Below are 54,321 nucleotides of genomic sequence, written 5' to 3'. Positions count from 1 at the left end.
GGCATGTTTCTATATACTATTAATCCGTAAAAAAATAACATTGTTATTAATTGTAACATTAATTATTTTGTGATTGTTACAAAATGTGTCAATTTTAACGAATGAAATTAAGAGGAACCATAAAAGAAGAAACTAATCCTTCAAAAAATACTATGATAGTTGAATTTGAAGGCGATAAGAAAAAACAGTGTTTTGAAGTGAAATGCTCTTTTAATCCGCATCTTAATAGGCTTAGGAAATGGGATGTTGTAGATATGTGGATTAAATGGGAGAGTGAAGTATTCGAGGACACAAAAACGGGAGATAAGTCATACTTTACACATTTAATTTGCGACAAGGCAATTGAATTTGTGACTAATTATGGAAAAAGATAAAAGAAAAAGGCGTATCATTTTAAATTAAAAAATTCTTAAAAAGTCAATATCGATTTGTTTATGTCTCTTAATTGTGGGTTATTTGCGCATTAAAACTAATTCAATGAGTCAAGTAGAACGTTACAAGAACAAAGCTGAAGAAAAAACAAATGAATACATTGCGCTATTTAAAGAACATGAAACATCAAATAAAAGAATCATGTGGAATCAACTTTACGAAACAATGGGTAATAATTTATTGAGGGATTTAGAAGCAATAAGAACCAATTATTTAAATAGACCAGATAGTGCACATAGAACAATGACAGATGAAGATTTCTATGGTTCACTAGTCTATAAATTTAGAGATGAGTGTGAAAAATACATGCAAGAAATAGGTGTATTGTAATTACTTTAATAAAAGAACCCCTGTTAATTCAGGGGCTTTATTTTGGCAGAGTAATCCGTTTTGAATTCAGGCTCTGGAAAATGTGGATCTTTTTCTCTTTGGCCATCCGGTAAATAAGTTCGTTACGTTCTTCTAAAGACATGTTTAAAAAGCTATCGAACGCATCCATGGTGACGCCGTTTGTTCCGCCGTCTTTTTTATGTTGATCTCTTACAATTTCCAGTATTTTCGCTTCTATTTCTTCCATGGAGTAAATATACTAAAACAGATAGAAAAGTAAGCATACCACGCAGGCAATCCAAAACCAGGAACCTATTCCGATTATTCTCATTTGCAAATCTTTGCTTTTAAATAACATGCAGTCGTTAATAAATTCTTTCATAGTTCTAATTTAGCTTTTTTGTTTCGTTTGGTTTTGTGGGTTTCCGTAATTAGAATAAAGACAATTGATGGTATTTTGTTGGTTCTTGTCCAGGATAATTAATCTTTTCTAAATGCTTTGATGCTAGTCCGATTAAATTATTATTGAAAAACTTTTTAACCACCTCGATTTCTTTCGATTCTGAACTATTTGATTTAATACTTGGAGCACTTGAAGCTCCTGTAATTATTCCAAATCCACTTATGCACATAGAACTTGAATAATAGACCTTGTTTTCATGCTCTCCCTTCCTGATTTCGTACATGCATTTACCATCATCGTAAGAATAAATCACAACATAATCCGTAATAACACCAAAATGATTTACCATCTTTACAGTATTTCGAAGATTATACATTTTGATGGGTTGAAGGTCCTGGATTGAGCTTCTTCAAATAATTTAAGAGACTCATAGTACTTATTCTCACCTTCCTCATACATCCAGCCACCATCTTCTTCCGGGTGACCTGAAGCATACCATCCATAATCTGACATTCTAGGCTCTTTCACCGGATTCTCTCCCCAATGGTAATTTTTAGATTCTATGGCGGAAATGAAGGATTCTAAAGCAGATTTGCCCCAGTAATTATCTTTAATAGAATTATGATAACCAATATCAGGATTTTCATCTGTTCCAAAATTCATACTATGTGTAAATCCCTTCGCAATATCCTCAGTAAGATCGGAGCCTTTGCAGATAGGCTTCCAACTTTCGCCATTAAACTCAATAGTATATGATACATTTGACTCAGGAAATTCTCCCTTCACAATCAGGAGTCTTTTATTTGTTTTTATCTCTAACTGTTTCATGATTCTTTATTTTTCGATTGCCCATAAAACCATTCCTAAAATCATAATTGATAACATACCAATTATTCCTATCACTAAAAATGCTGTGATTATGTCTTCGTGTTTTATTTTCATTTTTGTTCTTTTGTTTTAAGTGCCACCCTAAGATGGCACGGGGTTAAAATCCATCAAATTCTCCAAGCTGATCTATTTCTTCTTGAGTCATATTTTTAACTCCGAATCCATATTCAATTGGATCATCCTCTTGCAGATTTTCTTCCAATTCAACTCTTAGTGTTTCTAGAATTTCATCTACATTTGTGGCAACTAGTGTTGATCCTCCTAGGCTCATTGTGTAGCATTTGATTTTTTCGTTTTCCATTGTATTATTGTTTTTGAGTTAAAGTTGCTTTGTTGATATTTGTGATTCCGGAAGGATAACACAATCTTTAAAGTTTTCAAGATCGTTCCCGAATATGTGATAGATACTATCGTAATCTTTCCTTTTTTCATCCCAAACTGCTGGACAGAAGTCATCTTCTGTATAAAGTCCATTATCATACTCAAATGAACCCATTACCAGTATTATTACTTCTCAAGGAGTCCAGCCATAGGATTCTTTACAGAAAAGTTCTCCTAATTGTATTCTTGCTCCAACAATTAATTTTTCTTCTAATTCTTCTTTATTCATTGTTTTGTTTTTTAGTGGTTAAAATTAGAGTTATTCTTTTCCGGAGCTGATGAATAAAGACTTAATCGCCACCATCGCCACCTTCACAACTGATTGAAAAATGCTCAATTACGCAGCCGTTAAAACCGTCAAATTCATCCTGATCATTTAATCTACAATCTAGTTTTCCACTTCCGAATAATTGTAATCTACCCATTGGCATTTTTTCCAATCTTCTTAAAGCTCTAAGAAATGCAGATTCTTCTGTAGTTAATTGAACTTCACGTCCATCATTCGTTGTTATTTCTATATTATTTGCCATGGTTCTGATTCTCTTTTTTGATGTTTTCTATAATTTTTAAAAGACCTTCGTTTTCTCGTTTTAAATCTTGAATCGCCTCTATTTTCATTTTCAATTCATTGTTAAGACGTTCAAATAACCACTCATCACTTTTGCCTTTCCAAGTATTTCTGTGTTGTTGTAAGGCACTTAGTTCTTCTAGTTCTTTCATAAGCCTATTTGTTTTAAAGCTGAAGGAGTCATTTCTACATCCCAATCATTGGCAAGATCTTCGATAGTCATATTATTTAACGGGAGTTCTATTTCATATCCCGGAGTACCGACATACTTTTTATTTCTTTCTTTTCTTATTGAAAACCCTTCAAACAGTACCTTTTCTTTTGCCTGCCAATATTTAATGCATTCAGTTTTATTTTTGTATTCTGGATTTGCAAACGTGAAACAAGGTTGTTTATCAATAATATTACCCTCTTCATCTGTAGGAACAAACATTCCCAATGTGAGAGGCTGTTTTAAAAACTCAGCGTATTTTACTATACTTTTATATTGAGGAATAATTTCTTCTGCTAGTTTTAAATTTTTATTTTGCTGAAGAACGAATTCTGTCATTGATTTTAGCTTCATTTGATGAGATTTTCGGGATCAATGATTGAGGCCTTGTTTACTGCTTTTACTGGCCCGTTTGCAGTATAAACTGTTTTTGTACTTACATTCTCCGCAATTCTCTCCTGCTGTTCCTCCTGGACTAGATCGCAGGCAGAGAAAACATGATTAATTAATTTGTAATCATTGGAATTGTTATACAAATCCTCCCATCCTAAATATTCCTGACTCTTTGCATACTGATCAAATATGCGTTGCTTCTCTTGGTGACTCATGGCTAGTTTTCTTTTAGTTTAATCCAACCGTAATTCACAAGATCTTCAACTGATAATCCCATCCATTCAGTAGCAAACCCGTTGCTTCTTAACCAGTCCAAACAATAACCGTCTGAAATTTCAATAGCTCCGGAAGCCCCTTGATCACCATAAATAAAATCGAATAAAATTTGACCATCATCCAGCTTTACATTATGGGCTGTTGGTTCGTAAAACTGTGCAATTTTTACTAGTTCTTCATCAGTTATTGATGAAAGAGGTTTGAGTTCTAAGTAAGCATTTTCAATAAATTCAAAACTTAAATTATGACCAACAGGACAATTTTCATGTTCATCTTTTACTAAAACTTTCTGCCCCCAATACTGAGCAAAGAACTTTGCTTTATTTTCTAATGTATTTTCCATTGTTGTAATTTTTAAAATTTGACATAAGACGGGTGCCTTGACGCTTTTGCATCAACTATTTTTGCACTGAAAATTGTCTTTGATTTCCCGGAAAGAATACGGTCCGGGCTCCGTTTATTTTGCTTTGCTCAGTAAAGATTTTGCTTTATCGATTGCTTCCTGATAATTTCCGGAAAGTGTTGCAGGATTTAATTCTAAAATTAATTCATTAATCATCTCCTTCATCTCCTCCTCATAGTCAGGCTTTTCTTCTAGCCAGAATTCAATTATTGAGAAATATCCTTCCGTAGCTATTATCCAGTTGTTCTTTTCGGAATAGTAACCATTGCAAGTGTTGCCTAAACTATCAATTAAACTGACATATAAATTTTTGATTGGCAGTCGATCAGCTGTCGACACTTTTATAAATTTAGTTTTCATTTTGATTACTACCTATTTTTATAATATACTTTAGTGTTGATAATGCTATTGTTTTTTCAAAAACAAGGCCTTGCTTAAACGTGATTGCCAATTTATTGGATGCAAAACCGTAACATGCGAAAGGTTGAACATTTGATAAAATATTCATAATTGCTTCATCATTTTTAAGATTATTAATGAATTCGCGGGTATCTAAAATTCTATAGTTTTTCCATTCAAGTATAAAGCTTTGGAAAAGTCTTTTGTCAGAATAAATTACCTGCTTATGTAGAGCTTTATCAAATAATCCAATAATATCTGTAAAGTCATTCTCTATTGTATAAATATCTTTTTCCATAATATTTTTGATTTAAATTTTTCGAAATTTTTAAAACCGGGCGACATGATGTATCAAAACGCCACCCGGAAAAACTAACCATTAGGCCATTATAGGCGGCCAATATTTTTCAATCTATAAGCAAAGTCATTTTGGTTTTCATTTTGTCCAGAAAAAGACTTATATAGATCAATAAATTCCTTTCTACTTAAATAATTTAAAGCGCTAACTCTCTTTACTCGTTGTAATTCTGAAATTAAATTGTTTACATATGGAATTATTACTAAATGATCTAATGTACTATTTGATAATGGTTTCATAATATTCTATCACTTGTTTTTGTGTTTCAATTTTTTTTAAAAGATTCTTATATGTATCACTGTAAATCTTTTTTGATTTATAGCTCCAAGTTTTTTCAGAATCAAGCATTATTAATAAGTCAGCTCTTAGATCTATTAACACACACTCATTAATAGACTTGATTGGAGAAATATTTTTGTTCGATATTCTAATTTTCTGATAAATATATTCTAAGTCTTCAATAATTTTTCTCGCATCAGAACTTAATACATATTGATGATCAAACAAATTACCTATCTTTAAATCATCCATGACGTTGTAATTTTAATTGTTTGTAAAAACTGAGCGAGCGAACCCGCCCAGTAAAAAACTAATAACCATGAGGCCGTTAAAGGTGGCCTGCCTAGTTAGACACTTATAATTTTCTATTGTAAAATCAAAAGATAATTTTGATTTCTATGAGACAAATCTAAAACTATTTTTGATGTAATCCAAATTTATTTTTGATTTTTATTATTTAGATCAAAATATTCTTTTGATATACTATCTTTGTAGCATATAAGTTTATTATGAAAAAAATATTGAGACTAAAAGAAATTATCAATGAGCGTGGTTTAGTAGGAGAGGATGTTGCTAAAGCTCTTGAAATTACTACTACAACCCTTTCAAACTTTAACCAGGGAAATACCTTTCCAAAGGGTGAAATGCTATTGAAGATTGCCGAGTATTTGGATGTTGATATCCGCGAACTATTTTATCCTACTAAATCTGATGATTCACTGCAGGAGCTCTTCGTAAAAGATGCTGATGGGAGCTTTAAATCTATTGGCTACCTGAAGAAATAATCCACCTGTTCAGGCAATTAGTTTGGTGATATTCTGATATTTTATGGACTAAAGTTAGTGATTCATTAAATGTTATCAGGTAAATATTTGACCCCGAAGGACCCGTTAATCTTAGATAAATAAAGTTTGCATATTTTCCATCGCTGCCCATGCAAAGTGCATTTGAATTATATCCATTTGGTAAGGGTAGGCCGGACTTAACTATATTGCATAGTTTTACTGCCTCTTGGTCCGCGGAAATCAAAACTGTTCCGCCTTCTTTTACAATCCCTGATGTGAAATCTACAGTAATTAAGTATTTCGGATATCTTTCTTCGTATCGGGTATCATCCGAGCAGGAGTACAGGAAAATCAGCAAAAGAAGACTAGCGATTATTGTTTTCATGATTGTTTGATTTAGGTTTGTATCTTATCTTTTTGTAGGGGTATGAAGCTTTTTCAGCCCTGTTTTTCTGATAAATCTTTATCAGACTCTGTAGCTCTGCGTTCATTTTTTTTAATTTCTTTTTTTATCCAATTGTATACTAAGTCATTTTTTACTAGAGTAGTGGCCATTGCCTGCAGCCGATCAAAAGCAAATTTTACTTCTTGATGCAGAAACTCTTTTGGATCTCTGAAGTATTCAGACAGATGTTTTATTTCAAACTGATTGAACATAACGGATTTTGTTTTCATGCGTTCAGCCTGCAGGATGGTAAACATTTTCTTCTTGATGACGATTTTTTGAGCAATCGGGTCCGACACAAATTTTCTTAATCCTCCTTTCTTCAAAACAAATTCGTAGAAAAGAAATGCATGGTCGCAAGGTTTATTTTCTTTTACTGCAAGTGTCAATGCTTCCCAGTTTTTCCGTTTTTCCACTTTTGTTTCCTCCGGAGTCCTTTCAGCTTCCGGATTGATCAACCTTTTCAACTTTTGCATTCCCAAAGTATGCTGTTGGCTCTCACACTTAAAATCCTGGTAAGCCATAAGTATCTTTCCAGCCTGAGCTGTCTTTAGGTTCGGGTAGAGCTCGATAGTATTACCTAAGAAGTCTTTTAACTCGCCTCGGGAAGCCATTCTGTATGCTTCGAGAATTTCTTCACCAGTTAAGTGATAAGGGAAAGTTCTTAAGTATGCTCCAAATTCAGAAATCGCAACCTCTGTGGGGTTTAATCCGTTTTCGTAAACAATTCCTTCAAGCTTTGGGAAACTCATCTGAAATGCAGCAATAAGCTTTCTGCTGATCTTCTCGCGTTCTGCCATTCCGAAAACCTTATCTTTGACAGATGGGTATAGAACCTCTTTCTTAACAATTTCAGGTAGCTTCGAAATAACGGATTTCTCCATTAAGCAGCTGGGTTGTCCCGTCAACCTTACCTCCACCTGTTCTGTTGTTGCAAGATCGGTTGTTTGCGTTAAAATTATTTGATTGTCCATTACTTGAATCTTTATTATTGTAATTGCCTTCTAGGATTTTAAGAAAGTTTGTCGGCTTTAAAATCCAGTCAAAGTCTGCCGCCCACGTATTTCTATTTTCACCTGCAAGAAAATTTGACTTTCCAGCAATTTCAATTACCTCTTTTACTTTTTCTAATCCGTAATCACTTACTCTGGCCTTTATTGCTGATTTTCTTGCTTTACTTATCACTTGAACCTTTGGGAGTCTTGAACAGTTTTCATGAAAGTATTCAACTAGATCATTTTCTGTTTTCTCTTTGCCCTTAAATTCTTCTGGAAATAAACTATCTTGGCTTGGGGGTAAAGGGGGAATACTTTTACTTTCTTCTTTTACTTTTACTTTTACTTTTACTTTTTCTTTCTCTTTAGGTTCCTGTTTGGTTATGCTTTGGTTATCGTTTGGTTTTGGTTTGGTTTCTTCTTGGTTATGGTTTGGTTTTTCTTTTGGCGGTCTTCCACCACTTTTACCGTTAATAAACTTCTGATTATTAGCGTCTATTTGAGGTTTTATCAAAGTAAATATAGCTCGTGCTACTGGCTTTAGATTTTCAGTTGTTACTCCGTTTAAGCCATACTCCATTATGGCTGTAAGCACTTCTCCCTGAATATCTCTCGGCAAATCTTTGATACCTTCATAGAAGCTGCGGTAAAAAACAAATCCGTCTCTTTCCATTCTTCTATATCTTATAAATTCAATTCAATTTTCACCAGGCACGGTAAGCCTGTAAGTATTATCCGGACTTTAGCAACATTCATTCAATTTTTGCCGGATTAAGTTTCATTTAGCTAGTGAAAGCTTCTGTTTGAACTTGGTAGCCAAATCTTCTACTTAGCTCAATAATCAATGGATCTTTTACATCTTGCTCTAATGGGATGAAAACGATCCTATTTGGTGTTGATATTTTAAGACCCTTCTTTCTAATCTTATGGTGAAGGAAATATCTTCTTCTGTTCTCATTTTTTGAGAAGCCATTAACTCCTGCCAAAGTTTATTTCATTAATGAAGATTATAATCCTCAATTGAGTGTTTTTGAAGATTTGCGGAATCATTATTTTCAGAGAATGTCTTATTTATAAATTCCAATTCTTCTTGGAAAACAAATGGAGAACGAAGTTTCATAAATCGATACCATTTATCTTCAACTTTTGCGAACCTTCGTAAATCCAGATATAGAAATGCTTCTTGTCTGTTATGGAATTGCTCCATTAATTTATAAGAAGTAAATTGCTTTTCTTTCAGTTCACCAGAGGCATCATTATACTCTAATTTGAAGGCTGTAGCGTTATCAATGTTTATTCGTTTCTTGAACTTTTTCATATCAGAGTCGATTTAGTGAGTATCCCATCTGTTTGGACCAACTTGGATTTTCTTCAATTTGACGATGTCCATCCCGGGAGACCGCAAGCCAAAATCTAGTATCTAGTAGGAGAGGAATACTATTTATTCTTGCCCATTGATCTGCAAAGCCTACGCGACCCATTTTGTGATGAACATCTGTCGTTTCTTGGCCAGTGATGGGACATTTTCTATTTTCAGGTTTGCCCAAGAATTCCAAACGTTTAACCGTATACTTAGCATTCTCTATAGCTCTCTTCTTTGATACCTTTGGAATAGGCTTTCTAATTTTATACTCTTTAGAAGACTTGCTATAGTTGACTTCTGCTCTATGTCGTTTGTAATGCATTTTCTTGCATCTATCTTTTATAATCGGCTGATCCGGAGTGCCTGGAGGACAATCAATACATTGACCTATTTTGTCTTTAATTGTACTGTTCATTGTTGAGTCGGGAATTGATAATTTTATTATGCTTCTTAAGGTCTTCTCTAAGGTCTTTCAGGATCAACTTGTTATCCTTTATTACTTCACAAGTCAAATTGAAACATCGCTTTTTGCCGTTTTCTTTATGCTTGTTGGCTATCTCTTGGAGGTAGTCAATATGACTTCTGACTTCTCTTATTCTTTGGTTTAGATTCATGTTATTTAAATTTTTCTGTTAGTAGATTTTCATTAATCCAGTCAAAGGCATTTGATTTCCATGTATTGGACTTTCTTAAAAGTAATCGCTGCTTATTTGGATAAATATCTATCCATCCATATTCTTTGTGAAAGAGCCCAAAACACCCATTTTCTCGCTGGAAGACACTATATTCAAAACCTAAAAACTGAAGCACAACCTTTTCAAAAAATATCTTATTTTGTTGCTTATTCATTTTAGATTATCTCGATATGTTTACTAGGGTTCGGAAGCGACAGGTAATAATCCATGTCGTATGTAAAATTCTTTCGTGTGATTTCCATTTCGGATTTCGTGAGCTGTCTGTGAGTTACTTCTAAATACCAGAGCCAGAATCGGTGATGATCTTCTTTGTCGTAGACCTTCGGGGCTTTGTTTGTTTGCGGGTGGTGGATGATTGACATGATTTTTCATTTATGATTTTTAAAATGTCTTCTTTGTATTCTTTTGCATACTTTGCTTTCTCTAATAGCTTTTGGATGTAACTTTCATCACGTGGAATTTCTACAGCATGATAATGATGGAACTCATTATAAAAGCGATCATCAAAGCTTACGAAAAGGCATTTATCAGTTTCTGTTAAAAACATATTCAGCTGCATTTGCCCGTAGTATTTTTTTAATGAATCTTTCGATGATGGAGCCTCAGTCTTACTTACTTTGAAAAAATCTTCAGTGGATTTTATCATTAAATACTTGAGGTGAGTTTTAGACTTAGGGCATTTTGCTTCGCATATCATATTGTTAAGAATGATCACATCCGGAGTGCTGCCTAAATCATATTCATCATTGTAAAAGAATATCCTTTCTCCAACAGAGGTATAAATGAAATCATCATCATCCATTGTTTTACCAAGCTCTTTAGCAATCCTTGCGGCAACTCTTGGCTCCACATCATTGCCGTGTTGCATTGCCGAATTGTAATACTGTGGTTCTACAGGTGCTAACATATCAGCAACACAGTCGGAAACATATGTTTTTGCGCCAACCGATAGAAATTCTGATTTATCTTTTGGCTCAGAAAGAAGCTTGTAGATTTCACTTGCTGTAAAATAATTCGCTCTGAAGTTCAGCCAATCTTCATCATTTTGGAAGCCTTTATAGTTTACCATGAGCTTGCATTTTTTCAGTGTTAGATTTGCCAGTTTCGGCCAGATTTGTATCAAGTATAAATGGTGCCAGATCGGCTCTATTAAGGTTGGCGCCGAATATGTTACCGAACATATCACAAGCATCTTTCACCGCCAGTGTTTTTGCTAATGGAAAAGCCATTGATATAGCGCCGTTATTAATATTTTGCAAATCTGCTGGACTTGTGCCGGCTTTAGTCTGTAATTGGCTTGCGCCAATCCCGTCATGAAAATACCATTCACCATTAATTGGGCTTTTAAAATGCACTCTTACTGTTACCCAGACGCCATTGAATGAAGATCCTTGGCCGGTTATTTCGATTTTATATTCTTTGAAAATCTTTCGAAGTAAATGTTCTACTTTATCGATAGGTAAATATTCATAGGGTACTTTTTGTTTTTGCCCATTTACAATGATCTCTTTTTTGATAATAGGGTGTTTGGTTATCCATTTTGTAGGTGGATTCTGACTAAGCAGATAATTTAATTGATCATTCTTCCAAGCAACATCTAAGTCAGTTGTTAAATCTGCTATTGTTGGTAATTTTTGAATTTCAGCCATGGTTTATGCTTTAAAGTGGTCGATTTGTCTTCTGATCATCGGCAAGCTGTCACCTATAACGATTTCTTTTTTCTTGTTTTGCGGGTAATATTTGAACTGAGAGCCGTAAGACTCGATAACCCAACCTCTGTAAGTTTCTTTGTAATTTTTCATGATGTACTATGTTATTTTAAATTTTGCTCTAGCCATTTTTTCAAAACCAGCAGACGACTTTCGCCCTGTGCGCCCGCTGGACTCTTGTAATTGTATTTTTTCTAATGCTATCATTTCAGATACTTTTTCAAGTTCTTTCAATAGCCTTGCTTTTTTTTCTATTAATTTTTCAAGCATTCGAATATTTTTTTAGTTCAAATTTTGCCAGTGTACAAACAACTGATGTTCTGAAATCATGAGCTGAAAACCACTGAATGTATTTTTGATGTGAGATGAACCGGTTCTTAAATCTGTTTTTGAGTCTCATTGCGGTTTAGTTAAATATTCAACCGATTGTCTGTAATACAGTCTGAAAAAACCGAAGAAAACAAAACCAAAAAGACCATAAATTGAATTCGTGTAATCTAATGCAGTTCTACCTGCATTTACTTCGCAATCATTCATCATAACAAGTATTGATGAGGCTATCAAAAGATTTAAGATGGTTTTCATATTAGAATTCTTTTTGTAGTTTAATTCTCATATCTGCAAACTCATACTCACTTTCATTATCTGAGGTAGAGTAGTTATACATTAAGTAGCATTCAACCGCTCTTTCTAGTTCTGGGCTTATTTCAGCTATTTTTTCGCCTTCTTCAGCCAGGCAGAACTTTGAATCTGTGAAATCAATACAAATTGTTGGTGTTATCTGCAAATAGCCAGTGTAAACCCCGTAAGTTGGATTGAAATCAACTTCACCAGTAATGAAATTCTCGTTTTCAAGTCTTTGAAAAGCAATGTTTTCTAATTGAGGTATTGAGATTGTAGCTTGCATGATTGTGAGTTTTTTTGATTTAAATACAGTCGATGACTTTTTTGATCTCTTTTTTGCAGTTTCTGGCTTTTTGAATTTTTGCCTCTGCATTTTCACTTGCTTTTAATAGCAATAATTTCACTGCTGGTAAATTGTACTCTGAAACCGAATTTCTGCGATACATTACGTCTCTTAATGTTGAAGAGCTTACCCCATTTACCTTGCTTATGATATCAGCCCGATCATCTTTGGTAGTGAATTCTTTCAAATACTCTGAAAGTATGGGCGAAATCGCTTCTCTTGTTTTTATCATTACTTATATATTTTGTATTTTCGTAAACTAATTACTAACACCTGCGTTGTAATTGTAGCACAATATTACATAACAAATGTTAAGTATACAAAACATTTGTAAAGTATTTTTACTTAACAAATGTAAAGTATTGATAACCAGTGAGAAAAATTTAATGTGAGAAAATATGGACCTAAAAGATTATATTGAGAATTCGCTATATAGTATAATATATGCAGTGAATGAGGTGCAGGAAAAAGTATCTGAATCAGGAGTAATTGTTTTTCCATCAACTATAAAAGATGGAAATTTGGATGATTTTGGTAAGCAGAAATTAATGAATGTAAAGTTTGATGTAGCTGTAACGGTAGGAGATAGTAAAGAAAATAAGAAAGGTGTCGCAATTAAAGTAGTAGAGTTTATTTCCGGAGAAATAAAGGCATCTACAACTACTAATAACCAATCAATAAGCAGAATTGCCTTTGAAGTTCCAATTGCGATGCCTGTACTAGATAAACTTACAGAAGAAGCTAGAAAAAGGAAAAATGATAATTTGAGAAATATAGCAAATATGCTATAAACTATATAATTTTTGTTTTGTTCTTATATAGTCTTCTGCGAAAGATTAAGGATGCCATTTTTTCATTAAAAGCCGTGCTATCTACTAATAGCCTGTCTAATGAGATGTCGATCTTTGTTTCAAGCGAAATATTTTCAGAAACAAGCAGTGAAAGCCTGTCTAATTGTTCTTCTGGAGAATTTAAATACAAAATAGCTTCTAGATTAGAAGCGTATTCTTTGAGTTGTCTTTTAGTGGCCATAAGTAATTAATATTTATACAAATATATGAAAGAAAAAGAAAATAATAAACAAATGTTAAGTATTCCGGAAGTTAATGCAAGGTTTATGCAGGTTCTTTCATATTACAATTACTCTGGATATAAATCGTCACAGGAAGTTGAAGGGCTTTCTCAGGCTAAAATTTCAAATGTTAAACGTGGCAGAAATAAACCTGGGTTAGACTTAATATCGGCCTTATTGGAAAAATTTCCGGAAGTTAATGCAAGGTGGTTGATTGTTGGAGAAGGTGACATGCTAAACACAGAATATGATCTGGCCAAATCTTCGGAGTCCGAAATGTCGGATAAACTTACTCTTGAACAAATCAGAAATAAAGGAGTAAGCGATATCCAAGAACGTAAATTACAAGTTCTGACTGAAAAGATTGATAAGTTTATGAAAGAATTGGAGCAATTTAAATCTTCAATTAAAAATTAATCGTTGACAATTATATTGGTTTTTGGTGCCAAAGATATTTCTGCTTTTTATAAGAATGTATCCTAAACTTTTAGATAACTCCTGCATGTCAAAAAATGTTACATCTGTGACGGTATTAAGTTCTTCTCTTATTTCGTCAGCCTTTTTTAGATACTCATCTGCCTTGAGAGTTCCGGATTTGTAATCGTCCCATAATTGATCACTGATAGATATTAAAATCTTAAGCCTTTCTTTTCTCTCTAAAAACTTCATACTATTTTTTCTCTCTTAAGATTGAAGAATATCTGTCTAATGTGCTATTTAAAAATTCATTTTTTGCTTCCATACTGGTGTAGTATCTTCCTTTTTTTAACAAAAGAATTGCGACCACCAGAAATATAATAAACAGTGCTATCTGGGTAATGAAGTAAGCGACATTCGTGCTTACAAAGATAAAGTTGATAACAATAACAACTTGGAAGTAAGCGGATAGGTAAACAGCATAGTAACTTTTTTTATGCGCTCCAAATCTACCGCCATAAGCTATAAAAAGATAACTTATTGGCATCGCAAAAAAGAAAATAGCACTATCTAAATCAAGAGCTTTTGCGCCTGTCACATCTAAAACAATAGAAGGGGTGTTGAATAAATGCTTTAGTATATTATTAAGGAATGGAAGGATAGAAGACAACAATACAAGTATTGTTGCCATTCTTTGTGTTATAGCTTTTCCTTTACCAAGGTTTGTCTGGTTTTGTTGGATCAACGACTTCGTCTCCATCATCTGTACCTAATGATTTGTTGGGAGGAATAGCGCCTGAGGAATTCGAGGAGGTATTAGACTTAATTGTGTCGCCTATCTTTCCAGTGTTTTCCTTACCATGCGAGTTAAAGCCTCCCTTTTGGTTTAACTTAATTTTCGATTGGTTACTGGTTTTGACTTCTTCGATGGCTTTTTGTCTTGCTTCATCGTCTCTGTCATTAGAACATGAGTAGGCTAGAGTAGCAATTGCGATTCCGGCAATAATTAATTTTAATGTCTTCATTGTTAAAATTTTAAAAGTGAATTCAAAAATACTAATTAAAAAACCGGCATCCTTATAAAACTTTCTATCATATCCTAGATGCTAAATTAATAATATATTTCTTTTTTCAATGAATTATTTATTCTACATAGCAAAACATTTTAATTGTGCAATCGGTATTAATACGGGTTTCCGTAAAATTGCGTATTTAGAATATTTCTATATTTGCCAAAAATTAATGCGTGAAAAAGATATTCACTATTATATTTTGTAATGCTCTTGTTATTTTATCTGCTCAGGATTTGAAATTTGACCAAGTAATAAAGATTGATTCCACTACAACTAAAATGGAATTATTCAATCGAGCACGATCATGGGCAAAAGAAAACTATAATTCCAAGAACAATTATATTATTACTGAAGACCCAAACTACGGTGAGATAAGTGGCACTGGAATTATGGATTATAGAACAAATAACAAATACCGTGGCTATTCATGTGTTGAAGGATCTATTAAATACAGTTTTAGTATTTATGTAAAGGATGGAAAATATAAGTATTTGTTTAATGCATTTGATCATAAAGGATCAGCGGGGAATCTTTGTCGAGCGGGAAATTTCGGAAGGGTTAGTCAAAATAGCGAAGCCCCCAGTATTGGAAAAGGTATTGCTTATGAGGCAGCGTTGCAAGATGTTAGGGAAAAGATTGCTACAAAAATCAAAGCATTGATTACAAGTATTGAATTAGGCATGAGTAAAAAATATGAAGGAAGTAACGACTGGTAAGCTTAGTAAAATAAACAAGTAGAAAATGACCAATGTAATATGACGGTTTATTTCGGTAAGACTTCTTTAAAGGTAGAAATGTTCTGAAATTCATTTTAATTTGAGATATTGTAATGAAAGAAATGATTAAAAAAATATTGGATGCTATTCCAGAGCATGAAATCAGAAAGTATCTTGAAGAAAAAGATGGTCTAATAAAACCATCTACCAGAAAAGAAGAAATAGCCAAGGTAAAATTTAAGTATGAAACAAAAAAGTATTACGAAAACTGGCTTAATGAAAAAAAAAGAAGAGGAACTTTTTAAGTCCTTTTGCCTTAATAGTTCACAATCTTTATTGGAAAATTATCCTTATTTTTGCCGTGTAAAATCGTGTACTCGATCGTGTACTAGCGCATAGAAAGGGGTTGAATTTGATCTTTTCTTATTTTGCTAATGTATTGATTAATTGTATGTTGTGAATGTGGTTTAAACGGGGATGCTGACTGGCAGTCAAAAGGTCACGGGTTCGAATCCCGTATTCTCCACTACAGCAAAGCCCTTTTCTTAAGGGCTTTTTACATATTCAGAATTTTGAAACGCTCCGTTTTTTCTAAAAAAATAGAATAAGATGTCAGGAAAGTGACTGTCTCAAGGATAAGCAGCAAAACTCCGAAGAAGTTATCCAAGAATTACAACCTGATACTGTCAACTTTAAAAATCTTCACAATAAACCTTAAACAGGAACAAAGTAGGGGAATCATTATAAGAAAAGGTAATTAATTCAATATCTTTGAAAAGAATAAGCAGATGATGATTCTGCTGTATACAGAACCTTGCATTTCCTAATAGAATATGGAACAGATTAAATTAATTGTGACAGACATGGATGGTACATTTCTCAATTCCAGCCATGAAATGAGCCCTGAGTTTTCAGAAGTTTACAAAGAACTGAAAAAAAGAAACATTGTATTTGTACCCGCAAGCGGAAGACAGATGCCGGGCATTACCCATTATTTCGGAGATATAGAAAGTGAGATCGGTTTTATTGCTGAAAACGGAGGCTACGTGATCTATAAAGATCAGGAACTTTTTGCCGATACGCTGGAGTACAAATATATTGTTGAAATCATTAAAGCTGTCCGTGAAATACCAGGTGCCAAAGCCGTATTATCAGCTAAAAAAATGGCTTATTATGAAACCGAAGACCAGGAATTTGTAGATTTCTTCTCAAAGTATTACACCGAAAATATGAAAAAGGACGACCTGACGGAAAAAATTGATGATACCGCCTTTAAAATAGCAGTGTATCACCCTGAAGGTTCTGAAAAATTTTTGTATCCGGCTCTTAAAAGATTTGAAGAATTTGGTCTGGAAATAGTTATTTCAGGAGCGCACTGGCTGGATGTGATGAATAAGGATATCAATAAAGGAAACGCTCTGAAAATCCTTCAGAAATCATTAAACATTTCTCCTGAAAATACAATGGCTTTCGGAGATTATATGAATGACATAGAAATGCTGAAGAACGCCAAATATTCTTACGCAATGAAAAATGCCCACCCGAATGTAAAAGAGGTCGCTAATTTTGAAGCATGTACCAATGACAGCTTCGGAGTTCTTAAAACGATAAAAGATTATCTGCATGTGAATTAATTCATCCCTAAAAACTATAACCCAATATGAATAGGAGTAAATCAACCCAAAGAAAACCTGCTAAAGCATGCTATGAGCATATCGGCGGAAAACTAGGCCAGCTTCTTTTAGAACAATTCCTGGAGAAAGGCTGGATTGCTAAAGAAAATCCGGCAGACCGCCACTACTACATTACGGATAAAGGACAGGAGGAATTTACAAGACTTGGTCTTGACCTTTCGAAAATAAAGGCTGAATAAGAAGTGAAAAAATGGTGAAACTATAAAGTTTTGCATTTCAATGTGTTCTATTGTATTAAATGATAAAAAGATGAACCCTCGAAAGGTTCATCTTTATTGTTTAGAAAACAATTGGAATTTATGATCTGATAAATTCCAAAAGGTCTTTGTTGATGGTTGGATGTTCCGTAGTCGGCATGCCGTGAGGGAACCCCGGATAAGTGATCAGCTTTCCGTTCTTTAATAATTTAATTGATTTCAATGCTGCATTGGCAATAGGAACAATTTGATCATCTTCACCATGCATCACCAGGACAGGAATATCCACTGCTTTTAAATCTTCGGTTAAATCTGTTTCTGAAAAGGCTTTAATCCCGTCATAATGAGCTACGATTCCTCCCATCAGACCCTGTCTCCACCAGTTTCTCTGAACACCGTCTTTTACATGGGCACCTTCTCTGTTGTAGCCATAGAAAGGGAAAGTCAGATCATAATAAAACTGGTTCCTGTTGTTTAAAGTCTGTTCCCTGATATTGTCAAAAACTTCCATGGGAACGCCGTCAGGATTGTTCTCACTCTTAACCATTACCGGTGGAATGGCACTGATCAGTACTGCTTTTTTAGCTCTTCCATTGGAATATTTATTGACATAACGGATGACTTCACCACCGCCTGTTGAGTGACCGATGTGTACAACCTCCTTCAGATCTAAAAAATCAACCAGTTCTGCAGCATCAGAAGCATACTGTTCAATAGTGTGATTATAAATATTCTGACTGGAACGTCCGTGGCCTCTTCTGTCATGGGTAACCACTCTGAATCCCCTCTGTAAAAAGAAAATAACCTGTGCGTCCCAGTCATCAGATGATAAAGGCCATCCGTGGTGAAACATCAGTACAGGTCCCTGTCCCTGATCTTTGTAAAAAATTTCTGTTCCGTCTTTTAATGTTAGTGTGCTCATATTGTTTATTTTTAATGTTATAATGGATTGTATTTAAAATAATAGGATTTGATTAATAGACAGTATTTTCACGTACCAGCTGGAAAAGGTCTTCGGCACTGCCATTGAATTTATTTCCGTTCATGAAAAAAGAAGGGGTTCCGTTCACTCCGCTCATGATCCCACTTTCAAAATCTGTATCTACTTTTTCTGCCAATTCCTGTCTATGAATATCTGCTCTGAATTGAGGAATATCCAAACCCAGTTTTTCTGCAAGCTTTAACGGGAGCATGTCATTCAGAAATTCCTGGTTTTCATAAATAGCATCATGCATTTCCCAGAATTTTCCTTGTAAAGAAGCCGCTTCTGCTGCCAGTGCTGCCATTCTTGCATACTGATGCATTTCTGACAGAGGAAAATTTCTGAATACAAATCTGATCTGGTCTCCGAATTCTTTCATTAACTCTTTAAGAACCGGATAAGCTGCTCCGCAGAAAGGACACTGATAATCTCCATATTCTACAATGATTAAGCTGGCATTTGAGTTGCCCTGGGTGTGGTCAGCATTGCTGACTGATGGTTTAAGTGACATAATTATTTCGTGTTAAGGTTTTCTAACGCTTCTAAAATTCCGTCTGCACCGGGATTGATCGCGGTGGGAGAGAGGTAGCTCCACTCGATGATGCCGTCTTTATTAATGACAAAAAGAGCTCTGTTGCATTCTCCTTCTTCGTCATTGTAAACACCATATTTCCTGGCTGTTTCTCCTTTGGCTTCAAAGTCTGCAAGCAGTGGAAAGTGCAGGTTTCTGGATTGTGAAAATGCCAGGTGGCACCATTTGCTGTCTACAGAAATTCCGAAAATCTCCGCATCATATTTTTTGAAATATTTCAGCATTTCGTTGTATAATGCCATCTGGTCACTGCACACCGGACTCCAGTCTGCGGGATAAAATGCAAGGATAATGTTTCGTCCTCTGAATTCAGATAAGGTAATTTTCTGATCCGGGGTTGCAAATAATGTAAAATCAGGAGCAACCTTATTTTTTTGTAGCATAGGATTAGTTTTTAATCGTTGTAATTGGTATTGTGAATGCACAGATTAGCAGTAAGGCTGCCGGAAACATTAACGTCCAGTTTCCTGAATAGGAGAGCAGGAAAGGAGCTGCTGAAGCACCGGAGAGAAAGCCCGTCCATAAGAATAATAAATGGAAAATATTCTCTTTGTATTCATCCCTCTTGTCGGCATCATTACTCATCATAAGCAGGGCAGCAGTTTTCGCCAGGCTGTTTAAAGTTCCCGTCACAAAATCGGTATTGATCTTTTGATTACCCACAGATGTGACAATGGTATTCATAAGGCCCATCGAAAAACCGATTACTGCTATAGACACTCCATGAGCAATATGCTCATAGTAATCAGTGATACTGTAAAGGATCATGATGCCGGAAACTGTGTAGAAGATCATCTTTGTGCTTCTGAACTTCTTTGATAATGATAGACACGTTCCTGTATAAATCCCGGCCAGAAAAAAGCTGATTACAATGGCAGAACTGATGATAACACCATATTTTTCACTGAAAACTGCTGCACCTAATTGGGTTGTATTGCCGCTCATAAAAGAAACATAGGTTTTCCATTGTATCAGCCCTGTAGCATCTGTATATCCTGCAATAAAGGCCAGAAATACTGCCAGTTTCTCCTGTATTCTGAAAGAAATATCAGAGACACGGAGCTTTGTTTGCGGAAGCACAGGTGTTATTTTCCAGGTTTGATGAATACTTTCTTTTGGGGAAACTTTTCTATTTCTCCTTCTTTCAGTCCAAAATTGGTGATCACCACATCTTTAGGGTTTCCTGCCAGCCATTCACTGAGATCAATCGACTCGTAGGTACCGCTATTAAATCCGATCAACACTTTACAGACTGTATCTCCTGTATTTTTGATATAATGTCCGGCTCCCATAGGCACATATCCTACATCACCTGCATTGAACTGTTCGGTAACAGAAACTCGTTCTGCCAAAAACACCGACATTTCTGCCTGTCCGGAAATAAAATACTGCCACTCGTCTGCATTCGGATGCCAGTGCATTTCTCTTAAAGCTCCGGGTTGCAGCTCCAGTACAGAACCTGCCATTGTTGTGCTGATAGGAAATTCTTTATGGGTAACCAGTCTTTGCAGACCTCCACCGGGAATGATTCTTGGCTGCTGTGAATGCAAAGGATAACGATGAAGGCTTGTCAGTTCAATGTCTGATTCCTCAGGGCGGGCTGCAGCATTCACGGAGAGTTCGTCCGGAACAACTCCTGCTGCAAAGTAAACTTCTTTCTGAGGGAGTTCTGATACCTCTTCAAGACTCAAACCTAAATTTTGTGCAACGATTTCAGGAGGCATACTTGAAACAAAATCTGTAACACTGAAGGTATGGTCTTCCGAAAAATTACCATTATCAAAAATCAGGATAAAGTGGCATTCCTCTGTCCCGGTAGCCTGGATGGAATGTCCATAGCCTTTCGGGAAATACCACACATCACCGGGTTCAAAATTATCAGTATAACTTTGCCCGTCCGGGTGAATAATCGTGGTACGTACTGTTCCTGAAATTACATAAGCCCATTCTGCAGCGTTGGCATGCCAGTGCAGCTCTCTCATACTCCCGGGCTGTAATCTCATGGAAACCCCGGCAATACCTACAGAGGCCGGAAATTCCTTTACAGAGGCTCCTCTTGTTGTACCGCCGTCATTGGTGCGGGGTTCTTTTTTTTCTAATTCGTATCTGAAACTTAATGATGAAGGATTCATAATATTATTTTTTTGTGATTAATTCTTTGTTTTTGCTATTGTAAAGCTACCCTGAAGTCTTGCTTTTTTTTAAGATCATTCGGTGAAAAGGCAAATTGAGTCGTTGGAAATATAGCTGTAGTGCCCATATTTAAAAAGGTTGGTTATATTGACCTGTTAATGCTTTGTTTTCTATGCTTTTTGCAAAATTTGGAGTTTCTTCATGATTGTGAGCATCAGAAGCAGCTTGCCTTGATGCAGCGGCATCCGCGAGGTTGATCCCGTGTTCTTTCATATACTCAAACATTTCAGGTGTGGCTGTCGCATGAATTTCATTGGTGTAAAGACAGGTATTTTTATCAATCTCTGTCACTTTCAGTTCCCATAAGACCTGAACTTTTGTGCGTCCGTTTTTAGTAATTGAATCAGAGATGGAAAGCATGCGGCAATAGTCAGGACGATAAATATCTGCAATATAATGCTGTACCATCAGTGCATCTCCAATGGTTTCGACATTTAAAGACACTGGTTTACCATCAAAAGTCAAAGAAATAGCAGCTCCGATATGCTGGGTGGAGCAACGCTGATATTCGGCATCCGGTAGGTTAAGCAGCCAGTCTGCAATATTCACTTTTTCAATAGGTGCATTGATGATGGCACTTACACTGGAATGGGAGAGTGCGTTTTCGGGAGTTTGTAAGATTTCCATAGTCGTTGGTTTTGATTGTTATATTATTAATGATGTAAAGCTACCAACAGACCATCATAATTTTTACTGCTGTTCGGTCAACAGGCGAAAAGTATCGTTGAATAAGCTGACACAGTTTAAATGTTAAGGAGATAAACATTATGAAAAACAAAAAAATCACTGTGGGTACAGTGATTGAGGAAGGATAATTTTATAGGTGGTTATTTATACAGCCATTTTTTGATCAGCCTTGTATAATAGGGCATTACGGCAAATACCATCAGAAAAACAATGATTCCGGAATTGATGAGCCCGTCAGAATAATGATTGGCCGGAATAGCAAAGAACCGTAAAACAGGAATTATCAAAGCCGGAATAAGAACAGACAGCGGAAAAATCGCAGACCATGTCGCGAGAAACTGTTTCCAGCGTACCGGAACTTTATTGCCTTCATTTTCCCCGGTAAAAAGAAAATCCAGACCGGATCTTATCTGGTAATGGTCATTTTTTCTGAAGAACGGACTGGCTTTCCCTATCAGTTCTTTCCGATCCTCTGACTCCATCCAGTTTTTAAGATGAGTAATCGTATCAAAACGGATAATGACGGTATACACAAAAGTGAGATCAGGAATAGGGCGAACAATCTGTAGATCGATAAAGCCTTCAGAATGTCTTGTAACAGGGATAATTTCATCCAGCCATTTTTCATACTGAGGTTGTTTCCCATCCAGAATATGATGAGTGATCACTACGGAAGCACCTTGATTTTCCATCATTGATTTTTACGGTTTTGTTTAATACGCTCTTTTATACTGCCACGGAATTTCTGTTTCAGCACCTAATGCTATGGCTGAATGAATGGCAAAATAAGGATCTCTCAGATGCTCACGTGCGATGATGACCAGATCGGCATCTCCATTGGCAATAATCGTATTGGCCTGTTCTGCTTCTGTAATCATTCCTACAGCTCCTGTTGAAATCCCGGTATGTTCTTTAATGGCTTTTGCAAAAGGAACCTGATATCCGGGAAATACTTTATCCTTGCTTACATTGGTAAATCCTCCGCCGGACGCCGTAATGAAATCTACACCGTTTTCTTTAAGGATTTCGGAAAGTCTGATACTGTCTCCCAAAGTCCAAGCTTCCCCCGATTCTATATAGTCGGTAGAAGATATTCTTACAAAAAGAGGCATTGCAGCAGGAATAACTTTCCTGATTTCCTGCACGGTTTCCACAAGAAAACGGATCCTGTTCTCAAAACTTCCGCCATATTCATCCTTTCTTTTGTTAATCACTGCAGAATAAAACTGATGAAATAAGTAGCCATGCGCTGCATGAAGTTCAATGGTATCAAAACCTGCTTCGATGGCACGAAGGGCTGCTTTAACAAATTTCGTCTTCAGCTCGTGTATCTCATCAATCGTGAGCTCTTCCGCAAAGACACCGTTGAATTCCTGTGCTGAAGAAGATTTTACAGTCCAGCCTCCTTCTTCCCGGGTGAGGGGTTTCATTCTTTCATTCGGGTGCTTAAGGCTTCCTTTTCCTCCTGCATGCCACAGCTGAATTCCTATTTTTGCGTCCTGTTCATGCACAAAATTCACGATGTTTCTCCATGCATTTTTCTGTTCCTCGTTCCAGATTCCTACATCGGATAATGTAGCCAGACCTTCTTCTGAAACGGCTGTACATTCGGTGAGAATTAATCCGGCTCCGCCAACAGCACGGCTTCCGAGATGGACAAGATGCCAGTTGCCCGGAACTCCGTTTTGTGCGCTGTACTGCTGCATGGGAGATAAAGCAATCCTGTTTTTTATCGTAAGATTGCGAATGTGTATCGGTGAAAATAAATTCATTTTTTTTCTTTTTTAAATTGTTTTTGAAAATGTGTGAGCTTCGGAAACTGCTTTTAACAGAACTCCCTGCACCTCTGTCAGTATTTTTTGCAATTCAGGGGTTTCTGCTGAAGCTGTTTCAAGAATATCAAGTTTTTCCTTTAAAATAGGATGTAATCCCATGATGGTAATACTGGATTTAAGATCGTGGGCCCATAGTTTCACATCCTGAAAATCCCCGTTTTCATAGGCTATAGTCAGTTTCTGTACATGATTGGGAATGTTCTCAATAAACTGTTGGGTGACCATTTGTTCGAAACTTTTGTCGCCGCCGCTTACCGTCTGCATATAAGTGAGATCAATATAATGATAGTCAGCTGATCGTATTTCGTTTTTCTTTTCGTAACTGCCGTTTTCTTTAAGACCGAATTTTGAAATCAGCATAAACAGCTCTTCTTCATTCACAGGTTTGGAAATATATTCGTTCATCCCGCGGCTCAGGCATCTTTCTCTTTCACCAGCAAGAGCATGGGCAGTCATCGCGATAATCGGAATATCCAGGCTCAGTTCTTCCCGGATTTTTTGGGCTGCTGTATATCCATCCATATGCGGCATCTGTATATCCATTAAGATCAGGTCGCATGCATTGCTTTTCAGATAACTTACTGCTTCAAGACCGTTCGACGCAATATGAAAATCAATATTCCATTGAGAAAGCAGATGTTTCATCAGGCTTTGATTAATCACATTATCATCAACCACCAGAACTTTCAGGGGCGTGTTGGATTTATCTTTAAAATAGTGCGGATCAGCGATTGGCAGCACGGTAAGCTGCTCTTCAGCAATACCGTAAGGAATATAGAAATGAAATGTAGTTCCTTTACCCTGTTCACTATTTACTTCGATGTTTCCGTTCTGCAGTATAATTAAGCTTTTCACAATGGATAAGCCCAATCCTGTTCCGCCGTAATTTCTTGTGGTCGAATCTTCTCCCTGGTTGAATCTTTCGAAGATTTCTGTGAGCTTTTCTTTGTCAATTCCAATTCCCGTATCTGAAATTTTAAATCCGAGAACAGCAGTTTTCTCAGTTTGCTGCTTGCTGTAGATTTCAACAGAAATATTTCCCTGATGGGTAAATTTTATAGCATTTCCGATGAGGTTCACTAAGATCTGGGTCAGCCTTGTAGCATCTCCTACCAAAGTGTCAGGTATCGAAGGATCAATGGTACTCGAGAGGGTAAGACCTTTTTCTTTTGCTCTTTCTGCAAAGAAGGTTTCTACGGAATTAACCAGCCCATTAATACTGAAAATTCCAGAGGTAATGCGCATCATCCCGGCTTCTATTTTGGATAAATCAAGAATGTCGTTGATGATCGCCATCAGATTTTCCCCGGAACGTTGTATGGAAGATACAAATTCTGCTGAAGTTTCATCCATCGGACGTTTTTGAAGCAAATTGGTAAAACCGAGAATTCCACTTAACGGAGTCCTGATTTCATGGCTCATATTGGCCAGGAAATTTTCCTTGGTCTGCGCTGCTACCAACGCTTTTTTCTCGGCAATATCAAGTTCATTGATCAGCAGTCTCTGACGTTTAAACTGTCTGAGGATATGATATCCTGCAACAGAACCACTCAGGATCAGTAAGACCAGCAGTGAAATATCATAAAACCTTGCTTTTTGTCCCATTTCTTCACTTTTCTGGCTGAGTTCAACCATATTCAGCTTTCTGCTTTCATATATTTCAGCTGTGATTCTGGTAATTTCATTGGAGATATTTCTCGCACGTGGATTGGCAATGGAGGTATTGTCATCCATATTTCCCAATTTCATATAACGCTTCAACAGCCTGTCTTTGGTTGTTTTCTTTTCCATGGCAAGAACGCTTAACCGGTGGATCAGTTTTTCTTCCTCAGCATTTACATTATCTCTGGATAGAGAATCCAGGAAATTTTCGATCTGATTGATTTTTTGATCGATGCCTTCGAGATGCGTGGTGTCATTTGTTGCAATAGAAGCTCTGATTCTGCTTTCCACTCCCAGAATATCCCGGTCAATCTCCCGTAAATGATTGCTTGAACGCAGTTCGTTCAGCAAAGTATTATTATTTTGAATCAGCGCCTTGGTATTTCCCGCAGAATTGAGCTGAACAGCGATCAATAGGAGTGAGCCCGCAATAAATGTCAGGATAATAAAATAGCTGAATCGCTTGTTATCCATTACTGAAGATATATTTTTCATAATTAACGGTCTGATTTAAAATAAATACAGATGGAGGTTGATTACCCCTCAATTGTTAAGGGATTAAGATCAAAAAGCGGAGTGAGATTTCTGATGGCCTGCTACGGCTAAAAGACATTCATTCTCGTGTTGAGTGCTTTTCTGTATGCATCTGCCACGGGAATGAATTTACCATTAATCATAATACCGCCGTCCTGAAGGGTATCGATTTTGCCAACAGAAATGATATAGGAACGGTGGACTCTTATAAAATGATCCTTAGGAAGACGTTCTTCGGCCGTTTTCATTTTACCATGAATGGCAAACATCTTTTCTTTGGTATAGAACTTCACATAATCACCCATGGCTTCTGCATAGAAAATGTCATCCAGCTTTAAGCGTCTTGTGATATTGGAATCTCTCACAAAAAGAAACTCATCCCTGGTGATTTCCACATTTTCTTTTCTGCTTTCAAGAATCGTCTGAGCCTTGCTTACTGCCTGCAGAAATCTTACCGGCATAATGGGCTTCAGAAGATAATCTGCAATATTAAGCTCAAACGCTTCCAATGCATATTCTTTTTTTGAGGTCGTGAAAATGATGATAGTCTCTTTACCGGAAAGCGTTTTCGTGAGTTCAATTCCTGTCATTTCCGGCATTTCTATATCGAGAAATATGAGATCGACAGAATTGGACTGAAGGTAATGATACGCTTCTATGGCATTGGAAAACTCGCTGACAATGGAAAGATCCGGAACCTGTTTTGCGAGATGTGCCAATGTTGTTCTTGCAATATCATTATCATCCACGATTAAGGCTTTCATAGGTATAGTTGTTTATGATTTACACAAAGATAATTATTCCTTTTTTATTTTGTGTTATCTGAAATAGGAACGGATCATCCAGGCCATTTCCTCATGGGTTTCCATAAGACCTGTAATGAAATCACTGGTACCATAATCTTTATACGTTTCTGCAAATGGAGTAATATTTCCGCGGAGAAATTCGATGATGCTTTCATGATCACTTAATAGATCTTTCATGTACCCTAAACCATCGTTTGTTCTTTCGCTGTATTCTGTTAAATGAGTCAGTTCCAGATAGGTTTTCATTGTTGCCGGAGCATAATGCCCGATTTTACGCATTCTTTCGGCAACATTGTCAATCAGTTCATCCAGTTGTTTATACTGTTCTTCGAAGAATATATGGTGGGCATGGAAGTTATCGCCGGTTACATTCCAGTGAGCGTTTCTTGTTTTGATGTAAAGAAGCGTTTCGTCTGCTAATAATTTTGCTAATTGTTCTGCAACGGCTTCTGTGTTTTTTTCTGTAATTCCGATTTTTGTTTTCATAATAATAAGATTTTAGTTGAGCATTATTGCTTTTTCTGACGTAAAGGTCTTTCATAATCTGATAAAACGATCTTTATTTTCGGCGAACGGGCAGAATCAATCGGTGAGAAGTGGATAATTTCCGCTTTCTTTAAGTTTCAAAATAATATAACAGATAATCTTATGTTCTAGTCCCGTATTCTCCACGTGGTACAATTCATAAAATCTTTATAAAGTACAAAAAGATAGATAAATCCTGCAAAAATTGATTTTTTGTAGGTTTTTTTTGTAAAAGAAATGATATAGCTTTCAAATAGACTCATAATTTTTGTGGCAAAATCGTGGCAACTTTATTTTTTTTAAGTTCAAAAAACAAATCTACTCGTATAATTTATGTTAGGATAGCCATAGATGGCAGCTTCCACGAAAAGAAAATGGGATATTAATCACTGAGACCAAAAAGAAGGAAAAGCCATAGATATAAAAGAAGATGTAAGATCCTTAAATGCTTTACATTTTTATTCTTTCTCTCTAAAATTCTATTTGAAATATTTTAATCCGAAATACACCTCTTACCAGTCCGGGATAATGGATTTTATTTTTTTAAGTTGTCTGATTTGTTATATCATACAGCTTATTATTTGATAGGAACGTTTGTGGATATTTTTCCACAAACCCGTACATGTATTTCCACGGCATTCGGAGAATTTTTACCTCTCTATTAGCATACCTTTACCTCGTCATAATATCAGTTACGATATGTAAAACAATAATGAATGGTTAAAATTTATACAAAATTATTTATAGCCGTATTAGCTTTAAGTCCAACTTTTGCTTTTGCCCAGGCAGGAAATGTTGGTATTAATACTGCAAATCCAGGTTCCACTATGGATATTAATGGATCATTAGCAGCAAATTATAATGCTGTCAATACAAACTCTTATAATTTGAATTCATCAGATTTCCATGTTTCTTATAACGGTAGCTCCAATGCTGTGTTTAATCTCCCTTCTGCAGTCAGTGGGGCCGGGAATTATAGAGGACGTATTTATAGGATTAAAAATAATACAAACTTTAGTATTACAGTAAATTCTGCATCTCCAGAGACTATTAATGGAAATCCCAACGTTCTTGTCCCAGCAAATCAAAGTGTAGAGCTAATCAATACCGGGCTTACGGGGGCTTCTTCTACATGGGAAATACTTTCAAAAGGAAGTTCTTCTACAGGAGATTATATTATAGTAAAGCCAAACGCTATTCAAACAGTATCTACTGGATCGGATGTTACATTTGGTTCTGTAATTGCAACCAATAATATTACTTATAATGCTGGTATTTTTAATTTGAAAGCCGGGAAAACCTATGTTCTCCGTTGCCAATTGCATGCTACAGAGTTCTCACTAGCTGGAGGTTTCTTCGTCTATGAATGGGTTGATGCTTCAAATAATTCCGTTCTTCCCTCCAGTACAACCGGTGTTGTTGATGCAATAAATAATTATCCTGCTACTTCAATAGGAGGCCAGCCAGAGGCCTATGCTATTTACAGGCCTACAGTTGACACCTCTGTAAAAGTACGATTAGGAGGAGCAGGAACAGCTCAGTTGAATCCTCAAATAGGATTTATGACTGTTACAGAACTTGCCGGAGGTAACGGAAACGGAGGAACAACGATTATTAATAACAACATTACCGCAAGCAATGGTCTTACATTATCAGGTACAGATGTAAAATTGGGAGGAACCCTTTCACAAGCTACAGATATTGCACTGGCGGGAAACAATTTAAGTATTAATGGTACAGGAAAAGTTCTGATGGGGACCAATACAGTGCCCACGGGCGCATCAAATGCAAAAGTTATTATTGATAATGGGACTACCAATGGTGCTCTTCAAATTAAAGATGGTACTCAGCAGTTGGGGTATGTCCTCACCAGTGATGCCAATGGTTTAGCAACATGGTCATCCACTGTTACTACAGCGTTCGCTAATAATTGGACACCATATATCGGAACATTGATAAATCCTTATACGGGCGGAACCGGAGCTGCAGGATTGAATACGGGAGTTCAGGTCACTATCCCTGCAAAAGGGTGGTATTTTTTCCGATGTGGAGTTGCTATCAATTCTGATTGTAATGATTACTTTTTTTATATTAATGGTATTGGTGATGTCTGGAGAAGCTACTGTGGATCAAACACTGCTGCATTCATGTTTCCAAGAGATCAGAACCGTGTATTATATTTTGCTACACCAGGAACCTACACTGTGTTAGCTGGTAAAACAAATGGAGTAGTTCCAGCTTCATTTAACGCTGGAAACCCTTCTTTTTATCTGGATTTTGTAAAATTCCAAAATTAAGATAGCAGCTTTTTATTAAGGTCCAGCGATTCTAAAAACACATAAAAAAACTGTAAGGATTATTTCTTTGCAGTTTTTTCATTGATGAAAAATGAAAATCTTTTTAATACTGTGGAAAAAGTAGTGATTTTATGTGATTTCTATTGTTTAATTTTACTATTCTTTTTACTTCCCAGGATTTTTAAATCCAAAAATACCAACAGAATACCCTAGATTTGAAAAAAAAATAAAACATGGAATTTTCTCCTTTTAATCCTGTGATCAAGCTTTGTCTGCAAGGGATGGGTTTTGAAGACAAAGGAATGCCTGAAGAAGCAGCTCAACTATTTTTACAAGCCTGGGAGGAAGCTTCCGATGATCATGAAAAGTTTCTGGCAGCTTATTATGTATCACGTCATCAGAAAACCACTGCTGATCGGTTGAAATGGCTGGAAACTTCCTTAGAGTTTGCCTTGAAAATTAATGATGATACCGTTAAAAGTGCCTTGCCCTCTCTTTATCTGAATATTTCCAGATCCTATGATGATGTAGGAGATACTGAAAAATCAAAAGAAAATGCTGAATTGTCAGAGTTAGTGCAAAATCATCCTTCTGATAAGGGCCCTTTTTACCATGGAACAAAAGCCGACTTGCACATGGGAGATCTCTTGACAGCGGGAGGAAAATCTAATTATAAATCTGAATTCAAAATGAATCATATTTATTTCACCGCTTTAGCCAATGGAGCAGGGCTAGCTGCTGCTCTGGCAAAAGGTGATGGAGCCGAAAGAGTATATATTATAGAACCCATCGGAAATTTTGAAAATGATCCCAATGTAACAGATAAGAAATTTCCGGGCAATCCAACCCGTTCTTATCGCTCGGAAATGCCCTTAAAAATTATCGGAGAAATTACAGAATGGAACAGACCAACTCCCGAAGATCTTCAAAAATTTCGCGAAAAACTTGAAAACAGTAAGGGAGATATCATCAATTAGCCTTCACGTGTGATTTAAATTATGGAAAACAATTGATTATGACTACACTCATAAAAGCCTGTGAGGATATTTCATACATTTGGGATAAGTTTTTCATTCATCCAATAATAGTTTTTAGCCTCTTTTGTAGAGGCTTTTTATGTAAAATGCTAAGGATTTTCTTTTTAACAAAAAACAGCCACAATGAAAATATTGAGGCTGCCTTTTGAAATTAAATATCAACTATTATAAAGATCTGGAGCGGGCAATATTAATAAGGTACACAAGGTGTGCGTACATGCTTCGCTTTACAGACTCTACTTTTATATCTCCGGTCGCCTGGTTGATAGTAGTGACCAAATCCGTATTACACTGACCTGCAAAGTTTCCACTTCCTAAATAATTCACTGTATTGGTACTTGGATAAGAAATTCTGGGATAGTCAGGTGCTGTCTGATTAGCCACAGCAGCTGTATTTGCAAATCCTTTATTGTCGACATATCGGGCTGTCCATGTTCCTAGAAATTGTCCGTTGCCTGTATTAATTCCTTGTCCTACAATAATCTGAGTGTCTACAGGGTTACTGAATCCCGCACAAGAAGAGTAATGGTTTACAGAAACTGTACAGGACGAAGCATTGTCGCCAGGTAGGAAACATTTTCCTTCGTAGACTGTGAGTCTTTGTTCACTGGAAGAAGTTGATGTGTTCAATATAGCCTTTGGAGCAAAAATTTCTTCAGGGGAAATAAGCGTTAAAACTCCCTGTGCATCTGCCGCAACAATCTTTTTTTCAGCATTTGAAAGTCCTCTTACTCTTACCAGGCCATTTACGTCTAAAGTATGACTCGGAGTGGCGGTATTAATCCCAACCTGTGCTGTTGAACTTCCACAAATAGCAAGTGCTGCCAAAAATAATGTTTTTGTTTTCATGTAATTTTTTGAAAAGGTTAAATTTTTCACTAAGGTAAGAAATATCTTTAAAATAGAAGACAAATGGGCTGAAATCTAGTATAAACTAATTGTAAATGAATAGTAAACATATTAATACCAAGTTTTACGTATAAATTTAAAATAACTCAAAATTTATAGAGACTCTATTTGTTTGAAAAATATTTGTATTTTAGCCGAAATATGTTGTTTTTTAATAAACATATTGGGCGCTAATTAAAATTCAGATAATTTGAATGAAAAAATTAGTAGATTTGCACGAACAAAAAAATAATACATATTAAGCAATATTCTCTCTGACTGAATTTTTAGAAGAAAAGTATAGGAGAATAACAGGATTTAGGTTATAAAACTACTGAAACTATGAAGAAACTTTTTTTACTTTTATTAACGGCGTTTTTATTTATCGGTTGCAGCTCTGATGATGATACTATTTATGATTATGTAGGAACATGGTCTGGTTCCTATGAAGGAGCAGATAAAGGAGTTTGGAACTTTGTGGTAGATGAAAGTGGTAAAGTGGTAGGAACAATGCATTCGGATGTTAATAATGAAAACTACAGCATTACCGGAAATTTAAGTGAGACAGGAGATCTTAACGCCAGAGTAGGACTTCCTTCACAAGGAGATTTCAAAGGGACGTTAACAACAGAAAAAAAAGGAAACGGAAACTGGTCCAACTCACTTCCAACACCTTCCGTATCAGGAAGCTGGAAAGGAGAAAAGAAATAAAAACAAGAAAGTCTGCAGAATATACTGCAGACTTTTTTATTTATACAAATCCCATATGGGTAATCTTATCATTTTCATTCTTTAATGCTACAAAATAGATTAGAATGTCATCTTCAGAGAAATACTTTTTAAAAGACTTGTCTTGTTGCTGATTCCAATAGACTATTTCTTCACTACTTTCTATGCTATAATTTTCAGCATCCAGTTTCATCGTCATAATCACGGCATATTCTGATCTACAGAGTTCATTTTTATACAGAACATGATCTTTCATTCTTACACAATCAGAAATATCATGAAACGTGCCTAATTGAAATTCTCTCAGGAGTTTTCTTCCATCTTCAGTTTTTAATCCATTTTCAACTGTTCTTTTTCCTCTTTCAGAAAGGGTATCTAAATCTTTGATGGTAGTCATCACCTTTGTAAACTTCTGGTAGAGGAGGGGATCACCTGCTTCTTTAATATATACTTCCAGGCTTTTCCTAATAATCTTCCCTATTTTGGAACAATGCCCGAATTCAGAACTATTCTGTCTTACTTTTTCATAGGACGGATTTTTTTTAAACGCAGCTTTATTGAACCCGCTTTTCTTCCGAACCACATTTTTGCCATTCAGAGTATAAAATACCAGATCGCCCACTGCTCCGGTGATCTTGATTACACTTTCATAGGTTGCCATATCTTCAAAATAGAAATCAAATATACCAATAAATAATGAAAATCAAAGTTTTAACATATATTTATCATATAGTTGTAGTATAGTTATATCGTAATTAAATTATAAAATGTATATTTGTGGTAGATTTTGTTAATTAATTATAAATCAGAAGAATATGGGAACGGAATTATTTCAACAAAAAATAAAAGTAAAACAGATGGTAGTTGTCCTGGCAGCCTCTGTTTTTGTGGTTTCCTGCGGATCCTCGAAAAGTGTTTCTGCGAGCAAAAAATCAAATACAAAGGCCGTAGCGAAAGCTGAAAATCTCAGAAAACTGGATTCAAAATTTAGTGGCAGTGTTTCCAGATCCATCAATGATATTTTGAAAGATGCAGAAAAGTATATCGGAACACCTTATAAATTCGGAGGAAATACTTCGTCAGGATTTGACTGTTCCGGATTTACCGTAAAAGTATTTGAAGAAAACGATTTTAATCTTCCCAGAAGATCTTCTGATCAGGCCGATGCCGGAAAGAATATTGATATCAAGGATGTAAAACCAGGTGATCTGTTGTTTTTTGCGACAGCCGGAGGAAGCAGAGTATCGCACGTAGGGATTGTTCATGATATTGGTCCTGACGGAGAAGTGAAATTTATTCATGCTTCCACCTCAAAAGGTGTAATCATTTCATCCCTGAACGAAAAATACTGGAATAAGGCCTACCTTCATGCTCAAAGAGTGCTGTAAGGTTTTATGAATGATATTGGATGTCAGGGCAAAATATTCAATAGGAACGGGCTTTAGCCCGTTCAATAGAAAAATCAAACAATCAATTGGCTTTAGCCAAAACTTATAACTATATTCTTTAACCACCCCGTCAAAAATTCTTTGAATTTTTGCCACCCCTCCGGTGGAGGGGAATTGCCAGGTTTACAATTGCGCATTTCTGCAAATCAATAATATTCTTGTCATTGCAATAGCATTGCATCACGAAACTTTGCAAATTTGCCCAAAACTATTATCAAATGGCAGATTTCATCAGATTTTTTATCCCTTTTTACTTCATCATTTTCTTTTTGGTCTCTTTTGTAGGCATTAGCTGCAAAGTGGCTAAACAAATTGGTAAAAATCCTGATGTTCTTCCCAAAGATGATTCCGCATATGGATTGGTGGGATTATATTTTAAGCTGGTTTTAGTTGCTTTGTTTATCTATTCAGTACTTCTTTTATTTTTTCCGAAAGACATTTTCTCTGCTTTTAAAATCAATATTCTGGAATATGATATTTTTCAGTACGCAGGAATTATATTAATGATTTTCGCCTTGATTTGGGTGATCATAGCACAGTTACAAATGAAAAATTCATGGAGGATTGGAATTGATAACTCAGCAAAAACAAAACTGATAACCCACGGATTATTCAGGTTTTCAAGAAATCCTATATTTCTGGGAATGACCATCAGTCTTGTCGGATTTTTCCTCACTTTCCCGACTGTCATTGCTTTTTCTTTTCTTCTGATCGGAAATATTTTAATGCAGATTCAAATACGGATGGAAGAAGAGTATCTCCTAAAAGAGCACGGACAAATGTATCTGACCTACAAAAAGAGGGTAAAGCGCATGTTCACGCTTTATTAAAACATAATGTTAAAACCCGTTTTGCTGAACTTTTTTGTATCTTTGGCCGGTATAATTTTAAATAAGAAACATGTCGTTACAACAAACTATTGAAAATATCTGGGACAACAGAGAATTATTGCAGAATGAAGACAGCCAGAAGGCGATCAGAGAAGTTATTTCTTTAGTTGATAAAGGGGAGCTTCGTACTGCAGAACCTACAGAAAACGGATGGCAGGTAAATGAATGGGTGAAAAAGGCTGTGGTAATGTATTTCCCGATCCAGAAAATGGAAACTATTGAAGTAGGTCCGTTTGAATTTCATGATAAAATGCCTTTGAAGAGAGGTTATGCTGAAAAAGGAGTGAGAGTTGTTCCGCATGCAGTAGCGAGAGAAGGTGCTTACATTGCTCCTGGAGTAATTATGATGCCATCTTACGTAAACATTGGTGCTTATGTAGATTCCGGAACAATGGTAGATACATGGGCGACTGTAGGAAGCTGTGCACAGATCGGTAAAAACGTTCACCTGAGCGGTGGTGTTGGTATCGGTGGGGTATTGGAACCTTTACAGGCTGCTCCGGTAATCATTGAAGACGATTGCTTTATCGGTTCAAGATGTATCGTTGTAGAAGGAGTTCACGTAGAAAAAGAAGCTGTACTGGGTGCTAACGTAGTACTGACTGCTTCTACAAAAATTATTGATGTTACAGGAGATACACCAATTGAAATCAAAGGAAGAGTTCCTGCACGTTCAGTAGTTATCCCTGGAAGCTATACAAAACAGTATCCTGCAGGAGAATATCAGGTTCCATGTGCCCTGATCATCGGTCAGAGAAAAGAATCTACAGACAAGAAAACATCTCTGAATGATGCATTGAGAGATAATAATGTAGCCGTTTAAGATTAATGTTTTAATCTAATACCACAATCTTGAAAGAAAAATTTCTTAAAATACTATTAAACCCTAAATATATATTTGGGGTTTATCTTATTATATCCGTTGTTACAGCAATTTCCAAATACCTGAGAGGAGATTATGCGATCAATAACTATCTGATTTTTAAAAATGTATTCTTTAATACCATTCATCAGAAAAACTTATTTATCCATTATCCTGATCTTTATTTTGATCTGAACCATTATGGTGTATTTTTTAGTGCATTGATTGCACCGTTTGCCATGATGCCGGATTGGCTGGGAATCTCACTCTGGAATATTGCCAATACTTTCATTTTTATCTACGGAATTTATAAACTGCCTTTTTCAGACAGCAAGAAAGCGATTTTCGGATTGCTTTGTCTTCAGGAATACATTACTGCGGCTTTAAGTCTGCAGTTCAATGTAGCACTGACAGGTCTTTTGTTGTTATCTGCAGTCTATATTTACGAAAGAAAAGAAGTGAAATCTGTAACCGCAATTTTAATAGGAATATTTGTGAAAATCTACGGAATTGTAGGATTAACGCAGTTTTTCTTCATTAAAAACAAAACTAAATTTATTCTTTCAGGAATTGGCATTGCTATATTGTTTTTCGTACTTCCGATGGCCTATTCAAGCCCGCAGTTTGTCATTCAGTGCTACTCGGACTGGTTTCAGTCTATTGTAGAAAAGAATAGCGAAAATCAGGTGTTAGGAAATATGCAGGATATCTCATTAATGGGCTTTGTGAGAAGAATTTTAGGAGATGCATCCATTTCAAACCTTGTGTTTTTAGCAGGCGGATTGCCTCTTTTTGCTTTACCTTATATCAGAATTAAACAATACAAACATTATGCTTTCCAATTGATGATTCTGGCTTCAACATTACTATTCCTGGTATTGTTCAGTTCAAGTTCAGAATCTCCAACATATATTATTGCGGTGGTAGGAGTACTGATCTGGTTTTTCCTTCAGAAAGAAAGAACCCCATTGATCATTGGATTGTTGGTTTTTGTCATTATTTTTACCTGTTTCTCCACTTCGGATCTGTTCCCGAAATTTGTAAAAGAGAATTATATCATCAAATATTCATTAAAAGCCGTACCTTGTATTGTAATCTGGTTGAGAGTGACTTATGAACTTCTGACTAAAGATTTTGAGAAAAATTACAGCCTGAATTAATACATATGAAGAAAATTTCAATTGTAATTCCCGCTTATAACGAAGAAGGAAACGTTGCCATGATCCATCAGAAAATTAAAGAAGTTTTTGATGGTTTGAACAATTATGACTTTGAAATCATATTTGTGAATGATGGCAGCAGAGACAATACACAACAAAAATTAGAAGAACTTTCCAGTCAATATGATGAAGTGAAATTCATCGAGTTTTCCCGCAATTTTGGTCACCAACCGGCGGTAAAAGCCGGAATGGACAGTGCCCATGGAAATGCCGTTATCTCTATGGATGGAGATCTTCAGCATCCGCCGGAGCTTATTCCTGAAATGATTCAGAAATGGGAAGAAGGTTATGACGTCGTTTTTACCTTTAGAACATATCCCAAAGAGATTTCATTTTTTAAAAGAAAAACATCAGACCTATTTTATAAGCTTTTATCAAGCCTTTCAGATGTTAATTTAACGAAAGGTGGTGGCTCTGATTTCAGATTGCTGGATGCTAGTGCTGTTGAAGTCATGAGAAATTTTAATGAAGATGATCTGTTTCTTAGAGGATTAACGAGTTGGATGGGTTTCAAACAAACAGGAATCGACTTTACTGCAGCAGAAAGACTCTCTGGGAAAAGCAGCTACAACCTTAAAAAGATGTTTACTTTTGCCTTCACGGGAATCACTGCTTTCAGCGTGAAACCTCTTTATCTGGCGGCTTATCTGGGATTTTTATTCTCAGCACTGTCAGTCATTGGATATGGAGCATACGTTATTCATTCATTTATTGCCAAAACAGAGATTTCCGGTTGGGCATCCTTAATTATGACCATTGTTTTCTTTGGAGGACTTCAGCTGATCATCCTCGGAATCATGGGAATTTATTTAGGTAAAATATTTAAACAGGTGAAAGACAGACCAAATTATATTATTAAAAACAAAAATTTTTAGAATGGTTTTATTGAGTTTTGATATTGAAGAATTTGATATGCCATTAGAATATAAGGGTGAAATTCCCTTTGAAAAGCAGATTTCAATTTCACAGACAGGATTAGAGAGAATTCTTGATATCCTTAAAAAACATAATGCCAAAGCTACTTTTTTTTCTACAGTAGTTTTTGCAGAAAACAGCAGCCCCCTTATCGAAAGATTATTAAAAGAAGGGCATGAACTGGCTTCTCACACCTGGTTTCATTCAGAATTTGAAGATAAACACCTGAAAGAATCAAGAGAAAAACTGGAAGAATTATTTTCCACAAAGGTTACCGGATTAAGAATGCCTAGAATGATGCCTGTAGATGAAAAAGAAGTGGAAAGAGCAGGATATTCTTACAATTCCTCTATCAATCCTACGTTTTTGCCGGGAAGATACAATAATTTAAAAGTATCCAGAACCTATTTCAAAGAAGGAAATGTGACTCAGGTGCCGGCTTCGGTTTCGCCTAATTTCAGAATTCCTTTATTCTGGCTAAGTTTTCACAATTTTCCTTTATTTTTCTATAAAAAACTGGCTTCAGACTGTTTGAAAAAAGATCAGTATCTGAACATTTATTTCCATCCCTGGGAATTTGCAGAAATTAAAGATGAAGCCTTTAAGCTTCCTGGATTTACTGTAAAAAACTCAGGAAAAGAAATGGTGGAAAGATTTGATTTGTTTGTAGGATGGTTGAAAGAAAAAGGACATACATTCGGAACATTTCAGGAATTTCAAAAACAGATAGAACGATGAAGATTGCCTTTGATGCAAAACGGTTTTTCCACAATACATCCGGCCTTGGAAACTACTCGAGAGATCTTGTAAGAATCCTTTCCGAATACGAACCGGAGAATGAATATCTGTTGCTCAATAAAAACAAATCGGAGAGGGGAAAAGATATTCTGGAACGCACTAATGTTCACTTTATTGAAACCTCAAAAGGAAACCTTTCCCGTCAGCTGAAAATGGGTAAAGATGCCCAAAAACAAGGAGCAGATATTTTCCATGGATTATCAGGTGAACTTCCTTTAAAATGGGATTCAAAACCTATAAAAAAGGTTGTTACCATTCATGATTTAATCTTTGTAAGGTATCCGCAGTATTATTCTTTTTTTGACAGGAAAATCCATTTCTGGAAATTCAAAAAAGCCGCTGATACCGCTGATAAAATCATTGCGATTTCAGAACAGACCAAAAGAGATATTATTCAATATTTAAAGGTTCCTGAGACTAAGATTGAAGTTATTTATCAGGGTTGTCATCATGCTTTTAAAGAACAGCAGTCTCCGGAACTGATGGAAACTGTTAAAGTGAAATTTAAACTTCCCGAAAGGTTTGTACTGAATGTAGGAACTATTGAAGATCGTAAGAACCTTTTGAACGTCGTAAAAGCAATCAACGGTACAGAAATTCCTCTTGTAGTCGTAGGAAGAAAGACAAAATACTATCAGAAAATAGAACGCTTCCTGAAAAAAAACAAAATGGAGAAGCAGGTGCTTTTCCTGGAAGGTGTTTCTATGGATGAGCTGGCTTGTCTCTATAAACTGGCAGATATTTTTGTCTATCCGAGCTTCTTTGAAGGCTTCGGAATCCCTGTCATTGAGGCACTTTTCTCCAAAACAGTTGTGGTGACAAGCAACACAAGCTGTCTACCGGAAGCAGGTGGAAAGGACTCAGTGTATGTGAATCCTGACAACGATCTGGATATCCGCGCGAAAATCAAATTTCTCTGGGAAAATGAATCCGAGAGAAAACGCCGTGAGGAAAAGGGTTTCGAGTTTGTTCAGAAGTTTAATGACGAACCCATTGCCAAAGAGCTTATGAATTTTTATCAAAAAATTATCTGAAAAAACGTTGCATTTTAAAAATAAATCCTACATTTGCATCATAATTCAATACAATGAAACCAATATTTTTAGCATTACATCATTATCATCATCATCTCTGTTAGGCGGAATTGATTGATATAAGTATGTGCTAAAATCAAAAATAATAAAAACCGTCTGAGTAAATAGACGGTTTTTTTGTTTCCTGAATTCTCCTCAGAAATTTCAATAGATCAGTTTTTATTTGCTCGGACCCAAAAAAGGCAAAATGAGTAAATTAAAAATTGCAATCCAAAAAAGTGGCCGGCTTTACGAAGAATCTCTTCAGCTTCTCAAAGACTGTGGAATCTTTGTCAATAATGGTAAAGACCAACTCAAAGTTTCAGTAGATAACTTTCCGATGGAAATCATGTACCTTCGGAACTCAGACATCCCGCAATATCTAGAAGACGGAGTAGTGGATGTCGCCATTCTTGGCGAAAATCTTCTGGTTGAAAAAGGTAAAAACATCAAAACGATCCAGAAACTTGGTTTTTCAAAATGCCGTGTTTCACTGGCTGTTCCTAAAGAAGTTGACACCGATGATATCTCTTATTTCCAGGGTAAAAAAATTGCTACTTCTTACCCCAATACCCTTAAAAACTTTTTAGAAAAAGAAGGAATCGTATCAGACATTCACGTGATTTCGGGTTCTGTAGAAATCGCTCCTAATATCGGCCTTGCGGATGGAATATGTGATATTGTCAGCTCCGGAAGTACGTTGTTCAAAAACGGATTAAGAGAAACGGTTACTTTACTGAAATCGGAAGCTGTTTTAGCTCAAACACCCCAATTATCATCTGAGAAAGAAGCCATTCTTGAAAAATTTGTATTCAGAATCAAATCGGTTTTAAAAGCAAAAAACTCAAAGTACATCCTGATGAATGTTCCTAATGAAAAAATACAGAAAGTAGCCGGTGTTCTTCCTGTATTGAAAAGCCCTACAGTTATTCCATTGGCAGAAGAAGGCTGGAGCAGTATTCATTCTGTGATTGATGAAGAACGTTTCTGGGAAGTCATTGATGAACTGAAAGAAAATGGCGCTCAGGATATTCTAATCATTCCAATTGATAAAATGGTTATTTAAAAAAATCATAATGGTAGATGTTGGTTAACACAAAGGCGCAATGAAAATAAAGTAAAAGAAGTATAACTCCAACACTTGCTGAAAATCTTGGATTTTCTTGCACCAAAAAAGGAAATAAAGAATAAGAAACTTTGCGTCTTTGCGATAAACCAACAAAAAAATATATACAGAAAAAAAATAAATAAAAAGCACGCAGATTATGCAGATAACGAAGATTTCAATGATAAATTGATACACAATCATCTGCAAAATCAGTTCAATCTGCGAGAGATTAAAAAAAATATCCTGAAAAAAGCATGTAAGCCATAAAGAGTTTGGAATAAAATAGCTTCAGCTATGATCTTAAATAAGACTTAACAACTTAAAGGATCTTAATGGTTCAAAAAAAATAAAAAAGTACAATGAAAATATACAGATATCCCACAAAAGACACCTGGAAAGACCTGGTAAAGCGCCCTGTTTTGGAACAGAAAGAAATTTCAGGTCTGATCACAGAAATATTCACAGAAGTTGAAAAAAATGGTGATGAAGCTTTAATAGAATTCAACAAAAAGTTTGATAAAGCAGAAACCCCGAGCATACAAGTTTCTGATGTCGAAATTCAGGAGGCAGAAAATCAGATTCAAGATGAATTGAAACAGGCCATTCAACAGGCGAAGGAGAATATTTCAATATTTCACGCCTCTCAAAAGCAGGAAATTCAGAAAATTGAAACTACAAAAGGAGTGGTTTGTTGGCGTGAAAATCGTGCAGTAGAAAGAGTAGGGATTTATATTCCGGGAGGAACAGCTCCGTTATTTTCTACCGTATTGATGCTTGCGGTTCCTGCCAATCTTGCAGGTTGTAAAGAGATTGTTCTTTGCACACCACCGGATAAAAACGGAAATATCAATCCTGCAATTCTTTATACCGCTAAACTTTGTGGAGTTTCGAAAATCTTTAAGACAGGCGGGGCGCAGGCTGTTGCAGCGATGACTTTTGGAACAGAAAGCATTTCTGCAGTGAACAAAATTTTCGGTCCTGGAAATCAGTTTGTGGTAGCGGCAAAAGAATATGCCCAGCGTTACGGTGTCGCTATTGATATGCCTGCCGGACCAAGTGAAGTTCTTGTGATTGCAGATGAACAGGCTGTTCCTGAATTTTGTGCTGCAGATCTTCTTTCGCAAGCAGAACACGGAAGCGACAGCCAGGTTGTTTTTATCACGACAGACCTTAAAGTATTTGAAGAGACCATAGAGGCTGTTGGGCAGCAAGTCAAAGACTTACCTAGAAATGAATTTGCAGGCCAGGCTTTGAAAAACAGCTCTTTTATTTTAGTGAAGTCATTGGACGAGGCTCTTGAGTTCAGTAATTTATATGCTCCGGAACACTTGATTCTTGCGATCAATAATTTTGAAAAATATATTCCCGAGGTTCAGAATGCAGGATCTGTTTTCCTAGGAAATTATTCCTGTGAGAGTGCAGGAGATTATGCCAGTGGAACGAATCACACGCTGCCTACCAATGCCTATGCAAAGAATTACAGTGGGGTGTCCCTGGATAGTTTCGTAAAGAAAATAACATTCCAGCACCTTTCAAAAGAGGGGCTTCAGAATTTAGGAAAAACAATAGAACTCATGGCAGAAGCAGAAGGTCTGTTTGCTCACAAAAATGCAGTGTCGATAAGATTGAAATAATTAATTGTTGGAAAACGCAAAGACGCAAGAGAATTATAATGAGAAACCTTTTTAAGAAGCAATGATTTTATCTCCGATAAAATTGAATACCAAATATTTTGATCTCTCACAGATTCTCCAAATGAAGAAGGCAAATATAAAAAATCTGTGAAATTTGTGAAATCTGTGGGAAAAATAATTAATGATCTGAAGATGTTTTCTTCACTATTCTTAATCACTCAATACATCTTAATGGTTTAAAAATAGTTTTAAACAAACAATACAATGAAAAATAACAGTATCAAAACTTTAGTAAGAGAAAATATATTACAATTACAGCCCTACATCAGTTTCAGGGATCACAATGAATTTAATGCTCCGGTAATGCTGGATGCGAATGAAAGTCCCTTTGGAGAATGCAACCGTTACCCGGATTCTACCCAGAAAAAGCTTAAAACCAAGCTTGCGGGGCTTAAAAAAGTTTCACCCTCACAGATTGCCATAGGAAACGGAAGCGATGAGCTGATAGACCTTATTGTCAAAATTTTCTGTGAGCCTAAAAAAGATGCCATTCTGATGATGAATCCGTCTTTTGCGATGTATGGTTTCTATGCAGCGATCAACGAGAATAAAGTATTGAAGCTGGATCTGGATGAAAAATTTGAGATTGTAAAAGATAATTTCTTAAAGGTGGCTGAAGATCCTTCACTGAAGATTTTCTTCTTGTGTTCCCCCAACAATCCTACGGGAAACAGTGTAGATGATATTGAATTTTATCTTCAGAATTTCAATGGAATTGTAGTGGTAGATGAAGCGTATATTGAATTTTCAGGAAAAAAATCAAGTCTGGAGCTGTTGGAGAAATATTCTAACCTGATTGTATTGCAAACCTTTTCCAAAGCATGGGGAATTGCCGGAGCAAGGGTAGGTATGGCTTACGCATCAGAAGAAATTATCAGCCTTATTAATACGGTAAAAGCGCCTTATAATGTGAATGTTCTGAGTCAGGAATTGATTTTAAAGACTCTGGCGGAAGAAAACAGACTTCAGGAGAACGTAAGTCGTATTCTGGAAGAAAGAACATGGCTGAAGCAGCAGTTTGAAGGTATTCAATGTATTTCTAAAGTTTTTTCAACGGATGCCAATTTCTTCCTGATCAGAATGGAAAATGTAGATAAAGTGTACACAAGAATGCTGAAAGAGGAAATTTTAACCAGCAGAAGAGATCCGGCTATTTCTGGATGTATCAGGATTAATGTGGGGAGCCGTTCGGAAAATGAAAAACTAATTAATCTTTTAAAAGAAATATAAATATAAACCATTAAGAAAGATGAAGAGAATAAGAAAAATTAAGATTCATCAAAGATGAATAAGCAAGAATATAGCTCAATTATTAGCTTTAGCTATGCTATTAATAATTCTTAATCTCTTAAAAAGCTTAATGGTTAAAAACAATTTTATAAAAAACATATGAAAAAAGTACTATTTATAGACCGCGACGGAACACTCATCATTGAACCTCCTACAGATTTTCAGGTAGATTCTCTGGAAAAGCTTGAGTTTTATCCGGGAGTTTTTCAAAACCTTGCAAAAATTGTCAATGAATTAGATTATGAATTGGTAATGGTAACCAATCAGGATGGGTTGGGAACTGAGAGTTTTCCTGAAGAAGATTTCATAAAACCACAGGAAAAAATGTTGCAGGCATTCGAAAATGAAGGGATCATTTTTAGTGATATTTTAATTGACAGAAGCTTTGAATCTGAAAATCTTCCCACCAGAAAACCAGGAATCGGAATGCTGACAAAATACATCTATGGCAATTATGATCTTGAAAATTCCTATGTAATTGGTGATCGAAGTACCGATGTGCAACTGGCTAAAAATCTGAAATCTAAAGCTATTTATCTTAATCAAAACTTAAATAGTGAAGCTGAGCTGTCTGCAACAAGTTGGTCAGAAATTTATCAGTTCTTAAAATCAGGAATGAGGAAGGCAAAAGTCTCCCGCAAAACCAATGAAACAGATATTGAAATTGAAGTCAATCTTGATGGAAACGGACAGTCAGATATTTCAACAGGTCTTCACTTTTTTGATCACATGCTGGATCAGATTGCAAGACACGGAAATATGGATTTGACCATTAAAGTAAACGGAGATCTTGCTGTGGATGAGCACCACACCATTGAAGATACAGGAATTGTACTGGGAGAAGCTATTTTAAAAGCTTTAGGAAAGAAAAAAGGGATTGAACGATATGGTTTTCTGCTTCCGATGGACGACTGTCTTTCTCAGGTGGCTATTGATTTTGGCGGCAGACCATGGTTGGTTTGGGATGCGCCGTTTAAAAGAGAAAAAATAGGAGATATGCCTGCGGAAATGTTTTTTCACTTCTTTAAATCCTTTACTGATGCTTCAAAATCCAATCTGAACATCAAAGCAGAAGGAGAGAATGAACACCACAAAATTGAATCCATCTTTAAAGCGTTTGCAAAAGCCGTTAAAATGGCAGTGAATCAATCGGATAGTAACTACAGTTTGCCTTCTACAAAAGGAAGTTTATAAATATGATCGCCATAATAAAATACAACGGAGGAAATGTAAACTCTGTCCAGAATGCCCTCAACAGACTGAAAATAGATTCTGTGATCACTGATGATCCCGAACAGATTGTAAAAGCTGATAAAGTGATCTTTCCAGGCGTAGGAGAAGCTTCATCCACCATGAAACTGTTGAAGGAAAAAGAACTTGATCTTTTGATTCCCAGCCTTACACAGCCGGTTTTAGGAATATGTCTGGGAATGCAGCTGATGTGCAAGGAAAATGAAGAAGGAAATACTGAAGGAATGGGGATTTTTGATATCAATGTTAGAAAATTTCCGGCAAAGGATATTGTTCCCCACATGGGTTGGAATACCGTTTCGGGACAGACTTCTCCTTTGTTTTCAGGAATAGGAAAGAATAATGATGTTTATTTTGTTCACAGCTATTATTGTGAACTTTCGGACTTTACCACTTCTGTTTGTGATTATATCCTGCCATTCAGTGCTTCATTGCAGAAAAACAATTTCTATGCAGTACAGTTTCACCCTGAAAAATCGGGAATGATAGGAAATCAGATCGTTAAAAACTTTATAAATTTATAATGATGAAAATAATTCCGGCTATTGATATTATCGACGGCAAATGTGTCCGTTTATCAAAAGGAGATTACAATACAAAGAAAATATACAATGAAGATCCTGTAGAAGTTGCGAAGGAGTTTGAAAGTTTCGGCATTCAGTTTCTTCACCTGGTGGATCTGGACGGGGCAAAATCAAAGCATATTGTCAATCAGAAGGTTCTGGAGAATATTGCTCATGCTACTTCATTGCATATCGACTTTGGAGGAGGATTAAAGACTCAGGAAGATATTGAAACAGCTTTTAATTCTGGTGCAAAACAAATCACTTTAGGAAGTATTGCAGTGCAAAATCCTGAATTCTGCTATGAAATGATTCAAAAATATGGCGCTGAGAAAATTATTCTGGGAGCAGACTGCGACAATAGAAAGATTAAAACCTCCGGATGGCTCGAAGAAAGTGACAATGACATCATTGATTTCATCCTTCAGTATCAGGAAAAAGGGGTAGAGACCGCTATCTGTACTGATATTGCAAAAGATGGGATGCTGGAAGGGCCTTCAACGGGGCTTTATATTGAGATTTTATATAAAACATCGGTTCAGCTGGTCGCGAGCGGAGGAATTTCAGGGATTGCTGATGTGTATAAAATGAAAGATATCGGCTGTGCAGGGACCATCATCGGAAAAGCAATTTATGAGGGAAAAATAAGCTTACCACAACTTCAAAATTTTATTGAAAATGCTTAAAAAAAGAATTATTCCATGTCTGGATATCAAAGATGGAGCTACGGTGAAAGGAATCAATTTTGAAGACCTTAAAAATGCTGGAAATCCTGTAGAACTTGCCAAAAAATATGAGCAGGAAGGTGCAGATGAGCTTGTTTTTCTGGATATTACCGCCACTATTGAGAATAGAAAGACCTTTGTAGACCTGGTAAAAGATATTGCCAAAGAACTCAGCATCCCCTTTACGGTAGGAGGCGGGATTTCGTCTGTAGAAGATGTGAGAAAGCTTTTGGAAGCAGGAGCAGATAAGATCAGTATCAATTCCTCTGCGGTGAAAAATCCGACCCTTATTTCCGATCTGGCTAAAGAATTCGGGAGCCAGTGTGTAGTGGTTGCTATTGATACAAGACAAGTTGGCGATAAAGATCTGGTTCACATCAAAGGAGGAAGAGAAGCTACTGAACTCACTACGGTAGAATGGGCAAAGCAAGCAGAATCCCTTGGAGCGGGAGAAATTCTACTGACTTCGATGGATGGAGACGGTACAAAAAACGGTTTTGATCTTCGCATTACAAAACTGGTTTCAGATAGCATTACCATTCCTGTGATTGCTTCCGGAGGAGCTGGTGCTGTAGACCATTTTGTTAAAGTATTCAATGAAACGAAAGCTACAGGAGGTTTGGCAGCCAGCATTTTCCATTTTAATGAAATAGGGATTCAGGATTTAAAACAACAGTTAAAAACTCAAAAAATAGAAGTACGATGAAAATAGATTTTAATAAAGATAACGGGCTGGTTCCGGTAGTCATTCAGGATAACAGAACGCTGCAGGTATTGATGCTGGGCTACATGAATGAAGAAGCTTTTGAGAAAACAAAAAAAGAAGGAATCGTTACTTTTTTCAGCCGTTCCAAAAACAGACTCTGGACAAAGGGTGAAGAGTCTGGTAATTTTTTAACGGTAAAAAGTATTGACATCGACTGCGATCAGGACACTATTTTAATTAAAGCCGTTCCGAAAAATGTGGTTTGTCACACAGGAAGTTTCAGCTGTTTTGGAGAAAAGAATGCAAAAGGGTTTCTGTATGAACTGGAAGAAAAAATCTCTCAGAGAATAGATGCGAAGACTGAAGACTCATATACTTACTCATTATATCAGAGAGGAATCAATAAAATGGCTCAAAAAGTAGGCGAGGAGGCCGTAGAATTGGTTATAGAAGCAAAAGACAATAATGATAATCTCTTTAAAAACGAAGCCGCAGATCTGCTGTATCACTTCCTGATTTTATTGAAAGCCAAAGGATTTTCGATGGAAGAGATTGAAAAGATACTTAAAGATAGAGATCAATGAGACCTTTGAATTATTTCAAAGGTTTTTTTGTGAGAAATTTAAGCTTATAATTTATTAGTATAAGTAGATATTTTTGCAATATAATGAACTAAATTATAATACATTATAAAGAAAATTTAAATTTTAATAGTATGATTTATAGCATGTTGAGATATTATGATTTTCGTGTCTTAAAAAGTGTTAAATTCGCTTCGTTTTAATAAACTAATTACTAACTCAAAAAAACATAGAATGAAAAAAATCTATCTCGGTGCATTCACTTTATGCACAGTCCTGGGCGTATCTACCCAGGATTTTCTAAGCCAGATCACTACAACCATTGATCAGCAATACCTTATTACCGGAAGTTCTATACAGTCTAAAAGCCAACCGCAAGCAGCCAGCAGCCAAAAGCAAAACAACGGCTATGATTTTCATTTGATTAAACTTAACCAGCAAGGGAAAGAATCCTGGGAAAAATACTTCGCAGGACAAAATCATGATTACCTGTCTGCTACTGTTACCACGCAGGATGGCGGATTTCTCTTGGCTGGAACATCTTATTCCGGAAAAGGTTTAGACAAAAAAGAGGATTCCAAAGGAGGCTCAGATATCTGGCTGATCAGAATCAATGAATTCGGTGATGAACTATGGCAAAAAACCTTGGGAAGCTCTTCTGATGAAGAAGCCAGAGCTGTCATTCAAACTACAGATTTAGGATTCTTTGTTGCAGGATCCTTCGTCTCCGCTCAGGATTCCAAAATGAAAGGCTATGGTTCAAAAGATGTTTTAATCACAAAATTGGATAAAGACGGAAAAGAGGTATCACAATTAATTTTAGGTGGAAAAGGATTGGATGAAGTGGAGAAAATGATTCCAACGAAAGACGGAGGGGCATTACTGGGAATGTATTCAAGGAGTTCCGAGGTTCGTGTTTCGGGTTCTGAACAAGATTCCGGGATGCGAGGTGCGGGTTCTGCATCAAACATTCAAAACCAGAATCTTGTATCCCGAAACTCGAAACAAACTGAAAACTTTGGTGAAGGTGACTACTGGATTGTAAAATTGGACAAAAACGGAAAAGTAGAATGGGAAAAGAACTTCGGAGGAAAAGGGGATGATCATTTGAGAACTCTGGCTTTAACTTCCACTGGTTTTATCATTGGCGGAGAATCCAGATCAGAAAGATCAGGCAATAAAACGGTAGGCGTTGAAGAAGGGACAGATCTTTGGCTGATTGCTCTTAATGAAAAAGGTGATGAACAATGGCAGAAATCTTACAATTTCAAGAACCGTGATATCCTGATGGGAATGAGCGTTCTTCATTCAGCAGATGACAAATCTTCGAAAGGATTTTTATTAGGTGGCTATACTCAGGCAGAAGGAAGAGTAGAAGCCGATGATGAAACGTTCTGGATGCTTTATCTTGACCAAAACGGAAATGAACAGTGGAGAAAACACGTCAAAGGAGAATCCAGAAAGAAAGAAGAAAGGCTTTCCGATTTAAAACTCAACAGAGATGGTTCAATCATTTTGGCCGGAACCAGTGCAGAGGAGCTGGGGAAAGAAAACTGGAAGATCGTAAAGCTGGGAGACAAGCAGGTTGATCAGCTGATTGAAAAATATGATATCAAAATCTATCCAAACCCTGTATCTGACTATGCTTACATAGAAATCGGTTTTGAATTCAAAGATGCTGATATCCTATTGTATGATATGAGTGGGAGACAGCTTCAAATTATAAAAACTAAGAATAAAGTGACTAAGATTAATACCCAGGCTTTGGTACAAGGAGCTTATCTGGTGACGATAAAAACGGATAACAATAAAACGGCGAATGCTAAACTGATAAAAAAATAAACACAACAGTCATGAAAAAAAGATACGTTCCGATAGTAATGCTCCTCGCATTTCAATTCTGTCATGGACAATCGTTACCTCAACCTAATAATAACTATGGACTGCCCAAAATAGTAGTACCGTCCCAGGAAACATTTGCTAACAGCAGGCTTAATTTTGAGCCTTCTTCAACAGGAGATTTTAGTTATCAATTCTCTATTTATGAAGGAATTAAAACGCCTGTTAATTTAAACTATACAAGCGGGATAAGGGTAGATGATATTGGCACCAGTACCGGAATGTCATGGCAGCTCAATACGGGAGGTGCAATATCAAGGATAGTGAAGGACGAAACGGATGAGAACAGGACAAATTGGAAACCAAGTACTGTAAATGAAGCAACAGATTTACAAAACATAAAAGACGCTGCCAGAGCTGGAAATGCAATAGATACAGAATATGACTGGTTTAATTTCTCCATCTCAAATGGTCTGTCAGGAAGTTTCTATATAGACAGTAACCTAAACGCCTATATAGAATCAAAGGATAAAATAAAAATTCAAATCTTTGATAAGAATACACCTGTAACAGGTTATGGGAAGCTATTGGAATTTAAACTCACAGATAAAATTGGGAATGAGTATTATTTTGGGGGTTCAGAAATAAATATTGAGAAAACAACCTATCAAAATGCTGGCCCGGATCAGCATGCCATTACAGGATGGTATTTGTATAAAATCGTTAGTCCGGAGAAAAAAGAAACCCTATTTAATTATATCACCGAAGATGTTGTATATTATTCTTCCCTGAGCGCAAGTTTCAATGTTCAGCAGAATTGTAGCCCACCTGCCTCTTCTTCACCTTATACTTACAGTGATATAATCAAGACAAAATCTATCCTTCAATCCTATAAACCGAGATTGAACACCATTTCAGAGGATGATACGGAAATAAAATTTGTTTATAATAAAGAACGAAAAGATATATTCAACAGCAATGCTCAGAATAACCTTCTTACTTCTATTGAGATTAAAAGTAATAACAGGCTGATAGATAGCTATACTTTCGAGTATTTTGACACGCTCAATACCCCTGCGGCTGCCTATTATGGTTTACCAGGAGATGAAAGATCCACAACCAACAGGCACTTTCTAAAATCAGTGAACCGGGTTAGCAGGAACGCTAAGACTGAATTTGAATACTATAATTTAAGCTCACTCCCTGCCAGATTCAGTTTAAGCTCAGATTATTATGGTTATCCTAATGGAGTGGGTAATTCTTCTCCATTTCCGGCTATAGCCAATGATAATAATTTTGGAATTTTCCAGGGACTTTCCAGTTATATGCCACTATCTATGCTGTCTGCTGATAAAAAGGTAAATCCCCTTCTGGCGTCTATGGGTAATTTAAAAAAGATCACCCATCCTACGAAGGGAATTTCAGAGATCTTTTATGAACCTAATGCAAGCATGGGACAGGTAAACCAAGAGGTAAAAGAGTCTCGATTTTTAAGCGCCAATTTTAATAAATGTAATCTGGCCAATGATGCGCCTTTAGATTCTTTCACTTTTGTTTCCAATGGCAATATTATTGAATTTTATGGAGAAGCCTTTTTTGACGATTATTACGGGTGTAATGAACCTGATACCCAACACGATATTCATCAGCTCAAAATAACCGACCTGACAACCGGCAATACTATTTTTTCGGATGCCAATAAAGTTTCTGAACCCTTTCAGGCTAAGGAGGGGACAAATCATTTACCACTCACTACTATAAGCGGACATATGTATAAAGTTGAATATTCTGTATCATCTTTAGTTGGAGCTGTAAGTGGCTGGTTAAATATAACCTATAATAAACATACTGTTTCTGTCAACCAACCCATCTATTTTGGAGGAAGCAGAATAGCTTCTTTTAAAGAAACCAATACTGAGGGGGATAATTACACAAAGAAGTTTTATTATAATTCCTTGGCTAATATTAGCAACCAGAATTCCTCAATCACGGATTACAATACTACCTATGTAATGGCGCAAAAGCAGGAGACTTCAAAATCCTGCCAGAATAGTAGTGGTACATTTCCACAGGTAGAGATACTGGATGTTTACAATGCCTATCAAAACAGCATACTGCCATTTTTCAACCATAGAAAAAATAGTGTGTTTTACAGTACGGTAACAGAAATTATAGAAGGTAAAAGTGCGGTAGAACGAAAATTTTCATATGAAGAAAATTTAGATCCTTATATTGGAAGACCGCCTGCTATTTACTATATGCCCACTACCAATTTGGGAGAATTAAAATCGAATTTATTGTTAGAAGAGAATATTTACAAATTTGAGAACAATAATTACAGTAAGATCATTAATAAAACATATAAATATGATTATTCCCAGGAAAAAAATCTAAGGAGCTATGTGTTTAGAGAAAATTTTGCTTATTCTCCAGATCCTGCACAAGACCAGCTGTTAAATATCTCATATGGTTTTTATGAAAACTATTATGGTTTTTATAACCCTACTGAAATAAAAACAACGGAATATTTTCCCAATAACGTTACCCTGGTAACCACCAATACCAATAGCTATTCCAATCCAAATCATTACCAGTTAACATCGTCTAAAACCGAGCATCCCGATCATTCTATTTCAGAAGCCATCTATAGCTATGCACATGAAAAAAGTAACCAACTGATGATTTCAAAAAATATGATTGGTATTCCTTTGGAGATTGTAAGCAGTAAAACAGTAGGTATAATAAATAAAACTTTATCAAAAACTAATACACTTTATCCAGCCAGTCAGTCAGAAGCAGATCTGAAAACTTCTAGCTTAATATTACCATACGCTATACTTTCTACAGATTTACAAAACGTTGTATCTACCGAAGTAACTTACGATAAATATGATAGTAAAGGTAACCTTCAGCAGTACACCACAAAAGACGGTCTCTCAACAGTAATCATCTGGGGTTACAATCAGACCCAGCCCATTGCAAAGATTGAGGGAGCTAAATTATCAGATATTTCGCAGTCATTAATGGATTCTATTGTTACAGCTTCCAACACAGATGCTTTAGCAGCTCCTAACAATGATGAAACGACCTTCTTATCAGCATTGAACACCTTCAGATCTAACTCTGCATTATCAGGTTATCAGATTACCACTTATACCTATGATCCTTTAGTAGGAGTAAGAAGCATCACACCACCATCCGGAATCAGAGAAAACTATGTTTATGACTCCGCTAACAGACTTCAGAAAGTGATCGATGTGAACGGCAAAGTGTTGAAGGAAATGAAATACAATTATAAAAACTAAAACTGATGAAAAAGATAATAATACCGATAGGAGCGTTGCTCTTATCCAATATAGCCTATGCGCAGCTTTCCACGATTTCAAGTAATGAAAACTATATTCAGTCCAAAACGTATCTGGATTATAATGGTACTACAGCTACCAAATCCTCAGAATCTGTACAGTATTTTGACGGACTGGGAAGGCCAAAACAGATTGTTAACATAAAAGCATCACCACTCGGACGTGATGTAGTTAATCATATAGAATATGACGCGTTCGGAAGACAAGTGAAAGATTACTTGCCGGTTCCCCAACTTTCCACAAGCAATGGAAACTATTATTCAGGACCCTTGGGTGTTTATCCTACAACCTACGGTAATGAAAAGATCTATTCTGAAAAAGTTTTGGAAAGCTCACCATTGGACAGGATTCTGGAGCAGAAACAGGTAGGTAATGACTGGAACGGAAAATCTGTAAAGTTTAGCTATGACACCAATGGATTTAATGAAGTCTATCAATTTACCACGAGCACAAGCTGGGTAGATGGAGCTACAAAAAGTGTACTGAGCTTATCACCTGCTACGATTTATGCCCCAAACCAGCTTTATAAAAACTCTGTCAAAGATGAGGATGATAATGAAACCATAGAGTTTAAAAACGGTAAAGGACAGGTTATATTAGTAAGAAAAGTCATGAGCCCTGCAGAACATGTGGATACCTATTATGTTTATAATGAATATGATCAGCTGGCTTTTGTTATTCCTCCTCTGGCTGTTCATAAGCCTATTACAGATGATCTGCTCAATACCTTATGCTATCAGTACCGTTATGACGGCAGGGGAAGACTTGTGGAAAAAAAGCTTCCTGGCAAAGGCTGGGAGTTTATGGTATATGATAAAGCCGACAGGCTTATGCTTACCCAGGATGCCAATATGAAAGGATCTGGAAAATGGATGATGACCAAGTATGACCAGTGGGGAAGAGTTGCCTATACAGGCATATTCAGTTCAAATGACAGTAGGGCGACAATACAGGGTCAGATCAAGGATTTGGTTATTTATGATGCGCGCCATTCTACAGGCATTGTAAGGAATGGAATCAATATTTATTATACCGCCGTCTATTTTACCCCTGAAAGTATTTTGTCGGTTAATTATTACGACTCTTATCCTGCCTACAGTTTTAATCCGGCATTTCCTTCAACAATTCAGGGAGAACCGGTATTGACTGAAACGCCAACCTCTGACGGAAGAAGTACCAAAGGACTACCTGTAATGAGTTTTATAAAGAATGTTGAGGATGACAACTGGACCAGGAACTATACCTATTATGATCAGAAAGGAAGAGCTATTGGCAGTCATTCTGTGAATCATTTGGGAGGCTATACCCACACAGAATCCAAACTGGATTTTGCAGGAATCACGAAACAGACTGTAACAAGGCATAAGAGACTGAGTACGGATACCGAAAGGGTCATCACAGAAACCTTTGATTATGACAGTCAGAACCGCTTAGTTACCCATAAACATAAGATTGATAATAATGCTGAAGAAATCCTGGCTCAGAATACCTATAATGAAATTTCCCAGGTTACGAATAAAAAAGTGGGAGGAGTTACGGCTTCTTCTCCGCTTCAGCAGATAGATTACCAATATAATATCCGTGGGTGGCTGACCCAGATTAACGATCCTGCCAACCTTGGAAATGACCTGTTTGGATATAAAATCAGATATAATGAAGTACAAGGTCTGGAAGTCCCCAATACCAATTACCCGAACCAAAAAGTAAAACCGAAATACAACGGCAATATCGCTGAAGTTGATTGGAAAACCTCTACAGGAGCGAATGATAATGTGAG

71 protein-coding genes are annotated in these 54,321 nt (G+C 36.2%); 30 read left to right on the top strand and 41 right to left on the bottom strand.

The features are described from left to right. Positions 1 to 101 precede the first annotated feature (101 nt). Positions 102 to 374 carry a hypothetical protein gene (locus RAH34_RS22380; protein WP_306597625.1) on the top strand — a complete coding sequence of 91 codons (273 nt, stop codon included), beginning with the start codon at positions 102 to 104 and terminating at the stop codon, positions 372 to 374. A 103-nt stretch (positions 375 to 477) separates the two neighbouring features. Further along, positions 478 to 762 carry a hypothetical protein gene (locus tag RAH34_RS22375; protein ID WP_306597624.1) on the top strand — a complete coding sequence of 95 codons (285 nt, stop codon included), beginning with the start codon at positions 478 to 480 and terminating at the stop codon, positions 760 to 762. Between the two features lie 37 nt (positions 763 to 799). Here RAH34_RS22375 and RAH34_RS22370 read toward each other — a convergent pair whose 3' ends face one another. From RAH34_RS22370 to RAH34_RS22310, 13 genes are all read right to left on the bottom strand, one after another. Further along, positions 800 to 1,009: a hypothetical protein gene (locus tag RAH34_RS22370; protein ID WP_306595252.1), complete on the bottom strand. Its 210-nt coding sequence runs from the start codon at positions 1,007 to 1,009 to the stop codon at positions 800 to 802. Positions 1,010 to 1,193: 184 nt separating this feature from the next. After that, positions 1,194 to 1,514 (bottom strand): hypothetical protein, encoded by a 321-nt coding sequence (locus RAH34_RS22365; RefSeq protein ID WP_306597623.1) that lies wholly within the window; start codon positions 1,512 to 1,514, stop codon positions 1,194 to 1,196. 2 nt (positions 1,515 to 1,516) lie between these two features. Then, positions 1,517 to 1,993, bottom strand: coding sequence for a hypothetical protein (locus RAH34_RS22360; RefSeq protein ID WP_306597622.1), 477 nt, complete (start codon positions 1,991 to 1,993; stop codon positions 1,517 to 1,519). Between the two features lie 157 nt (positions 1,994 to 2,150). Continuing rightward, a complete protein-coding gene (locus tag RAH34_RS22355) occupies positions 2,151 to 2,354 on the bottom strand; it encodes a hypothetical protein (protein WP_306597621.1) in 204 nt (67 codons plus the stop codon). Positions 2,355 to 2,372: 18 nt separating this feature from the next. Continuing rightward, positions 2,373 to 2,549 (bottom strand): hypothetical protein, encoded by a 177-nt coding sequence (locus RAH34_RS22350; protein WP_306597620.1) that lies wholly within the window; start codon positions 2,547 to 2,549, stop codon positions 2,373 to 2,375. Positions 2,550 to 2,724: 175 nt separating this feature from the next. Then, positions 2,725 to 2,964: a hypothetical protein gene (locus tag RAH34_RS22345; protein WP_306597619.1), complete on the bottom strand. Its 240-nt coding sequence runs from the start codon at positions 2,962 to 2,964 to the stop codon at positions 2,725 to 2,727. After that, entirely contained in the window at positions 2,954 to 3,154 is a 201-nt protein-coding gene (locus RAH34_RS22340) for a hypothetical protein (RefSeq protein ID WP_306597618.1), read from the bottom strand. Before RAH34_RS22340 ends, RAH34_RS22345 begins: the two co-directional genes overlap by 11 nt. Then, positions 3,151 to 3,567, bottom strand: coding sequence for a hypothetical protein (locus tag RAH34_RS22335; protein WP_306597617.1), 417 nt, complete (start codon positions 3,565 to 3,567; stop codon positions 3,151 to 3,153). The genes RAH34_RS22340 and RAH34_RS22335 overlap by 4 nt, the downstream gene beginning before the upstream one ends. Continuing rightward, entirely contained in the window at positions 3,564 to 3,821 is a 258-nt protein-coding gene (locus RAH34_RS22330; protein WP_306597616.1) for a hypothetical protein, read from the bottom strand. The genes RAH34_RS22335 and RAH34_RS22330 overlap by 4 nt, the downstream gene beginning before the upstream one ends. A 2-nt stretch (positions 3,822 to 3,823) precedes the next feature. Beyond that, the gene (locus tag RAH34_RS22325; protein ID WP_306597615.1) at positions 3,824 to 4,225 is read right to left on the bottom strand and encodes a hypothetical protein; all 402 of its coding nucleotides are present in this window, start codon (positions 4,223 to 4,225) and stop codon (positions 3,824 to 3,826) included. Positions 4,226 to 4,339: 114 nt separating this feature from the next. Next, positions 4,340 to 4,645 carry a hypothetical protein gene (locus RAH34_RS22320; RefSeq protein ID WP_306597614.1) on the bottom strand — a complete coding sequence of 102 codons (306 nt, stop codon included), beginning with the start codon at positions 4,643 to 4,645 and terminating at the stop codon, positions 4,340 to 4,342. Then, the gene (locus RAH34_RS22315) at positions 4,635 to 4,982 is read right to left on the bottom strand and encodes a hypothetical protein (protein ID WP_306597613.1); all 348 of its coding nucleotides are present in this window, start codon (positions 4,980 to 4,982) and stop codon (positions 4,635 to 4,637) included. The genes RAH34_RS22320 and RAH34_RS22315 overlap by 11 nt, the downstream gene beginning before the upstream one ends. A 279-nt stretch (positions 4,983 to 5,261) precedes the next feature. Further along, positions 5,262 to 5,573, bottom strand: a complete 312-nt coding sequence (locus RAH34_RS22310; RefSeq protein WP_306597612.1) for a hypothetical protein — start codon at positions 5,571 to 5,573, stop codon at positions 5,262 to 5,264. A gap of 269 nt (positions 5,574 to 5,842) precedes the next feature. Here RAH34_RS22310 and RAH34_RS22305 point away from each other — a divergent pair, with 269 nt between their 5' ends. Continuing rightward, positions 5,843 to 6,106 (top strand): helix-turn-helix domain-containing protein, encoded by a 264-nt coding sequence (locus tag RAH34_RS22305; RefSeq protein WP_306597611.1) that lies wholly within the window; start codon positions 5,843 to 5,845, stop codon positions 6,104 to 6,106. Here the strand turns inward: RAH34_RS22305 and RAH34_RS22300 are convergent. The 11 genes from RAH34_RS22300 to RAH34_RS22250 all read right to left on the bottom strand — a co-directional run bounded on the left by RAH34_RS22300 (position 6,084) and on the right by RAH34_RS22250 (position 12,512). Next, positions 6,084 to 6,491 (bottom strand): hypothetical protein, encoded by a 408-nt coding sequence (locus RAH34_RS22300; protein ID WP_306597610.1) that lies wholly within the window; start codon positions 6,489 to 6,491, stop codon positions 6,084 to 6,086. The two genes, RAH34_RS22305 and RAH34_RS22300, sit on opposite strands and share 23 nt — an antisense overlap. Positions 6,492 to 7,403: 912 nt before the next feature. Next, a complete protein-coding gene (locus tag RAH34_RS22295) occupies positions 7,404 to 8,219 on the bottom strand; it encodes a DUF6291 domain-containing protein (protein ID WP_306597609.1) in 816 nt (271 codons plus the stop codon). A 324-nt stretch (positions 8,220 to 8,543) separates the two neighbouring features. Further along, positions 8,544 to 8,864, bottom strand: a complete 321-nt coding sequence (locus RAH34_RS22290) for a hypothetical protein (RefSeq protein ID WP_306597608.1) — start codon at positions 8,862 to 8,864, stop codon at positions 8,544 to 8,546. A gap of 1 nt (position 8,865) precedes the next feature. Next, on the bottom strand, positions 8,866 to 9,324 hold the full coding sequence (locus RAH34_RS22285; RefSeq protein ID WP_306597607.1) for a hypothetical protein: 459 nt from the start codon (positions 9,322 to 9,324) through the stop codon (positions 8,866 to 8,868). 200 nt (positions 9,325 to 9,524) lie between these two features. Beyond that, on the bottom strand, positions 9,525 to 9,758 hold the full coding sequence (locus tag RAH34_RS22280) for a hypothetical protein (protein ID WP_306597606.1): 234 nt from the start codon (positions 9,756 to 9,758) through the stop codon (positions 9,525 to 9,527). Positions 9,759 to 9,878: 120 nt separating this feature from the next. After that, complete coding sequence (locus tag RAH34_RS22275) at positions 9,879 to 10,673, bottom strand: YqaJ viral recombinase family protein (protein WP_306597605.1); 795 nt, start codon at positions 10,671 to 10,673, stop codon at positions 9,879 to 9,881. Beyond that, positions 10,660 to 11,253 carry a hypothetical protein gene (locus tag RAH34_RS22270; protein WP_306597604.1) on the bottom strand — a complete coding sequence of 198 codons (594 nt, stop codon included), beginning with the start codon at positions 11,251 to 11,253 and terminating at the stop codon, positions 10,660 to 10,662. Before RAH34_RS22270 ends, RAH34_RS22275 begins: the two co-directional genes overlap by 14 nt. 3 nt (positions 11,254 to 11,256) lie before the next feature. Beyond that, positions 11,257 to 11,406 (bottom strand): hypothetical protein, encoded by a 150-nt coding sequence (locus tag RAH34_RS22265; RefSeq protein ID WP_306597603.1) that lies wholly within the window; start codon positions 11,404 to 11,406, stop codon positions 11,257 to 11,259. A 6-nt stretch (positions 11,407 to 11,412) separates the two neighbouring features. Next, a complete protein-coding gene (locus tag RAH34_RS22260) occupies positions 11,413 to 11,583 on the bottom strand; it encodes a hypothetical protein (RefSeq protein ID WP_306597602.1) in 171 nt (56 codons plus the stop codon). 316 nt (positions 11,584 to 11,899) lie between these two features. Continuing rightward, positions 11,900 to 12,220: a hypothetical protein gene (locus RAH34_RS22255; protein WP_306597601.1), complete on the bottom strand. Its 321-nt coding sequence runs from the start codon at positions 12,218 to 12,220 to the stop codon at positions 11,900 to 11,902. A 19-nt stretch (positions 12,221 to 12,239) separates the two neighbouring features. Next, complete coding sequence (locus RAH34_RS22250) at positions 12,240 to 12,512, bottom strand: hypothetical protein (protein ID WP_306597600.1); 273 nt, start codon at positions 12,510 to 12,512, stop codon at positions 12,240 to 12,242. A 166-nt stretch (positions 12,513 to 12,678) separates the two neighbouring features. Between RAH34_RS22250 and RAH34_RS22245 the strand changes: the two genes are divergently transcribed. Beyond that, positions 12,679 to 13,071 carry a hypothetical protein gene (locus RAH34_RS22245; protein ID WP_306597599.1) on the top strand — a complete coding sequence of 131 codons (393 nt, stop codon included), beginning with the start codon at positions 12,679 to 12,681 and terminating at the stop codon, positions 13,069 to 13,071. Position 13,072: 1 nt separating this feature from the next. Here RAH34_RS22245 and RAH34_RS22240 read toward each other — a convergent pair whose 3' ends face one another. Beyond that, positions 13,073 to 13,312: a hypothetical protein gene (locus tag RAH34_RS22240; protein WP_306597598.1), complete on the bottom strand. Its 240-nt coding sequence runs from the start codon at positions 13,310 to 13,312 to the stop codon at positions 13,073 to 13,075. 25 nt (positions 13,313 to 13,337) lie between these two features. Between RAH34_RS22240 and RAH34_RS22235 the strand changes: the two genes are divergently transcribed. After that, positions 13,338 to 13,769 carry a hypothetical protein gene (locus tag RAH34_RS22235; protein ID WP_306597597.1) on the top strand — a complete coding sequence of 144 codons (432 nt, stop codon included), beginning with the start codon at positions 13,338 to 13,340 and terminating at the stop codon, positions 13,767 to 13,769. Here the strand turns inward: RAH34_RS22235 and RAH34_RS22230 are convergent. The 3 genes from RAH34_RS22230 to RAH34_RS22220 are packed head-to-tail and all read right to left on the bottom strand — an operon-like array spanning position 13,755 to position 14,794. Then, the gene (locus tag RAH34_RS22230; protein WP_306597596.1) at positions 13,755 to 14,021 is read right to left on the bottom strand and encodes a hypothetical protein; all 267 of its coding nucleotides are present in this window, start codon (positions 14,019 to 14,021) and stop codon (positions 13,755 to 13,757) included. The two genes, RAH34_RS22235 and RAH34_RS22230, sit on opposite strands and share 15 nt — an antisense overlap. A gap of 1 nt (position 14,022) precedes the next feature. Beyond that, positions 14,023 to 14,460, bottom strand: coding sequence for a hypothetical protein (locus tag RAH34_RS22225; protein ID WP_306597595.1), 438 nt, complete (start codon positions 14,458 to 14,460; stop codon positions 14,023 to 14,025). A 22-nt stretch (positions 14,461 to 14,482) separates the two neighbouring features. Then, positions 14,483 to 14,794 (bottom strand): hypothetical protein, encoded by a 312-nt coding sequence (locus RAH34_RS22220; protein ID WP_306597594.1) that lies wholly within the window; start codon positions 14,792 to 14,794, stop codon positions 14,483 to 14,485. A gap of 221 nt (positions 14,795 to 15,015) precedes the next feature. On the opposite strand from RAH34_RS22220, the gene RAH34_RS22215 reads away from it, so the two are divergent. From RAH34_RS22215 to RAH34_RS22200, 4 genes are all read left to right on the top strand, one after another. Beyond that, positions 15,016 to 15,558: a DUF4468 domain-containing protein gene (locus RAH34_RS22215; RefSeq protein WP_306597593.1), complete on the top strand. Its 543-nt coding sequence runs from the start codon at positions 15,016 to 15,018 to the stop codon at positions 15,556 to 15,558. Between the two features lie 113 nt (positions 15,559 to 15,671). Next, entirely contained in the window at positions 15,672 to 15,863 is a 192-nt protein-coding gene (locus RAH34_RS22210) for a hypothetical protein (protein ID WP_306597592.1), read from the top strand. Between the two features lie 528 nt (positions 15,864 to 16,391). Beyond that, on the top strand, positions 16,392 to 17,192 hold the full coding sequence (locus RAH34_RS22205) for an HAD family hydrolase (RefSeq protein ID WP_114820031.1): 801 nt from the start codon (positions 16,392 to 16,394) through the stop codon (positions 17,190 to 17,192). A gap of 26 nt (positions 17,193 to 17,218) precedes the next feature. Beyond that, positions 17,219 to 17,431, top strand: coding sequence for an ArsR family transcriptional regulator (locus RAH34_RS22200; RefSeq protein WP_306597591.1), 213 nt, complete (start codon positions 17,219 to 17,221; stop codon positions 17,429 to 17,431). A gap of 118 nt (positions 17,432 to 17,549) precedes the next feature. On the opposite strand, the gene RAH34_RS22195 is transcribed toward RAH34_RS22200, so the two are convergent. From RAH34_RS22195 to RAH34_RS22145, 11 genes are all read right to left on the bottom strand, one after another. Beyond that, positions 17,550 to 18,371 (bottom strand): alpha/beta fold hydrolase, encoded by an 822-nt coding sequence (locus RAH34_RS22195; protein WP_306597590.1) that lies wholly within the window; start codon positions 18,369 to 18,371, stop codon positions 17,550 to 17,552. A 52-nt stretch (positions 18,372 to 18,423) separates the two neighbouring features. Continuing rightward, a complete protein-coding gene (locus RAH34_RS22190; protein ID WP_306597588.1) occupies positions 18,424 to 18,942 on the bottom strand; it encodes a thioredoxin domain-containing protein in 519 nt (172 codons plus the stop codon). 2 nt (positions 18,943 to 18,944) lie between these two features. After that, a complete protein-coding gene (locus tag RAH34_RS22185) occupies positions 18,945 to 19,406 on the bottom strand; it encodes a redoxin domain-containing protein (protein ID WP_306597587.1) in 462 nt (153 codons plus the stop codon). Between the two features lie 4 nt (positions 19,407 to 19,410). Then, positions 19,411 to 20,103, bottom strand: coding sequence for a YoaK family protein (locus RAH34_RS22180; protein ID WP_306597586.1), 693 nt, complete (start codon positions 20,101 to 20,103; stop codon positions 19,411 to 19,413). 5 nt (positions 20,104 to 20,108) lie between these two features. Further along, positions 20,109 to 21,155, bottom strand: coding sequence for a cupin domain-containing protein (locus RAH34_RS22175; RefSeq protein ID WP_306597585.1), 1,047 nt, complete (start codon positions 21,153 to 21,155; stop codon positions 20,109 to 20,111). A gap of 130 nt (positions 21,156 to 21,285) precedes the next feature. Further along, positions 21,286 to 21,843 carry a hypothetical protein gene (locus tag RAH34_RS22170; protein ID WP_306597584.1) on the bottom strand — a complete coding sequence of 186 codons (558 nt, stop codon included), beginning with the start codon at positions 21,841 to 21,843 and terminating at the stop codon, positions 21,286 to 21,288. 200 nt (positions 21,844 to 22,043) lie between these two features. Next, positions 22,044 to 22,598: an antibiotic biosynthesis monooxygenase gene (locus RAH34_RS22165; protein WP_306597583.1), complete on the bottom strand. Its 555-nt coding sequence runs from the start codon at positions 22,596 to 22,598 to the stop codon at positions 22,044 to 22,046. Positions 22,599 to 22,616: 18 nt separating this feature from the next. Next, positions 22,617 to 23,675, bottom strand: coding sequence for an NADH:flavin oxidoreductase/NADH oxidase (locus RAH34_RS22160; protein ID WP_306597582.1), 1,059 nt, complete (start codon positions 23,673 to 23,675; stop codon positions 22,617 to 22,619). 12 nt (positions 23,676 to 23,687) lie between these two features. After that, entirely contained in the window at positions 23,688 to 25,895 is a 2,208-nt protein-coding gene (locus tag RAH34_RS22155) for an ATP-binding protein (RefSeq protein ID WP_306597581.1), read from the bottom strand. Between the two features lie 107 nt (positions 25,896 to 26,002). After that, positions 26,003 to 26,698, bottom strand: coding sequence for a LytTR family DNA-binding domain-containing protein (locus RAH34_RS22150; protein ID WP_306597580.1), 696 nt, complete (start codon positions 26,696 to 26,698; stop codon positions 26,003 to 26,005). Between the two features lie 54 nt (positions 26,699 to 26,752). Next, entirely contained in the window at positions 26,753 to 27,226 is a 474-nt protein-coding gene (locus RAH34_RS22145; RefSeq protein WP_114820042.1) for a Dps family protein, read from the bottom strand. Between the two features lie 755 nt (positions 27,227 to 27,981). On the opposite strand from RAH34_RS22145, the gene RAH34_RS22140 reads away from it, so the two are divergent. Continuing rightward, positions 27,982 to 29,562, top strand: coding sequence for a hypothetical protein (locus tag RAH34_RS22140; protein ID WP_306597579.1), 1,581 nt, complete (start codon positions 27,982 to 27,984; stop codon positions 29,560 to 29,562). A gap of 563 nt (positions 29,563 to 30,125) precedes the next feature. Then, positions 30,126 to 30,539, top strand: coding sequence for an NAD(+)--rifampin ADP-ribosyltransferase (arr, locus tag RAH34_RS22825; protein WP_373427999.1), 414 nt, complete (start codon positions 30,126 to 30,128; stop codon positions 30,537 to 30,539). A gap of 225 nt (positions 30,540 to 30,764) precedes the next feature. Here arr and RAH34_RS22130 read toward each other — a convergent pair whose 3' ends face one another. Next, positions 30,765 to 31,448 (bottom strand): hypothetical protein, encoded by a 684-nt coding sequence (locus RAH34_RS22130; protein ID WP_306597577.1) that lies wholly within the window; start codon positions 31,446 to 31,448, stop codon positions 30,765 to 30,767. A gap of 381 nt (positions 31,449 to 31,829) precedes the next feature. On the opposite strand from RAH34_RS22130, the gene RAH34_RS22125 reads away from it, so the two are divergent. Continuing rightward, positions 31,830 to 32,198 (top strand): hypothetical protein, encoded by a 369-nt coding sequence (locus RAH34_RS22125; protein ID WP_114820046.1) that lies wholly within the window; start codon positions 31,830 to 31,832, stop codon positions 32,196 to 32,198. 40 nt (positions 32,199 to 32,238) lie between these two features. Here the strand turns inward: RAH34_RS22125 and RAH34_RS22120 are convergent, their stop codons facing one another. Next, positions 32,239 to 32,877, bottom strand: a complete 639-nt coding sequence (locus RAH34_RS22120; protein WP_306597576.1) for a hypothetical protein — start codon at positions 32,875 to 32,877, stop codon at positions 32,239 to 32,241. 154 nt (positions 32,878 to 33,031) lie between these two features. On the opposite strand from RAH34_RS22120, the gene RAH34_RS22115 reads away from it, so the two are divergent. The 18 genes from RAH34_RS22115 to RAH34_RS22030 form a co-directional block, all read left to right on the top strand. After that, positions 33,032 to 33,604, top strand: a complete 573-nt coding sequence (locus RAH34_RS22115; protein WP_306597575.1) for a C40 family peptidase — start codon at positions 33,032 to 33,034, stop codon at positions 33,602 to 33,604. A 278-nt stretch (positions 33,605 to 33,882) separates the two neighbouring features. Beyond that, positions 33,883 to 34,494, top strand: coding sequence for an isoprenylcysteine carboxylmethyltransferase family protein (locus RAH34_RS22110; RefSeq protein ID WP_306597574.1), 612 nt, complete (start codon positions 33,883 to 33,885; stop codon positions 34,492 to 34,494). A gap of 70 nt (positions 34,495 to 34,564) precedes the next feature. Further along, entirely contained in the window at positions 34,565 to 35,377 is an 813-nt protein-coding gene (locus RAH34_RS22105) for a 2,3,4,5-tetrahydropyridine-2,6-dicarboxylate N-succinyltransferase (RefSeq protein ID WP_034694413.1), read from the top strand. 29 nt (positions 35,378 to 35,406) lie between these two features. Next, positions 35,407 to 36,576 (top strand): glycosyltransferase family 87 protein, encoded by a 1,170-nt coding sequence (locus tag RAH34_RS22100; RefSeq protein ID WP_306597573.1) that lies wholly within the window; start codon positions 35,407 to 35,409, stop codon positions 36,574 to 36,576. 5 nt (positions 36,577 to 36,581) lie between these two features. Continuing rightward, complete coding sequence (locus RAH34_RS22095; RefSeq protein WP_306597572.1) at positions 36,582 to 37,511, top strand: glycosyltransferase family 2 protein; 930 nt, start codon at positions 36,582 to 36,584, stop codon at positions 37,509 to 37,511. Between the two features lies 1 nt (position 37,512). Beyond that, positions 37,513 to 38,289, top strand: a complete 777-nt coding sequence (locus tag RAH34_RS22090) for a polysaccharide deacetylase family protein (RefSeq protein ID WP_306597571.1) — start codon at positions 37,513 to 37,515, stop codon at positions 38,287 to 38,289. Continuing rightward, a complete protein-coding gene (locus tag RAH34_RS22085; RefSeq protein WP_306597570.1) occupies positions 38,286 to 39,383 on the top strand; it encodes a glycosyltransferase family 1 protein in 1,098 nt (365 codons plus the stop codon). Before RAH34_RS22090 ends, RAH34_RS22085 begins: the two co-directional genes overlap by 4 nt. Positions 39,384 to 39,630: 247 nt before the next feature. Further along, a complete protein-coding gene (gene hisG, locus RAH34_RS22080) occupies positions 39,631 to 40,488 on the top strand; it encodes an ATP phosphoribosyltransferase (protein ID WP_114820054.1) in 858 nt (285 codons plus the stop codon). A 401-nt stretch (positions 40,489 to 40,889) separates the two neighbouring features. Further along, entirely contained in the window at positions 40,890 to 42,164 is a 1,275-nt protein-coding gene (gene hisD, locus RAH34_RS22075; protein WP_306597568.1) for a histidinol dehydrogenase, read from the top strand. A 264-nt stretch (positions 42,165 to 42,428) separates the two neighbouring features. Then, entirely contained in the window at positions 42,429 to 43,454 is a 1,026-nt protein-coding gene (gene hisC / locus RAH34_RS22070; protein ID WP_306597567.1) for a histidinol-phosphate transaminase, read from the top strand. Positions 43,455 to 43,613: 159 nt separating this feature from the next. Further along, on the top strand, positions 43,614 to 44,708 hold the full coding sequence (gene hisB, locus RAH34_RS22065) for a bifunctional histidinol-phosphatase/imidazoleglycerol-phosphate dehydratase HisB (RefSeq protein WP_306597566.1): 1,095 nt from the start codon (positions 43,614 to 43,616) through the stop codon (positions 44,706 to 44,708). 2 nt (positions 44,709 to 44,710) lie between these two features. Continuing rightward, complete coding sequence (gene hisH / locus RAH34_RS22060; RefSeq protein WP_306597565.1) at positions 44,711 to 45,289, top strand: imidazole glycerol phosphate synthase subunit HisH; 579 nt, start codon at positions 44,711 to 44,713, stop codon at positions 45,287 to 45,289. 2 nt (positions 45,290 to 45,291) lie between these two features. Continuing rightward, positions 45,292 to 46,014: a 1-(5-phosphoribosyl)-5-[(5-phosphoribosylamino)methylideneamino]imidazole-4-carboxamide isomerase gene (hisA, locus tag RAH34_RS22055; RefSeq protein WP_306597626.1), complete on the top strand. Its 723-nt coding sequence runs from the start codon at positions 45,292 to 45,294 to the stop codon at positions 46,012 to 46,014. After that, a complete protein-coding gene (gene hisF, locus RAH34_RS22050) occupies positions 46,007 to 46,759 on the top strand; it encodes an imidazole glycerol phosphate synthase subunit HisF (RefSeq protein ID WP_306597564.1) in 753 nt (250 codons plus the stop codon). The genes hisA and hisF overlap by 8 nt, the downstream gene beginning before the upstream one ends. After that, positions 46,756 to 47,343: a bifunctional phosphoribosyl-AMP cyclohydrolase/phosphoribosyl-ATP diphosphatase HisIE gene (gene hisIE, locus RAH34_RS22045; protein ID WP_306597563.1), complete on the top strand. Its 588-nt coding sequence runs from the start codon at positions 46,756 to 46,758 to the stop codon at positions 47,341 to 47,343. Before hisF ends, hisIE begins: the two co-directional genes overlap by 4 nt. A 231-nt stretch (positions 47,344 to 47,574) precedes the next feature. Next, positions 47,575 to 49,182 (top strand): T9SS type A sorting domain-containing protein, encoded by a 1,608-nt coding sequence (locus tag RAH34_RS22040; protein WP_306597562.1) that lies wholly within the window; start codon positions 47,575 to 47,577, stop codon positions 49,180 to 49,182. Between the two features lie 11 nt (positions 49,183 to 49,193). Further along, a complete protein-coding gene (locus tag RAH34_RS22035) occupies positions 49,194 to 52,484 on the top strand; it encodes a hypothetical protein (RefSeq protein ID WP_306597561.1) in 3,291 nt (1,096 codons plus the stop codon). A gap of 5 nt (positions 52,485 to 52,489) precedes the next feature. Then, positions 52,490 to 54,321 (top strand): DUF6443 domain-containing protein (locus tag RAH34_RS22030; RefSeq protein ID WP_306597560.1); only part of this gene is annotated, 1,832 nt, incomplete at its 3' end.

It is taken from the genome of Chryseobacterium sp. WLY505 (genome assembly GCF_030846215.1).
In the GTDB taxonomy this organism is placed as follows: domain Bacteria; phylum Bacteroidota; class Bacteroidia; order Flavobacteriales; family Weeksellaceae; genus Chryseobacterium.
Note: the sequence above shows the minus strand (reverse complement) of the source record. Positions and strands in the feature narration are given on the sequence as shown.

Coding starts and splice junctions, on each gene's coding strand:
- RAH34_RS22125 (WP_114820046.1), top strand. CDS start 31,830: ATGAAGAAACTTTTTTTACTTTTATTAACGGCGTTTTTATTTATCGGT.
- RAH34_RS22340 (WP_306597618.1), bottom strand. CDS start 3,154: ATGAAAGAACTAGAAGAACTAAGTGCCTTACAACAACACAGAAATACT.
- RAH34_RS22120 (WP_306597576.1), bottom strand. CDS start 32,877: ATGGCAACCTATGAAAGTGTAATCAAGATCACCGGAGCAGTGGGCGAT.
- RAH34_RS22235 (WP_306597597.1), top strand. CDS start 13,338: ATGAAAGAAAAAGAAAATAATAAACAAATGTTAAGTATTCCGGAAGTT.
- RAH34_RS22210 (WP_306597592.1), top strand. CDS start 15,672: ATGAAAGAAATGATTAAAAAAATATTGGATGCTATTCCAGAGCATGAA.
- RAH34_RS22265 (WP_306597603.1), bottom strand. CDS start 11,406: ATGAAAAATTACAAAGAAACTTACAGAGGTTGGGTTATCGAGTCTTAC.
- RAH34_RS22185 (WP_306597587.1), bottom strand. CDS start 19,406: ATGCTACAAAAAAATAAGGTTGCTCCTGATTTTACATTATTTGCAACC.
- hisA (WP_306597626.1), top strand. CDS start 45,292: ATGAAAATAATTCCGGCTATTGATATTATCGACGGCAAATGTGTCCGT.
- RAH34_RS22295 (WP_306597609.1), bottom strand. CDS start 8,219: ATGGAAAGAGACGGATTTGTTTTTTACCGCAGCTTCTATGAAGGTATC.
- RAH34_RS22325 (WP_306597615.1), bottom strand. CDS start 4,225: ATGGAAAATACATTAGAAAATAAAGCAAAGTTCTTTGCTCAGTATTGG.
- RAH34_RS22330 (WP_306597616.1), bottom strand. CDS start 3,821: ATGAGTCACCAAGAGAAGCAACGCATATTTGATCAGTATGCAAAGAGT.
- RAH34_RS22285 (WP_306597607.1), bottom strand. CDS start 9,324: ATGAACAGTACAATTAAAGACAAAATAGGTCAATGTATTGATTGTCCT.
- RAH34_RS22355 (WP_306597621.1), bottom strand. CDS start 2,354: ATGGAAAACGAAAAAATCAAATGCTACACAATGAGCCTAGGAGGATCA.
- RAH34_RS22255 (WP_306597601.1), bottom strand. CDS start 12,220: ATGCAAGCTACAATCTCAATACCTCAATTAGAAAACATTGCTTTTCAA.
- RAH34_RS22090 (WP_306597571.1), top strand. CDS start 37,513: ATGGTTTTATTGAGTTTTGATATTGAAGAATTTGATATGCCATTAGAA.
- hisH (WP_306597565.1), top strand. CDS start 44,711: ATGATCGCCATAATAAAATACAACGGAGGAAATGTAAACTCTGTCCAG.
- RAH34_RS22035 (WP_306597561.1), top strand. CDS start 49,194: ATGAAAAAAAGATACGTTCCGATAGTAATGCTCCTCGCATTTCAATTC.
- RAH34_RS22320 (WP_306597614.1), bottom strand. CDS start 4,645: ATGAAAACTAAATTTATAAAAGTGTCGACAGCTGATCGACTGCCAATC.
- RAH34_RS22085 (WP_306597570.1), top strand. CDS start 38,286: ATGAAGATTGCCTTTGATGCAAAACGGTTTTTCCACAATACATCCGGC.
- RAH34_RS22195 (WP_306597590.1), bottom strand. CDS start 18,371: ATGAGCACACTAACATTAAAAGACGGAACAGAAATTTTTTACAAAGAT.
- RAH34_RS22370 (WP_306595252.1), bottom strand. CDS start 1,009: ATGGAAGAAATAGAAGCGAAAATACTGGAAATTGTAAGAGATCAACAT.
- RAH34_RS22380 (WP_306597625.1), top strand. CDS start 102: ATGAAATTAAGAGGAACCATAAAAGAAGAAACTAATCCTTCAAAAAAT.
- RAH34_RS22225 (WP_306597595.1), bottom strand. CDS start 14,460: ATGGCAACAATACTTGTATTGTTGTCTTCTATCCTTCCATTCCTTAAT.
- RAH34_RS22280 (WP_306597606.1), bottom strand. CDS start 9,758: ATGAATAAGCAACAAAATAAGATATTTTTTGAAAAGGTTGTGCTTCAG.
- hisB (WP_306597566.1), top strand. CDS start 43,614: ATGAAAAAAGTACTATTTATAGACCGCGACGGAACACTCATCATTGAA.
- RAH34_RS22240 (WP_306597598.1), bottom strand. CDS start 13,312: ATGGCCACTAAAAGACAACTCAAAGAATACGCTTCTAATCTAGAAGCT.
- RAH34_RS22345 (WP_306597619.1), bottom strand. CDS start 2,964: ATGGCAAATAATATAGAAATAACAACGAATGATGGACGTGAAGTTCAA.
- RAH34_RS22105 (WP_034694413.1), top strand. CDS start 34,565: ATGTCGTTACAACAAACTATTGAAAATATCTGGGACAACAGAGAATTA.
- RAH34_RS22220 (WP_306597594.1), bottom strand. CDS start 14,794: ATGAAGACATTAAAATTAATTATTGCCGGAATCGCAATTGCTACTCTA.
- RAH34_RS22310 (WP_306597612.1), bottom strand. CDS start 5,573: ATGGATGATTTAAAGATAGGTAATTTGTTTGATCATCAATATGTATTA.
- RAH34_RS22260 (WP_306597602.1), bottom strand. CDS start 11,583: ATGCTTGAAAAATTAATAGAAAAAAAAGCAAGGCTATTGAAAGAACTT.
- RAH34_RS22040 (WP_306597562.1), top strand. CDS start 47,575: ATGAAAAAAATCTATCTCGGTGCATTCACTTTATGCACAGTCCTGGGC.
- RAH34_RS22365 (WP_306597623.1), bottom strand. CDS start 1,514: ATGGTAAATCATTTTGGTGTTATTACGGATTATGTTGTGATTTATTCT.
- RAH34_RS22205 (WP_114820031.1), top strand. CDS start 16,392: ATGGAACAGATTAAATTAATTGTGACAGACATGGATGGTACATTTCTC.
- RAH34_RS22315 (WP_306597613.1), bottom strand. CDS start 4,982: ATGGAAAAAGATATTTATACAATAGAGAATGACTTTACAGATATTATT.
- RAH34_RS22270 (WP_306597604.1), bottom strand. CDS start 11,253: ATGGCTGAAATTCAAAAATTACCAACAATAGCAGATTTAACAACTGAC.
- hisD (WP_306597568.1), top strand. CDS start 40,890: ATGAAAATATACAGATATCCCACAAAAGACACCTGGAAAGACCTGGTA.
- RAH34_RS22190 (WP_306597588.1), bottom strand. CDS start 18,942: ATGTCACTTAAACCATCAGTCAGCAATGCTGACCACACCCAGGGCAAC.
- hisG (WP_114820054.1), top strand. CDS start 39,631: ATGAGTAAATTAAAAATTGCAATCCAAAAAAGTGGCCGGCTTTACGAA.
- RAH34_RS22110 (WP_306597574.1), top strand. CDS start 33,883: ATGGCAGATTTCATCAGATTTTTTATCCCTTTTTACTTCATCATTTTC.
- RAH34_RS22160 (WP_306597582.1), bottom strand. CDS start 23,675: ATGAATTTATTTTCACCGATACACATTCGCAATCTTACGATAAAAAAC.
- RAH34_RS22130 (WP_306597577.1), bottom strand. CDS start 31,448: ATGAAAACAAAAACATTATTTTTGGCAGCACTTGCTATTTGTGGAAGT.
- hisF (WP_306597564.1), top strand. CDS start 46,007: ATGCTTAAAAAAAGAATTATTCCATGTCTGGATATCAAAGATGGAGCT.
- RAH34_RS22150 (WP_306597580.1), bottom strand. CDS start 26,698: ATGAAAGCCTTAATCGTGGATGATAATGATATTGCAAGAACAACATTG.
- RAH34_RS22140 (WP_306597579.1), top strand. CDS start 27,982: ATGGTTAAAATTTATACAAAATTATTTATAGCCGTATTAGCTTTAAGT.
- RAH34_RS22360 (WP_306597622.1), bottom strand. CDS start 1,993: ATGAAACAGTTAGAGATAAAAACAAATAAAAGACTCCTGATTGTGAAG.
- RAH34_RS22335 (WP_306597617.1), bottom strand. CDS start 3,567: ATGAAGCTAAAATCAATGACAGAATTCGTTCTTCAGCAAAATAAAAAT.
- RAH34_RS22095 (WP_306597572.1), top strand. CDS start 36,582: ATGAAGAAAATTTCAATTGTAATTCCCGCTTATAACGAAGAAGGAAAC.
- RAH34_RS22200 (WP_306597591.1), top strand. CDS start 17,219: ATGAATAGGAGTAAATCAACCCAAAGAAAACCTGCTAAAGCATGCTAT.
- RAH34_RS22375 (WP_306597624.1), top strand. CDS start 478: ATGAGTCAAGTAGAACGTTACAAGAACAAAGCTGAAGAAAAAACAAAT.
- RAH34_RS22290 (WP_306597608.1), bottom strand. CDS start 8,864: ATGAAAAAGTTCAAGAAACGAATAAACATTGATAACGCTACAGCCTTC.
- RAH34_RS22350 (WP_306597620.1), bottom strand. CDS start 2,549: ATGGGTTCATTTGAGTATGATAATGGACTTTATACAGAAGATGACTTC.
- RAH34_RS22170 (WP_306597584.1), bottom strand. CDS start 21,843: ATGGAAATCTTACAAACTCCCGAAAACGCACTCTCCCATTCCAGTGTA.
- RAH34_RS22115 (WP_306597575.1), top strand. CDS start 33,032: ATGGGAACGGAATTATTTCAACAAAAAATAAAAGTAAAACAGATGGTA.
- RAH34_RS22145 (WP_114820042.1), bottom strand. CDS start 27,226: ATGAAAACAAAAATCGGAATTACAGAAAAAAACACAGAAGCCGTTGCA.
- RAH34_RS22300 (WP_306597610.1), bottom strand. CDS start 6,491: ATGAAAACAATAATCGCTAGTCTTCTTTTGCTGATTTTCCTGTACTCC.
- RAH34_RS22175 (WP_306597585.1), bottom strand. CDS start 21,155: ATGAATCCTTCATCATTAAGTTTCAGATACGAATTAGAAAAAAAAGAA.
- RAH34_RS22155 (WP_306597581.1), bottom strand. CDS start 25,895: ATGAAAAATATATCTTCAGTAATGGATAACAAGCGATTCAGCTATTTT.
- hisIE (WP_306597563.1), top strand. CDS start 46,756: ATGAAAATAGATTTTAATAAAGATAACGGGCTGGTTCCGGTAGTCATT.
- RAH34_RS22245 (WP_306597599.1), top strand. CDS start 12,679: ATGGACCTAAAAGATTATATTGAGAATTCGCTATATAGTATAATATAT.
- RAH34_RS22275 (WP_306597605.1), bottom strand. CDS start 10,673: ATGGTAAACTATAAAGGCTTCCAAAATGATGAAGATTGGCTGAACTTC.
- RAH34_RS22230 (WP_306597596.1), bottom strand. CDS start 14,021: ATGAAGTTTTTAGAGAGAAAAGAAAGGCTTAAGATTTTAATATCTATC.
- RAH34_RS22165 (WP_306597583.1), bottom strand. CDS start 22,598: ATGATGGAAAATCAAGGTGCTTCCGTAGTGATCACTCATCATATTCTG.
- RAH34_RS22250 (WP_306597600.1), bottom strand. CDS start 12,512: ATGATAAAAACAAGAGAAGCGATTTCGCCCATACTTTCAGAGTATTTG.
- hisC (WP_306597567.1), top strand. CDS start 42,429: ATGAAAAATAACAGTATCAAAACTTTAGTAAGAGAAAATATATTACAA.